The sequence below is a fragment of the Escherichia sp. S10b genome (assembly GCF_028421345.1).
Classification (GTDB): Bacteria; Pseudomonadota; Gammaproteobacteria; order Enterobacterales; family Enterobacteriaceae; genus ECMA0423.
In genome coordinates, this window is record NZ_JAHZSO010000100.1 from 1 (window position 1) to 57,671 (window position 57,671).

Sequence of the window (57,671 nt, forward strand, 5' to 3'; positions counted from 1 at the left end):
GCACATCAGCCCGTGAGGCGGCAACCCATGCGACTGATGCTGCAGGCTCAGCACGCGCAGCCAGCACGTCAGCCGGACAGGCCGCGTCGTCGGCTCAGTCAGCGACTTCCAGCGCAGGAACGGCATCAACAAAGGCCACTGAAGCATCAAAAAGTGCTGCCGCTGCAGAGTCCTCAAAAAGCGCGGCAGCTACCAGTGCCAGTGCCGCAAAAACGTCAGAAACGAATGCTGCAGCGTCACAACAATCAGCAGCCACTTCTGCATCCACCGCGACTACGAAAGCGTCAGAAGCTGCCACCTCAGCCCGGGATGCGGCGGCTTCAAAAGAGGCGGCAAAATCATCAGAAACGAACGCATCCTCGAGCGCCAGTAGCGCAGCTTCCTCGGCAACAGCGGCAGGAAATTCCGCGAAGGCGGCAAAAACGTCAGAGACGAACGCCAGGTCTTCTGAAACGGCAGCGGGACAGAGCGCCTCGGCTGCGGCAGGCTCAAAAACAGCGGCTGCGTCGTCTGCCAGTGCAGCGTCAACAAGTGCCGGGCAGGCCTCAGCCAGTGCTAGCGCCGCCGGAAAATCGGCAGAAAGCGCCGCATCGTCTGCTTCAACAGCCACAACGAAGGCTGGCGAAGCCACTGAACAGGCCAGCGCAGCAGCGAGGTCTGCTTCCGCAGCGAAGACATCCGAAACGAACGCGAAAGCGTCGGAAACCAGCGCAGAATCCTCAAAAACGGCTGCCGCATCGTCAGCCAGTTCGGCGTCGTCATCGGCATCATCTGCGTCTGCTTCAAAAGATGAGGCGACCAGACAGGCGTCAGCAGCGAAGGGTAGCGCCACGACGGCATCCACGAAGGCGACAGAGGCAGCTGGCAGTGCGACGGCAGCAGCTCAGAGCAAAAGTACGGCGGAATCCGCGGCAACGCGCGCTGAGACAGCGGCAAAACGGGCAGAGGATATTGCATCCGCCGTGGCGCTTGAGGATGCGAGCACGACGAAAAAGGGGATAGTACAGCTCAGCAGTGCGACCAACAGCACTTCCGAGTCACTGGCGGCAACGCCAAAAGCCGTTAAGGCCGCGTATGACCTGGCTAACGGGAAATACACCGCACAGGATGCAACGACAGCACAGAAAGGGATAATCCAGCTAAGCAGCGCGACCAACAGCACGTCTGAAACGCTGGCGGCAACGCCAAAGGCAGTAAAATCAGCCTATGACAATGCAGAGAAACGTCTGCAGAAAGACCAGAACGGCGCTGATATACCCGATAAGGGACGCTTCCTGAACAACATTAACGCGGTCAGTAAAACAGACTTTGCTGATAAGCGTGGTATGCGTTATGTGCGGGTTAACGCTCCTGCAGGTGCAACATCTGGAAAATATTACCCTGTTGTTGTTATGCGTTCTGCTGGCTCAGTAAGCGAACTGGCATCAAGGGTCATTATCACCACGGCAACGCGAACCGCAGGCGATCCGATGAATAACTGCGAGTTTAACGGATTTGTTATGCCTGGTGGCTGGACTGACAGGGGGCGTTATGCTTATGGAATGTTCTGGCAATATCAAAACAATGAACGAGCCATCCACTCAATAATGATGAGTAATAAGGGCGATGATTTGCGCTCTGTGTTCTATGTTGATGGCGCTGCTTTCCCTGTTTTTGCGTTTATCGAAGATGGCCTGTCAATATCCGCACCTGGTGCTGATCTCGTTGTTAATGATACGACCTATAAGTTTGGGGCAACAAATCCAGCGACTGAATGTATCGCGGCGGACGTTATCCTTGATTTTAAGAGTGGGCGTGGTTTTTATGAGTCTCATTCGTTAATCGTTAACGATAACTTGTCGTGCAAAAAACTTTTTGCCACAGACGAAATTGTAGCGCGTGGTGGTAATCAGATTCGAATGATAGGTGGGGAGTATGGGGCATTATGGCGTAATGATGGCGCTAAAACTTACCTGCTGCTTACCAATCAAGGTGATGTTTATGGTGGATGGAATACATTAAGACCGTTTGCTATTGATAACGCAACCGGCGAACTGGTTATTGGAACCAAGCTGTCTGCAAGTCTGAACGGTAACGCATTGACAGCAACAAAGCTGCAAACGCCAAGACTGGTTTCTGGGGTTGAGTTTGATGGTTCAAAAGATATTACTTTAACCGCCGCGCATGTGGCTGCTTTTGCCAGAAGGGCAACGGATACATATGCCGATGCGGATGGTGGCGTTCCCTGGAATGCCGAATCAGGCGCTTACAATGTCACCCGCTCTGGCGACAGCTATATTCTGGTTAACTTCTATACCGGAGTCGGAAGTTGCCGGACCCTGCAGATGAAGGCGCATTACAGAAATGGTGGTCTGTTCTACCGTTCTTCAAGAGACGGTTATGGTTTTGAGGAAGACTGGGCAGAAGTTTATACCTCGAAAAATCTTCCACCAGAAAGCTACCCAGTCGGCGCACCAATCCCGTGGCCATCAGATACCGTTCCGTCTGGTTATGCCCTGATGCAGGGGCAGACTTTTGACAAATCTGCCTACCCGAAACTTGCAGCCGCTTATCCGTCAGGCGTGATCCCTGATATGCGTGGCTGGACGATTAAGGGCAAGCCCGCCAGTGGTCGTGCCGTATTGTCTCAGGAACAGGACGGCATAAAATCGCATACCCACAGCGCCAGCGCATCCAGTACTGATTTGGGGACGAAAACCACATCGTCGTTTGATTACGGCACTAAATCCACGAATAACACTGGTGCGCATACCCATAGTTTAAGTGGCAGCACGAATGCAGCTGGTAATCACAGCCATAGAGATGGCCGTCGATTTAACCCCAGTGTTTTTAAAGATACTTATCAATATGGTTATACAAGCTCAGGTCAAAATACCTGGGGTGTACAAGGCTCAGTAGGTATGTCTACGGGGGCGTTAGCTAATACCAGTACAGATGGTAACCATAGCCACTCACTGTCCGGCACAGCAGCATCTGCAGGTGCACACGCACATACTGTCGGTATTGGTGCACACACGCACTCCGTTGCGATTGGTTCACATGGACACACCATCACCGTTAACGCTGCTGGTAACGCGGAAAACACCGTCAAAAACATCGCATTTAACTATATTGTGAGGCTTGCATAATGGCATTCAGAATGAGTGAACAACCACGGACCATAAAAATTTATAATCTGCTGGCCGGAACTAATGAATTTATTGGTGAAGGTGACGCATATATTCCGCCTCATACAGGTCTGCCAGCAAACAGTACCGATATTGCACCGCCAGATATTCCTGCTGGCTTTGTGGCTGTTTTCAACAGTGATGAGGCATCGTGGCATCTCGTTGAAGATCATCGGGGAAAAACCGTCTATGACGTGGCTTCCGGCGACGCGTTATTTATTTCTGAACTTGGCTCGTTACCGGAAAATGTCACCTGGTTATCGCCGGAAGGGGAATATCAGAAGTGGAACGGCACAGCCTGGGTGAAGGATACGGAAGCAGAAAAACTGTTCCGGATCCGGGAGGCGGAAGAAACAAAAAACAACCTGATGCAGGTAGCCAGTGAGCATATTGCGCCGCTTCAGGATGCTGCAGATCTGGAAATTGCAACGGAGGAAGAAATCTCGTTGCTGGAAGCCTGGAAGAAGTATCGGGTGTTGCTGAACCGTGTTAATACAACAACTGCACCGGATATTGAATGGCCAGTAGCACCTATAGGGTAAATTCGTAATGATTACCTAAATACGTTATTCTTTTGTTCAAAAAGTGATTTTTCTATAGGTAGGGAGTATGTTCTTGGATTAAGAATAAAAAATCGCCATGAAAGAGCTTCATGGCGAGTACATAAACGTACAAAATATGATGAAAGTAGAGTGGCGTAAGCCACTATATTAAGATATGACAATAGCGAAGAAAAGTAAATAACATTTTATGGGCGTTTAATTGTTAATTATAAAAACTAGAGTGCCCGATATTGTTTATCTTGCTTTAAAATAATGTACTCAAACCAAATTTTTGAGCTAAAAGCTCAAATAATATAAATGCAATGATAATGTTTAATAAGACAATTAGCTTGCTTTGTATTTTCATTTCGGAATACTGTTAAGTAACTTTGATGACACTAACAATAGATCGGAATTTTCTTAGAGTCAATGGTCACTGTTTTTGCTTGCAAAGCAAATCTTTTTGGTGGTTATAAGTTTTCTTAATATAGTCACCTATGCAACTTGTTCCGTGTGGAGATTAAAGGTTAAAATTTAATGCGAAGATGGAATTATAATATATTTTTTTATAATTAATTTAACCTTAACATCGTTGCTGGCGGCATGGAAGAAATATCGGGTCTTGCTGATGTCGTGTTGGCACTTCCTTAGTGCGGTTATCGAATGGCCAGCTGTACCTGTGGGGTAAAAACTTTATATGGGTGCTATTTTTATAATAGCTGGTAAAAACTGGCCGAACTGAAATTCACTGTTGATAAAAAAGATGTGTTTGAGTGTATGTCATTGTTTTCTTAATGGAATCCACTAGAATGCAGCGAATTTAAGAAGGTGGGTTTTTATTGGAATATAAACTACAATAATGCTCAACTCGTTCGTAGAATTGTTTTTTCTTATTTTTTGGAATGCTAACCATTATATGCATTATGGGGGCGATACTTCCTGATAATTTACATGATGCATACATTGAAGCAATAAATTCAATATCATTGTCATCAAAGTTAAAGCTTTCTCCGTCCATTTCAATTCCTTATGTGTTTGGCACAACTGATGCTGTATCCCATGAGAATTTATGCAAGTTGTTATGTTTGATTTGATATTGCAATGATAATTGTAGCTAATTGTTTTCAATTGAGTGAAAGTTTATTTCGAGTGATTAAGTCGAAAAAAAAGATTTCTCACGGTTAGTAAGCGTATTAGGTTAGTATTCAGATATGAATGGTATTAATGACTAAATTTTCAATCATATATGGATTTTTATGCTGATGAAGATGTTTTATTTGGCGATTCGTCAAGCATCTTCACTTAAGTAATCGTATATTTTAAGAGTGCAAAAGAGAAAGGGACAACGTTGCTCGCACTCTGGATTAAATATAGGGTGTTGTTAAACTGCGTTGATACATAATTGTACCGGATATTGAGTGGTCTGAAGTCCCAGTCATTAAGTAATCGTTTCGTGATATGCCGCAGAAACGTTGTATGCAATAACGTTCTGCGGTTGGCTGATGCACTTTCGAGAGTGTATTGAATAATTTCAAGCCGTTATTGTTTTTACGCGTAACACCATGAAAAGATTGCTTATCTGTTGGGGTGTTTTTTGGGGCATATATGGGACAGAAATAGGCCACAGATAGATAGTAAGATCGAACTCAGGATGTTTTTGAAAAAATGTAACTATCTGAAAAAACCTAGAAAGCGCCAAGGAAACCACAGAATGAGAAAAAACATCTGTGAATTATGGATTTCCAGTTATATTCGCTCGGCGCAGCGTTAGTGTTTCATGAAATATTTTTTCCTGAATCATCAACGGCAATGGCGTTAATTCTGGCAATGGGAACCTACGGTGCAGGTTATGTGGCGCGTATTGTCGGAGCATTTATTTTCGGCAAAATGGGCGACAGAATAGGGCGTAAAAAAGTGCTCTTTATTACCATCACCATGATGGGGATCTGTACCACCTTAATTGGTGTGTTACCGACCTATGCACAGATTGGTGTTTTTGCACCCATCTTGCTGGTGACGTTGCGTATTATTCAGGGGTTGGGTGCAGGTGCGGAAATTTCCGGTGCCGGTACGATGCTGGCGGAATATGCGCCAAAAGGTAAGCGCGGAATTATCTCCTCATTTGTGGCTATGGGAACTAACTGCGGAACCTTGAGCGCAACGGCAATCTGGGCCTTTATGTTCTTCATTCTCAGTAAAGAGGAACTGCTGGCGTGGGGATGGCGTATACCGTTCCTGGCGAGCGTTGTCGTGATGGTCTTTGCTATCTGGTTGCGTATGAATCTGAAAGAAAGCCCGGTCTTTGAGAAGGTTAACGACAGTAACCAACCGACAGCAAAACCTGCACCTGCTGGTAGCATGTTCCAGAGCAAATCCTTCTGGCTGGCAACAGGGCTGCGTTTTGGTCAGGCGGGTAACTCCGGGTTAATTCAGACTTTCCTTGCAGGCTATTTAGTGCAGACGTTATTGTTTAACAAAGCAATTCCAACAGATGCATTGATGATCAGTTCGATTCTCGGCTTTATGACCATTCCGTTCCTTGGTTGGTTATCCGATAAAATTGGTCGCCGGATCCCGTATATTATTATGAATACCTCCGCGATTGTGCTGGCATGGCCAATGCTTTCTATCATTGTAGATAAAAGCTATGCCCCGAGCACCATTATGGTTGCACTGATTGTGATTCATAACTGTGCGGTGCTGGGATTATTTGCTCTGGAAAACATTACCATGGCAGAAATGTTCGGCTGTAAAAACCGCTTTACCCGGATGGCTATTTCTAAAGAAATTGGTGGTCTTATCGCTTCCGGTTTTGGTCCTATCCTGGCGGGTATTTTCTGCACCATGACGGAATCCTGGTATCCGATCGCCATTATGATCATGGCATATTCAGTAATTGGTTTAATCTCTGCGCTGAAAATGCCAGAGGTGAAAGACCGTGATTTAAGTGCGCTGGAAGACGCTGCGGAAGATCAACCGCGTGTTGTAAGAGCTGCGCAACCTTCCAGAAGTCTGTAAACCCTCAATCCCTTCTCTTATCGGAGAGGGGATTTTTATTCATATAACAAAACATATAGCTTGCCATATTTAAATTTAAGGAATTGTTATGGGAAATAATTTGTTATCAGCAAAAGCGACACTCCCTGTTTATGATCGTAATAACCTGGCCCCAAGAATTATTCATTTAGGCTTTGGTGCATTTCACCGTGCGCATCAGGGCGTGTATGCCGATATTCTTGCTACAGAACATTTCAGTGACTGGGGATATTATGAGGTCAACTTAATCGGCGGCGAACAGCAAATTGCCGATTTACAACAGCAAGATAATCTTTATACCGTTGCGGAAATGTCGGCCGATGCGTGGACGGCTCGCGTCGTTGGCGTCGTTAAAAAAGCCTTGCACGTACAGATGGATGGCTTAGAAACCGTGTTGGCTGCGATGTGTGAACCGCAAATCGCGATTGTCTCTCTGACAATCACCGAAAAAGGGTATTTCCACTCTCCGGCGACCGGACAGTTAATGCTCGATCACCCGATGGTCGCTGCCGACGTGCAAAATCCCCACCAGCCGAAAACAGCAACAGGGGTGATTGTTGAGGCGCTGGCCCGCCGTAAAGCGGCAGGACTTCCCGCATTTACCGTCATGTCATGTGACAACATGCCAGAAAACGGTCATGTTATGCGTGACGTTGTCACTTCATACGCGAAAGCTGTTGATGTAAAACTGGCACAATGGATCGAAGATAACGTGACTTTCCCATCAACAATGGTGGACCGTATTGTGCCCGCAGTGACAGAGGATACGCTGGCGAAAATCGAACAACTTACCGGTGTGGGCGATCCTGCGGGCGTTGCCTGTGAACCTTTCCGCCAGTGGGTAATAGAAGATAACTTTGTTGCCGGACGTCCAGAATGGGAAAAAGCGGGAGCCGAACTGGTTAGTGATGTGCTGCCTTATGAAGAGATGAAGTTGCGCATGCTCAACGGCAGTCATTCATTCCTGGCGTATTTGGGTTATCTTGCCGGATATCAGCACATTAATGACTGCATGGAAGATGAACATTATCGTTATGCGGCGTATGGCTTGATGTTGCAGGAACAAGCGCCGACGCTGAAAGTGCAGGGCGTTGATTTGCAAGATTACGCTAACCGATTAATTGAACGCTATAGCAATCCAGCGTTACGTCATCGAACCTGGCAGATTGCGATGGATGGTAGCCAGAAATTGCCACAGCGGATGTTGGATTCTGTTCGCTGGCATCTGGCGCATGACAGCAAGTTCGATCTGCTGGCGCTGGGCGTCGCGGGTTGGATGCGTTATGTCGGTGGTGTTGATGAACAGGGAAATCCGATAGAAATCAGTGACCCACTGTTACCTGTTATTCAGAAGGCTGTACAAAGTAGTGCCGAAGGGAAAGCGCGCGTCCAGTCATTGCTGGCGATTAAGGCAATCTTTGGTGATGATTTGCCAGACAATAGCTTGTTTACTGCAAAAGTGACGGAAGCGTACTTGTCTTTATTAGCGCATGGCGCGAAAGCGACCGTGGCGAAATATTCCGTGAAGTAAAAAAGCAATGCCGCCATCGGCGGCATTCACACACTTAGTTCATGCCGAGACGAATCAGGTCCAGAGGTGCCAGTTTCTCTTCACAACCTTCAACAACTACGGTTTTTCCGCGGCGGATTTGCTCAGCGGTCAGACCTTCAGTATCAATCGACAGGATCTTGCCAGTGTGACCGGTGCCGCTAACCATAACACGGCTGCCAGTGGTGATTGCGTTACGGTTACGATCGTAGGTCGTCATAGGTGTTTTCTCCTTTCTGATTTACAGTCGAAGCCCACGTAACGGGCGCAATATAAATACTCCTGTCGAGTGAAATATTTTTTGTTTTTGATCAAGCTCACATCTTTTTTGATGCATGCATGAGCCGTAAGGCGGGGGGAAAAGCCTCTCATCCCGGATGGGATGAGAGTAAATGAATTACTCTTCGCTAAACCAGTCGCTGTTTTCCTGGCGGATCTGGCGCACGGATTCGCTGATTTCCTGCAAATGTTGCGTCATTGCACGTTCTACCGCATCGCCATCACGTTTTTGCAGGGCAGAGAAAATATCAAGATGCTGGCGTAACAGCATTTCTGGTGGAGAAACATGGTCGAAACTCATATAGCGCACGCGATCAACGGTCGCTTTCAGGTTCTCAATGGTATCCCACGCCAGTTGACAGTCGGCAATCTGCGTCAGGAGTTGATGGAAGTTGTCATCAAGTTCAAAAAAATCATCCAGTTGCTTGCGCTCAATGGCAATGCGTTGCTGGTGAAGATTTTGTTCCAGTTGGTAGCACTGGCTTTCGGTAATCATGCTCGCCGCCCGACGCGCCACCGCGCACTCAATGGCCTGACGGATAAAACTGCCGTTTCGCACCTGGGCCATGGAAATTTTGTTGACGTAGCTGCCACGCTGCGGACGAATTTGAATCAGGCCGTTTTCCGCCAGTTTAATAAAGGCTTCACGAACCGGCTGGCGTGACACATTGAAACGAACAGAAACTTCTTTTTCCGACAACGGTGTGCCTGGTGCAATCAGGCAATGGACAATGTCGCGACGAAGAATACGATAAATCTGCTGATTGACAGGCTGTGTGGGATTAAGTTGCGTTTCGACGGTCATTCGTTCTTGCTTGTGAGTGAGTTAACTGCATGAGTCTACCACTTTTTTGTGACAAGCAATAACCCGGCAGTTACGCCGGGTATAAAAATTACTGACGGTGGACATTCAGTCCGGCATAGCTTTGGGTAACCGGCATCATTTCCAGGGTATTGATATTGACGTGAGCAGGCAGCGTTGACACCCACCAGACGGCTTCGCTGACATCTTCTGGCGTCAATGCAACGGTATTTTGATAGGTTTTTTCCGCTTTACCGTCATCGCCTTTAAAGCGGACATTGGAAAACTCGGTGCCACCCACCAGACCCGGTTCGATGTCGGTGACGCGCACCGCCGTACCATGCAGATCCGTACGCAGATTCAGGCTAAACTGACGAACAAACGCTTTCGTCGCACCGTAAACGTTACCACCGGCATACGGCCAGCTACCTGCCGTTGAGCCAATGTTAATAATATGACCATGATTACGTTCAACCATACCCGGTAAGACGGCGCGCGTCATATATACCAGGCCTTTGTTGTTGGTATCAATCATCGTTTCCCAGTCTTCAACGCTGGCTTTATGCGCAGGCTCCATGCCCAACGCCAAGCCGGCATTATTTACCAGGATATCAATATTGCACCACTCGGCAGGAAGCGATGCCAGCATCTCTTCAATAGCGGCGCGGTTGCGAACGTCCAGTTGGGCGATATACAGATTATCTCCCAGTTCGTCTTTTAACTCCTGCAACCGCTCCTGGCGACGGCCAGTGGCGATAACTTTATGCCCTTGTTGAATAAAACGACGAGTAATGCATTCACCAAAACCTGCCGTTGCTCCAGTTACTAAAACGATCATCTCACTGTTCCTCAACGCTTTTGTGTGTCAATAACATAGCACGTGATGCTTAAGAGCGGGTAATACTGGTTTGCAAGATTGCACTCCGTTATCAGTAAGCCTACGCTATGGAACACCTCGCGTTCAGGAGAAGAAAATGACAACAATGAATCCTTTCCTTGTGCAAAGCACACTGCCGTATCTGGCTCCTCATTTTGATCAAATTGCCAATCATCACTATCGCCCGGCATTCGATGAGGGAATGCAGCAAAAGCGGGCAGAAATTGCTGCCATCGCGCTTAACCCGCAAACGCCTGATTTCAACAATACTATTCTGGCACTGGAACAAAGCGGAGAATTACTTACCCGCGTTACCAGCGTCTTTTTTGCGATGACTGCGGCGCATACCAATGATGAATTACAGCGTCTTGATGAACAGTTTTCCGCTGAACTGGCGGAACTGGCTAATGATATCTATCTGAACGGTGAATTATTCGCGCGGGTAGATGCTGTCTGGCAGCGCCGTGAATCCCTGGGGCTTGATAGTGAATCCATCCGCCTGGTGGAGGTTATTCATCAACGTTTTGTCCTTGCCGGAGCCAAACTTGCGCAAGCTGATAAAGCAAAATTAAAAGTACTGAATACAGAAGCTGCGACCCTGACCAGCCAGTTTAACCAGCGGTTACTTGCAGCAAATAAATCCGGCGGTCTGGTTGTGAACGATATCGCGCAGCTGGCAGGAATGAGTGAGCAAGAGATTGCGCTGGCGGCAGTGGCGGCTCGCGAGAAAGGTCTGGATAACAAATGGCTGATTCCGCTGCTGAATACCACCCAACAACCGGCGCTTGCCGAAATGCGCGATCGTGCGACGCGTGAAAAACTGTTTATTGCGGGCTGGACGCGAGCGGAAAAAAATGATGGCAATGATACCCGCGCTATCATTCAACGTCTGGTAGAGATTCGCGCACAGCAGGCGAAACTGCTTGGTTTTCCTCATTATGCCGCATGGAAAATCGCCGATCAGATGGCAAAAACACCTGAAGCAGCACTCAACTTTATGCGGGAAATTGTTCCAGCGGCGCGTCAACGTGCTAGCGATGAATTAGCCTCCATACAGGCGGTTATCGATAAGCAGCAAGGCGGGTTTAGCGCGCAGCCGTGGGACTGGGCATTTTATGCCGAACAGGTACGGCGGGAGAAATTTGATCTTGATGAGGCGCAGCTCAAGCCATATTTTGAATTAAACACGGTGTTGAATGAAGGTGTATTCTGGACCGCGAATCAGCTCTTCGGTATTAAGTTTGTCGAACGTTTTGATATTCCTGTCTACCATCCTGACGTTCGTGTGTGGGAAATTTTTGATCATAATGGCGTGGGACTGGCGTTATTTTACGGTGATTTCTTCGCCCGTGATTCAAAAAGCGGCGGTGCATGGATGGGCAATTTTGTTGAGCAATCAACGCTTAATGAAACGCATCCGGTAATTTATAACGTTTGCAATTATCAGAAACCCGCTGCCGGTGAGCCTGCGTTGTTACTCTGGGATGATGTAATAACCTTATTCCATGAATTTGGTCATACGCTGCACGGCCTTTTTGCCCGCCAGCGTTATGCCACGCTTTCCGGCACCAACACGCCGCGTGATTTTGTCGAATTTCCGTCGCAAATCAACGAACACTGGGCAACGCATCCGCAGGTATTCGCTCGCTACGCCCGGCATTATCAGAGCGGGGCAGCAATGCCTGACGAACTGCAACAGAAAATGCGTAATGCCAGCCTGTTCAACAAAGGGTATGAGATGAGCGAACTGCTTAGCGCCGCACTTCTCGATATGCGCTGGCATTGCCTGGAAGAAAACGAAGCAATGCAGGATGTCGATGATTTTGAATTGCGGGCGCTGGTGGCGGAAAATATGGATCTTCCTGCTATACCGCCACGCTATCGCAGCAGTTATTTCGCCCATATTTTTGGTGGCGGATATGCTGCAGGTTATTACGCTTATCTGTGGACGCAAATGTTGGCCGATGATGGTTACCAGTGGTTTGTTGAGCAGGGCGGATTAACGCGTGAAAATGGGCAGCGTTTTCGCGAGGCGATCCTTTCCAGAGGTAACAGCGAAGATCTGGAACGCCTGTATCGACAATGGCGCGGTAAGGCTCCTCAGATTATGCCGATGCTGCAACATCGTGGCTTGAACATATAAACACCACCAATGGCTGGCCTGGAGATATCGCCAGGCCAGCCTGGTTATAGCAGTAATTGCAGCAGCTGGACGAGGGCAAACCTCACCGCTAAAGCTAATACCGTTTCGCAGTCGCCAGCAAAATGCATAACCGCAGTGTAGGTCTGGCCTTTAATATGCCACGCGAACCAGACGGTACCCGCTGGCGTACCATCTTCACCGCCCTCCGGTCCGCCGTAGCCGGTAATGGCAATACTGACATCAGCATCCGCACGCTCTATGGCACCTGTTGCCATTTCTGCTGCCACTTTCCACCGCAGAATATCGTTCAAGAGATTGCTGGCTTACGCTGAGGATTTTCATCTTTGCCTGATCGGTGAAAGTAACAAAGCCTGCACCGTAAAATTTGGGTGTATCTTCAGCTGCACACAGGGCGCTAGCCAACTTACCGCCGGTGCATGATTCGGCGGTAGTTAAGCGTAATTGATCCGCGATAAGTCTTTGACTCAACGCGGATGTCAGGTTTTCAATAGTGTCGGTATCTGCGAGTTGTACAATTTTATCTTTATTAATGTTCACTGTTTTTTGTCCACGCTATTATATGTAAAGGTGATTTGCTTTTTCTGTATGCTCGTCAAATATAATAATTTTCAAACATATAAATCCGATTATTCTGAAAATATGTTTAAGACTCTTCAATCTTCTTAACTTTAGTGAGTTAAATTCTCTGAATATTTGACAGCTAGTGGGCTGATTTTAAATGCCTTATAACAATTGGCAGTATTCTTATTTGGCAATTATAAAAATAGCAACCAGACTTAATAAGTCAAACCAAACGCAATTAAGGAGTTAGTATGAAATTTCAGGCCATTGTATTAGCAAGTTTTCTTGTCATGCCTTATGCGTTGGCAGATGACCAGGGCGGTTTAAAACAGGATGCAGCGCCACCGCCGCCTCATGCAATAGAAGATGGCTATCGCGGAACCGATGATGCAAAAAAAATGACCGTTGATTTCGCAAAAAACATGCACGATGGCGCTTCGGTTTCACTACGCGGTAATTTGATTTCTCACAAAGGAGAGGACCGTTACGTTTTTCGCGATAAGAGCGGTGAAATTAATGTCGTTATTCCTGCGGCCGTCTTTGATGGACGAGAAGTTCAGCCGGACCAGATGATCAACATTAGCGGCAGTCTGGATAAGAAAAGCGCGCCGGCCGTCGTTCGGGTCACTCATTTGCAGAAATAAAAATAAATTAGCCTGATGGCCTGAACTACTGGGCCATTAGGGTATTGGGTTATGCTATTTGTCATCCTTTTATTTACGATAATGCAGAGGTGATTTACAGAATTAAACACTTTTTTATCCGCTGATTTTGTTTTAAATCACAATGTTATCTCAGAGATGACTCCTAACTTCGGATTTCTATGAAAATATTGACGTAATTTTGCTTTTCTCTCGTTAGAATAGCGCGCACAAGGAACTGTGAAAAAGGAGTGGCAATGATCAAGAAGACAACGGAAATTGATGCCATCTTGTTAAATCTCAATAAGGCTATCGATGCCCACTACCAGTGGCTGGTGAGTATGTTTCACAGCGTGGTCGCGAGAGATGCCAGTAAGCCAGAAATAACGGATAACCATTCTTATGGACTGTGCCAGTTTGGTCGGTGGATTGATCATCTGGGGCCACTCGATAACGATGAATTACCTTACGTTCGGCTAATGGATTCTGCCCATCAACATATGCATAACTGTGGTCGGGAATTAATGCTGGCTATTGTTGAAAATCACTGGCAGGACGCGCATTTCGACGCCTTTCAGGAGGGGTTGCTTTCTTTTACTGCGGCATTAACCGATTACAAAATTTATTTGCTGACGATCCGTAGCAATATGGATGTTTTGACGGGATTGCCGGGGCGTCGGGTTCTTGATGAATCCTTTGATCATCAGTTACGCAACACTGAGCCTCTGAATCTTTATTTAATGTTGTTGGATATTGACCGATTTAAATTGGTTAATGATACCTACGGGCATTTAATCGGCGATGTAGTATTACGCACCCTGGCAACTTACTTAGCCAGTTGGACGCGTGATTACGAAACGGTTTATCGCTACGGGGGCGAAGAATTTATCATTATTGTCAAAGCGGCTAATGATGAAGAAGCATGTCGTGCAGGTGTCAGAATTTGCCAGTTAGTCGATAACCATGCCATCACACATTCTGAAGGGCATATCAACATTACCGTGACAGCAGGTGTGAGTCGCGCATTTCCTGAAGAGCCTCTGGATGTGGTCATTGGAAGAGCAGACCGGGCAATGTATGAGGGTAAGCAAACCGGAAGAAATCGCTGCATGTTTATTGACGAACAAAATGTGATTAACCGAGTTTAAGCTCCGTTTAACATTCATTGAGAAAACTGATGCTACTGTGTCAACGATCCGTTATCAGTGCAGGAAAATGCCTGTTAGCGTAAAAGCAAAACACAAATCTATCCATGCAAGCATTCACCGCCGGTTTACTGGCGGTTTTTTTTCGCCGTCATAAAAATCAGGCCCCTTGTACACAACTGTAACAAGGGGCCGGTTAGGTGAGGGATTATCTCCGTTCATTAGTCATCCCATTTGTGGCTGAAATACGCGGCCAGAAAACCAGAAAATAAAATTATTCCCAGTACGGCCATAAAAACATTCATATTACCCAGCATTATTTGCCTCCGTTTATGGTGTGGTGTGTTTCCTCGCTTACCTTAATTTTCATCTCAATGAGAAAGATATTAGCAGAGGTAACCTAAACGAAGGCTGAATTAAATTTTTATTGTGTTCGACTTAAATCAACAAAGCGCGGGCTGCCCCCACGGTCTTGCACGAATCCCTTTTAACATCAGCACCCACGCAGCAATGATCACCAACGCTAAGATGACAAACAGCGAGGAAGGCGGCAGGCTGGTTAGCACTACGCCACTCACTAATGGGTTAATCGCGGCACCAAGCCAGCCTAAAGACTGGGCGGAAAAATAGCTGGCTTTCATTCCTGGCGGCGCAATATGGTCAATCAACATATACTCGCCCGGCGCATAAATGATTTCACCGACAGTAAATACCGCAGCTGACATACCCCACAATAGCAGGCTGTTGCCGGAAAAAATAAAACCGACCAGACCGATGACGAAACATAGGGTGCCTGCTGTCATCAGCGCGCGGATGTTAGCCGGGTTAAGTCGGCGGCCCACGGAATATTGCAACGTAACCACCATGGCAGCATTCACCGGAAGAACAACCGCGACCACCTTTTCGGCAAAATCCCCATCAGCAATCACCATCACATATTGTGAAATGCATGAAGCAAATGCGCCGCTTACAAAAGAAGCCAGAAAACCAGAGCAGGTAAACCACAACAGTGCTTTATCTTGTAATAAAACTTTCGGCGACCAGACACTGCCTGTTTCCGTGGCGATGATTTTCTCGCTGCGCTTTACCCAAATTTGAATGAAAAGCATGGGAAACGCGGAACAGATAGCTGCCAGCCAGAAGGGCAGATTGATGCTCTGCATCACCAACAGCGTGCCGAGCGGCGGACCGATGGTCCAGCCAATGTTTAGCATGGTGTAGTTGATTGAGAAGATTTTCGTTTTGCTGGTGGACGAAAGATTGTCGGCAAACCAGGCTTTCAGCACGGTAGCAAAAACAGAATAGGCGCAGTTAATGAGGGCAAAAAAGAGCACCACCAGCGTTACGTTATTCACTAAAGGAATGGCAATAAAACCGCTGGCGAAGGCGGTAATTGCCAGTAACATATAGCGTTTCTTGTCGAACTTATCCGCCAGGATACCAAAACCGAGGCTAAAAACGACGCCAATAGTGAGCGCAATTGTCATCGCATAACCGATTAGATCGACACTCAGGCTGTACTGGCGACTCAAGTAAATGGTCATAAATGGCAGCGTAGCGCCGCGTCCGATGGTTAATAACAACGACGAGGCAAGAAGGGCGCTGGTAGAGCGTCGTAGGGATAAGTTCATTTGTCTGTCCGGCAGTGCGTTTCGTTATGTTTTGTTTTAGAGATGTAAAGAAATAGCATGGCAAAAATCCGAAGTATAGCGACTTATTTGCGCATTAATGCCGTCGTAACCGGCGACTAACGAATCAACTGTTAAAGAAAAGTAAATTCAGCTAAGTTGATTGCTTACAAAAGATGAAATTCAGAGGCGGTAGAATGTCGCGAAAAGATGGGGTGTTGGCGCTACTGGTAGTGGTCGTATGGGGGCTAAATTTTGTGGTCATCAAAGTGGGGCTTCATAACATGCCACCGCTGATGCTGGCCGGTTTGCGCTTTATGCTGGTCGCTTTTCCGGCTATCTTTTTTGTCGCACGACCGAAAGTACCACTGAATTTGCTGCTGGGGTATGGATTAACCATCAGTTTTGCGCAGTTTGCTTTTCTTTTTTGTGCCATTAACTTCGGTATGCCTGCTGGACTGGCTTCGCTGGTGTTACAGGCACAGGCGTTTTTTACTATCGTGCTTGGCGCGTTTACTTTCGGGGAGCGACTGCATGGCAAACAATTGGCGGGGATCGCCTTAGCGATTTTTGGCGTACTGGTGTTAATCGAAGATAGTCTGAACGGTCAGCATGTGGCGATGCTCGGCTTTATGTTGACCCTGGCTGCAGCATTTAGTTGGGCGTGTGGCAACATCTTCAATAAAAAGATCATGTCGCACTCAACGCGTCCGGCGGTGATGTCGCTGGTAATCTGGAGCGCTTTAATCCCAATCATTCCCTTCTTTGTTGCCTCGCTGATTCTCGATGGTTCCGCATCCATGATTCACAGTCTGGTTACTATTGATATGACCACCATCTTGTCGCTGATGTATCTGGCGTTTGTGGCGACAATTGTTGGTTATGGGATCTGGGGGACGTTACTGGGACGCTATGAAACCTGGCGGGTTGCACCGTTATCGTTACTGGTGCCCGTAGTCGGACTGGCAAGTGCGGCACTATTGTTGGATGAACGCTTAACGGGTCTGCAATTTTTAGGTGCGGTGCTCATTATGACCGGGCTGTATATCAATGTATTTGGCTTGCGGTGGCGTAAAGCGGTAAAGGTTAGAGGCTAAACCATACGCACAGAATGTGATGTCAGCACTCTGTGCGTCTGCTTTTATCGCGGGAAAAAGTACTTTACCTGGAACTCGAAAATATTGCTGTAAAGTAACGAATAATCCAGCGGAATAGAGTTACTGTCCACAGCCTGGGTCTGAATTTTAAGTATGGGATCCCGTGGGCTGATCCGTAAAATACTGGCGATTTCTGGGGTAGGAAAAGTAGGGGAGAAAGTTTCAAAGGTGCCAATGATTTTGATCCCGCATTCATTCTCAATATATGAAAATTTGGATTTTTGCATATGTGACACGGTTAAATCAGGAAAACGTGCTACTGACATCCACGTTTCTTCTAATTGTGCTGCATTATCCTCAATGAATCGCAGTCTCTTTATGTAATAAACCTGCTCACCAGTCACTAAATTCAGCTCAGTCGCAATAGTGGGTGAAGCATCCTGCACTTCAAATTTCATAATCTGACTCCCTGCCTCTTTGCCGCTTTTATGCGCAATTTCACTGAAACTGTTCATGTGATCAATGTGTGCAACAAAATTCTTTTTTTGAATGTATGTTCCTGAACCATGCTTTCTGTGAATAATTCCTTCGCCTTCCAGCAAGGATAATGCCTTACGCAGGGTATTACGCGAAACATTATAACGAACAGCGAGTTCCGCTTCTGACGGCAACAAATCACCAACATGCCATGAATTGCCATTGATTTCGGATTTAAGTAAGCGGGCAATCTTTTGAAAAATCACTTTTGCACCTTTTAAGAGCCATTGAAAACAAGGAGTTGAGTCCTGATTGGTTTATCGTATGGCCGAGTCGTTTAATAATCACCCTGATGTTGAACAACTTTATCACTGTATTACTGTGATCAATGTACCAGGACGTATAGCTACTGCGGGATATGATATTTAAACAATGTAATCTGTTATATACCAGTAAGGGAAAATATGAAAAAAATATTGTTAGTTTGCGCTGCGGGCATGTCAACCAGTATGCTGGTTAAACGTATGATTGATCATGCTAACGCTATTTCACTTGAAGTTAATATTTCCGCATTGGCGATTGCAGAGGCTAAAGGGAAAATTAAAAATAACGAAGTTGACGTTGTTTTACTTGGCCCGCAAGTTCGCTTTCAGAAACCAGAGATTGAAGCCGTTGCACAGGGGAAAATGCCTGTAGCCGTTATCGAGATGAAAGACTACGGCACCATGAACGGACAGGCAGTTCTTGAATTTGCGATGAAACTACTGCAAGAGTAAGAATCTAATATTATTAAACTATTACCTGAACTAACTTTTCACACATCATAAAATGGATATGGCATACATGCTTTATTGGGATGTATAAATATCCAAAACAACAGGTATAAAAAAATGGGATTAATGGCCTCATTCGAACGTGGAATGGAACGTTTTCTTGTTCCAGTTGCTATCAAGTTAAACTCACAAAAACATGTTGCAGCGGTGAGAGATGGATTCGTTTTTACGTTTCCAATTATCATGGCAAGTTCATTAATTATATTAATTAACTTTGCCATATTATCGCCAGACGGTTTTATTGCCGGATTACTGCATCTGAATAGCATTTTCCCCAACCTTGAAAAAGCACAAGCTATTTTTACTCCGGTAATGAATGGTTCTGTAAATATCATGTCAATTATGATTACTTTCCTGGTCGCCAGGAATATGGCGATTAGCTATGAGCAAGATGATCTTTTATGCGGATTAACGGCAATAGGAGCATTTTTTATTGTTTATACGCCATATCAGATGATAGATGGGCAAGCATTCCTGACGACCAAATATCTCGGCGCGCAGGGGTTGTTTGTTGCTGTTATCGTTGCATTGATCACCAGTGAAATATTTTGTCGCTTAGCTCGAAACCCAAAAATCACCATAACGATGCCGGCAGCTGTACCGCCTGCGGTAGCGCGTTCATTTAAAGTTTTATTGCCAATATTTTTTTGTCATGGTGTTCTTTTCCGCACTTAATTATTGCCTGACACTGATATCCCCGGCAGGACTAAACGATCTTATTTACACATTAATCCAGACGCCGCTCAAACATATGGGAACGAATATCTTTGCGGTAATTATCCTGGGGGCTGTGGGTAATTTCCTGTGGGTGCTGGGGATCCACGGACCTAATACCACATCGGCAATTCGAGAAACCGTTTTTTCTGAGGCTAATCTGGAGAATCTCTCCTGGGCCGCTCAACATGGCACTACCTGGGGCGTGCCATATCCGATTACCTGGACTTCTATTAATGATGCATTCGCCAACTGCGGCGGTTCAGGTATGACGTTGGGGTTATTGTTGGCTATTTTTATCGCTTCTAAGCGTGCGGAATACCGTGATCTGGCAAAAATGTCATTTATCCCCGGTATTTTCAATATCAATGAACCGATAATGTTTGGCCTTCCTATTGTACTTAACCCCATCATGATGGTGCCGTTTATTATGGTTCCCATTGTTAACTGTGCCATTGGTTACTTCTTTGTTTCGATGGAAATTATTCCACCGGTTGCTTATGCCGTGCCCTGGACTACGCCCGGACCTTTAATTGCTTTCCTCGGAACCGGGGGGAACTGGCTGGCTTTACTGGTTAGTTTTTTATGTTTAGGTGTGGCGACAATGATCTATTTACCTTTTGTTATTGCCGCCAACAAAGTCAATAACATGACAACTAACGTATAATTCCATTTACCCAGGAAGGAGATTGTGATGTTTGCAGATGAAGAACTTGTTATGGAGTTACTGGTCAACGCGGGGCAGGCACGTTCTGACGCGATGGAAGCCATACGTTGTGCCGGGCAAAAAGACTGGCAGGGCGCAACTCAGCTAATGGCCAGTTCTGAATCTGCCTGTCTTCAGGCACATAAGATTCAGACCGCATTAATTAGTCAGGATGAAGGCTGTGGCAAAATAAAAGTTAATTTAATTCTGATTCATGCACAGGATCATTTGATGAATGCAATATTATGCCAGGATTTAGCCAGGGAAATTATTTCATTAAGAAAAGAACTCCATGCCTGATTTTTTCCTCCAGTGCGATAGCTGGAGGAAATTATTATACTCTTAAGGATAAGTCATGAATATAAAGACGCTTAACGTCAGCCTTTTGTCTTTTTCTATTATTACAGCATTGTTTCCATTGAACGCGATGGCAACAAAATTAACCATAGAGCAGCGCCTTGAATTGCTTGAAAATGAATTGTCGCAAAATAAACAAGAGCTGAAAGCAACACAGAATGAACTGGGAGTATATAAATCCCGACTTTCGACCTTACAAAAAAGCATCACGGAAAACAAATATAAATCAGCCTCGCTTGCTGAAATATCAGCGACATCTCCCGTCGCTGATAACATCAAAAATGAAAACGGTGAACAGAACTCGTTTACCGCAGCGCATACTATAAATGGATCGCAGCAAGTTGCCGTTATTGAAAGTAAAGGCGACAAAACCACTATCGAAAGCGTGACCCTGAAAGATATCAGTAAATATATAAAGGATGATATTGGGTTCAGCTATCAGGGGTACTTCCGCTCAGGCTGGGGTACTGGTAATCACGGCTCACCACAAACTTATGCAGCGGGTTCTCTGGGACGTTTTGGTAATGAGATGAGCGGTTGGTTTGACCTGACCTTAAATCAGCGTGTTTATAATCAGGACGGTAAAACGGCAAATGCGGTCGTTACCTATGATGGCAACGTGGGTGAGCAGTATAACGATGCCTGGTTTGGTGACAGTGCCAATGAAAATATCATGCAGTTCAGCGATATTTACCTGACAACGCGAGGTTTTTTACCCTTCGCACCAGAGGCAGACTTCTGGGTCGGCAAACATAAACTCCCGCAATATGAGATCCAGATGCTGGACTGGAAAACCTTAACCACGGATGTCGCCGCGGGTGTGGGGATTGAAAACTGGGCACTTGGTGTAGGGCTGTTTGATATGTCCTTAAGCCGTGATGATGTCGATGTTTACTCTCGTGATTTTTCGCGTACCAGCCAGATGAATACCAATTCTGTGGATGTTCGTTATCGCAATATCCCGTTATGGGATGATGCGACATTATCATTAATGGCTAAATATTCCGCACCTAATAAAACGGATCAACAACAAGATAACGAAAATGACAACAGTTATTTTGAAATGAAAGATAGCTGGATGCTGACTTCTGTTTTACGGCAAAACCTGCAACGCGATACGTTTAATGAATTTACGTTACAGGTTGCCAATAATTCCTATGCCAGCAGTTTTGCTAGTTTCTCAGATGCCAGTAATACGATGGCGCATGGTCGCTATTACTATGGTGATCATACCAATGGGATCGCCTGGCGTTTAATCTCTCAGGGCGAGATGTATCTTACTGACAATATTATTATGGCTAACGCGCTTGTCTATTCTCACGGCGAAGATGTTTATAGTTATGAAAGTGGTGCTCATAGTGATTTTGACAGTATTCGCACTGTAATAAGACCGGCCTGGATCTGGAATACATGGAATCAGACGGGGCTTGAATTAGGCTGGTTTAAGCAACAGAACAAAACTCAGCAGGGTGTAACACTAAATGAATCGGCTTATAAAACGACACTCTGGCATGCATTGAAAGTGGGTGAAAGCATTTTAGGTTCACGACCAGAAATTCGCTTCTATGGAACGTATATCAATATTCTGGATAACGAATTATCGAATTTTAAGTTTAATGAGAACAGCAAAGACGAGTTTATGGCCGGCATCCAGGCGGAAGTCTGGTGGTAATCTATTTTAGTTAAGGAGTTGTGTATGTCAGGATTTAAAAAAGGTTTTTTATGGGGCGGTGCGGTAGCCGCGCATCAGTTGGAAGGTGGCTGGAATGAAGGAGGAAAAGGCATCAGCATCGCTGATGTGATGACTGCTGGCGCTCACGGGGTGCCGCGTGAAGTGACAGAAGGCGTTATCGACGGGCTTAATTATCCCAATCATGAAGCAATTGATTTTTATCATCGCTATAAAACAGATATTCAGTTATTTGCCGAGATGGGATTCAAATGCTTTCGAACTTCCATTGCCTGGACACGAATCTTTCCGCAAGGTGACGAACAGGAGCCGAATGAAGAGGGTTTACAATTTTATGATGATCTGTTCGATGAATGCCTTAAGCAGGGAATGGAACCTGTGGTGACGCTTTCACATTTTGAGATGCCTTATCATCTGGTGACAAAATATGGTGGCTGGCGAAACCGTAAACTGATCGACTTTTTTATCCGCTTCGCATCAACGGTCTTCACGCGCTATAAAGAAAAAGTAAAGTACTGGATGACGTTTAACGAAATCAATAATCAGGTGAATTTCAGCGAAAGCCTGTGTCCATTTACTAATTCCGGTATCTTGTATTCGCCAGAGGAAGATATCAATGAGCGCGAACAAATAATGTACCAGGCGGTACATTACGAGTTAGTTGCCAGTGCCCTGGCGGTACAGACTGGAAAATCGATCAATCCTGAATTTAACATTGGCTGTATGATCGCCATGTGTCCCATCTATCCTCTGACGTGTGCACCCAACGATATGATGATGGCCACGAAAGCAATGCATCGTCGTTACTGGTTTACTGATGTTCATGCTCGTGGATATTATCCGCAACATATGCTGAATTACTTTGCCAGGAAAGGATTCAACCTCGATATCACACCAGAAGATAACGCGATTCTTGCCAGTGGTTGTGTCGACTTTATCGGCTTTAGCTACTACATGTCTTTTACGACACAATTTTCGCCCGATAACCCGCAACTGGATTATGTTGAACCACGAGATTTGGTCAGCAACCCTTATATCGATACATCCGAATGGGGATGGCAAATTGATCCGGCAGGGCTACGTTATTCACTCAACTGGTTCTGGGATCATTTCCAGTTGCCGCTGTTTATTGTCGAAAATGGATTTGGTGCGGTTGACCAGAGACAAGCTGACGGCACGGTGAACGATCACTATCGCATTGATTACTTTGCTTCCCATATTCGGGAAATGAAAAAAGCCGTAGTTGAAGATGGTGTTGACTTAATTGGCTACACCCCGTGGGGCTGCATTGACCTGGTTTCTGCCGGAACAGGGGAAATGAAAAAGCGCTACGGAATGATTTATGTCGATAAAGACAACGAAGGGAAGGGAACGCTGGAACGGATACGTAAAGCGTCGTTTTACTGGTATCGGGATCTCATCGCCAACAATGGCGAAAATATTTGAGACTTGAGGAAGATATTACGGAGATGTCAGGCTCTGTGATCAGAGCCTGACAATAACTACATAGCGTGTTGATTATAATAGGGCACGCCGAGCGCATCCGACTTATCACTGCCAGTACCCATGTGATTTAAATCAAACGGTGGTTGTTCCTGCGATGGGGGAACAACCACGACATTGGCACAAGAAGTAACAACTGGCTGCGTGGTTTGTTCCGCAACGCCCTGCGCGGAAAAGAGAATAAGCGCAGCTGCTATTGCGGATGAAAGTGGTTTCATGATTGCCTCAGTGACGTTGTCACGTTATCAACTAGCTGTTGTAATGATTTAATGGATGTAAAAAGCGCGATTCGCCCTGCATATTGGTCATCCGGTATTTATGCGGCGGAACATCAAAGTAATTTTTGAAGGTTCGGGTCAGAGTTTGTTGCGACTCGAAGCCATATCGTTCTGCCAGATAGAGTATCGGCTCGTTACTTTCCTTCAGCTTTTGCGCGATTTCCGTCATCTTACGGCTGCGGATGTATTGGCCTAATGAATGACCGGTTTCTTTTTTAAACATCCGTTGCAGGTGCCATTTAGAGTAACCTGAACGCTCTGACACTTTCTCCAGTGACAGTGGCGATTCCAGGTTGTCCTCGATCCAGTCCAAAATGCTATGAATGGTAATAGCGTCAGTATTGCGTCTGGACATCGTCATACCTCTTTTTTGTTTACGGCAGGACTTTCTTAAGCAAATGCTCAAGTGTTGCCACTTCGTCCGCCGTCAGGTTTTTTGTTAATTCTTGGTGCAGGTCCTGGCCAACTAATTGATGGCATTGTTCACATATTGCCGCGCCGCTGGTGGTAAGTTTTACCAGTACGCCGCGCTTATCATTCGGGTTCGGCAACCTTTCAACCCAGCCTTTACAGACCAGGCGATCCAGCATACGGGTGAGTGCTCCCAGGTCGACCGACAACACTTTTTTCAGTTCAACCGGAGTAATACACGCCGCGCAGCGGATAGAGCAGAGCACCTTAAACTGTGCCGCGGTAATATCCAGCGGAGACAGATACTCGTTAAGCAGACGATCTTTCTTCTGATTAACCATATGGATTAAGCGACCCAATGGAATAATTTCATTGAACAGATCGCTGGTACTTTTCACATTAGTTGCCCTGGCAAGTAATTAGTTGCAGGGGATAATATTGCCCAGGCAAGTATAAGTCAAATAAATGAATTGACCGATGCCACGTTTTGCTAAATCGGTTCAAGTTTTGGTCAATGCGATGCAAGGTTAGCTAAAGAGTGACACTTTATCCTTGTTTACCCCTTATACTTTTCGCTGATAACCCAGATACACAGGATAACAACCACCAATGTTAGATTTGTTTAAAGCAATTGGCCTGGGGCTGGTGGTGTTACTGCCGTTAGCTAACCCATTAACAACTGTCGCGTTATTTCTTGGCCTGGCAGGCAACATGAACAGTGCCGAACGTAATCGTCAGTCGTTGATGGCCTCGGTGTACGTATTTGCCATCATGATGGTGGCGTATTACGCCGGGCAACTGGTGATGGATACATTTGGCATTTCGATTCCCGGTCTGCGAATTGCAGGCGGCTTAATCGTCGCGTTTATCGGTTTTCGGATGCTCTTTCCGCAACAGAAAGCGATTGATTCACCGGAGGCGAAAAGCAAGTCGGAAGAGCTGGAAGATGAACCCAGTGCCAATATTGCCTTTGTGCCGCTAGCAATGCCAAGTACCGCTGGTCCGGGAACCATAGCGATGATTATTAGCTCGGCGTCCACAGTGCGTCAGAGTTCAACCTTCGCTGATTGGGTACTGATGGTTGCGCCGCCGCTGATCTTTTTCCTGGTGGCGGTTATTTTGTGGGGAAGCCTACGCAGCTCCGGCGCAATTATGCGGCTGGTGGGCAAGGGTGGCATTGAAGCGATCTCCCGTCTGATGGGATTCCTGCTGGTATGTATGGGTGTGCAGTTTATTATTAACGGCATCCTGGAAATCATTAAAACGTACCATTAAAAAAGGCCCGAATGGGCCTTTCAACTATTGCGTCTGTTCTTCGAGTGTCACTGGCCAGCGGCGAAATATAATGATTGACCAAATTAACGCGGCAAAAGCAGGCACCGCGCCCACATAACCAATCATCGACATTGACCAGTGCAAACTCACCTGATTACCTACCAACGCACCCGCCCCGATTCCAATATTAAATATGCCGGAGAATAGCGCCATCGCGACGTCGGTAGCATCTGGTGCCAGCGCCAGCACTTTAACCTGCATACCAAGCCCGATGATCATCATCGCGATCCCCCAGAAAATACTCAGCACCCCGAGGTGTATTTCACTGTTCGCCGCAGGTAACAGCAATGCCAGGCACACCAGCAACAGCGCAATCGCCGTACTCACCAACGCAGACGCATACTGATTACCCAGTTTACCGAAAATCACGCTGCCAATAATGCCCGCACCACCGAGTAATAACAGTAATGCCGTGGCAAAGTTGGCGCTGAATCCCGCAATGTTTTGTACAAAAGGCTCGATATAGCTGTATGCCGTGTAATGGGCGGTGACAACCACCACAGTTAACAAATAAATGCTCATCAATGCCGGGCGGCGGAACAATAGCGGGAGGCTTTTCAATGAACCGGAATGCTCACTGGGCAGTAAGGGAAGTAACTTAATCAGGCACAAAAGGGTGATAAGCGCCCCAATACCAATCGCGAAGAAGGTCATTCGCCAACCGAAATACTGGCCCACAATGCGCCCGAGAGGTAAACCTAAGACCATCGCCAGTGCTGTACCGGTGGCAATTAAACTCAATGCCTGTGCTCGCTTCCCGGCCGGAGCCATACGGATCGCCAGAGACGCCGTAATCGACCAGAAAATTGCATGCGCAAAAGCCACACCAATGCGACTGATCACCAGAACGGTAAAGCTCCACGATAAAAACGACAGTACATGGCTGGCAATAAACACCACAAACAGGCAGATCAGTAATTTGCGCCGTTCAACCTGGCTGGTCATTAACATAAAAGGCAATGACATTAGCGCCACTACCCATGCATAAATGGTCAACATAATGCCGACCTGAGCGGTTTGCATGTGAAAACTTTGCGCAATGTCAGAGAGCAGGCCAACAGGGACAAATTCGGTGGTGTTGAAGATGAAGGCGGCGACTGCCAGCGTAACGACCCGTAGCCACGCCACTTTGCGGGAAACAGTGTTTGTTGTCATAACAGATTATCGGGTGAGTTGCGAAAAAGTGATGAAATGATCTTAAAACGGTTAATGATGTGAATACAATGCATTTGTGATCTGGATCGCGTTTTCCGTTTCTCTGACGCTGATTCTGTTCCGCGTCAGAGAGTCGGTAACATCACGGTTTAATGACGTTCAGGGAGGTCTGGCGTTTTGGAGGTTGCGGGTATAGGTGGTCTGACAGGGGAGCGAGGCCTGTTTTTCACCAGGTCTTCGTGAGTAACTTTTGGCGGTGTTTCATTTTTTACAAACAGTTCGAGGGTCCTGCGCGCCATATGTTTGATAATTTTATCATCACTTAATGATGCTGGCATCAACACGCCATTCAAATCACTTTCATTGGGATTCATAAATTGGTGATAGTGCAATAACATATTGGCGAAAAAGAAAAACAAGTCCTGAAAATGAGGAGATTCTTGTTCTGCTAAAAGGGATAAAAAGCAGATGCAGACTTCGGGTAGTACATGTTTGTTAGAACCTAATGAATCCATCAGGCTTTGCAATAAATCCTCTTTTAATTCGCTGTCCGTTATGTCGAGAATGGCGGTGATCAAGTTAGGATCTTTATTGACGAACCATCTGTGAACCTCAGAGTTATTCCATAATCGGGGGAGTATGACAAAATTACCGCGAGAGATAAAATTCAGGACCAGCAAATCAAACTGGCGTAAGTAATCTGCAGCGGTATGGTGATCCGGAGGCAGGGGTTCAATATGTGGTGTATGCGCTCTTTTGATGGGAACGCCAGGGTTGATCATTGGAAATTGTTCAATAAAATCATTCAAAAACAGAAAGAGCACACGCTCGACGCCGGTCTGAAATACGCGCCCCATAGTGACAGGCTTTGGGTTGGGAGCGCAAAAAATATTAATTTCTCCATCATGGCGAAAATTATCTAAATAAATAGGGCTTAAATTTATTACTACCTGAAATTCAATATTTTCTTTGTGTCTTCCATTCTTGACGGGATAAGTGAGTTTAAACTGAACCTTTTCATTGTATAGTGTGTCGTTACCCCGAAAAGAAGTCCTCTGAATATATGATAAGTTATCAAGGTTGTTAAATATCTTTTTTGTGGCTGAGTTGATGTTTAAAAACGTGCGCCACTCTTCATCACATATTATGGTACTGAGTGCATCAATAAAATCCTTTAAAACTTCTTTTACCTGAGGTGCAATATTACGAGCGGGAAAATTATCAGGAAGAGATATGTAATTGCTGATGCTTACTGGCGTAACCATATTTGCCCCATATAGTCATAAGTCATCGGAACATCACTATATAGGGCATTTGAGCTGCAAGAACTATCAAAAATAGCTCATTGGTAACCCTGTTTTGCCGAGTCAGGAACATCCAGTAGTTGAATAAATGCCTCAAGCGGAAGCGTTTTCGCACCACGACGCCAGACCAGCCAGGTTGTTAACCAACGCCATTGCTCAGCTAACGGCCACGCTTCAACCTGGTGATGCCCCGGCATACTTTCCAGCATAGAGCGTGGAATAAGCGCAATGCCTGCTCCTGCGACCACACAGGCCAACATCCCGTGATACGACTCCATCTCGTGAATAGTTCCCGGAGCGGCACCGTCAGCATGAAACCAGCTCTCGAAGTGGCGACGATACGAACAATTGGCGCGGAAGGCATAAATGTTACTGCCGTTAACCTGACTGGCGCGGATTACTGGCGCATGACCTTGTGGCGTGACGATCATCAGCTCCTCGCGGTATACCGGTATCCCGTCAATGGCAGTATGGTTAATGGGCCCATCAATAAATGCCGCATTCAGTTTTCCCTCCAGCACTCCTTCCAGCATAGTGCCGGAAGGGCCGGTGGAAAGTGAAAACTGAATTTTGGGATAACGATGGTTGAATTCCGCCAGCGTGGCCGGAATGCGCACTGCTGCGGTGCTTTCCAGCGAACCAAGAGAAAATAAACCTTGCGGCTCATCGCCAGCGACAACGCTCCGCGCTTCATCCACTAACGCGAGAATTTGTTGGCTATAGCGTAAAAAGTTATGCCCGGCAGGAGAGAGACGTAAACGCTGATTCTCGCGAATAAACAGATCTACCCCCAGTTCTGTTTCCAGCTGGCGTAGACGGGTAGTGAGATTCGACGGCACGCGATGCACTATTGCTGCTGCCTGGGTTATGCTGCCAGCTTCGGCAACCGCGTTGAACATCTCCAGTTGTGTCAGATCCATAATATTCTCGATTCGTGAATAAGTGGCTTAATATTATTCATTTTAAAGCAAGAGTAAATCTGCGTATCTTCATACCATGACTCATAAAGGAGATACCCCGATGACCATTACTCCGGCAACTCATGCAATTTCAATAAATCCTGCCACGGGTGAACAACTTTCTGTGCTGCCGTGGGCTGGCGCTAACGATATCGAAAACGCACTTCAGCTGGCGGCAGCAGGCTTTCGCGACTGGCGCGAGACAAATATAGATTATCGTGCTGAAAAACTGCGTGGTATCGGTAAGGCTCTGCGCGCCCGTAGCGAAGAAATGGCGCAAATGATCACCCGTGAAATGGGCAAACCAATCAATCAGGCGCGCGCTGAAGTGGCGAAATCGGCGAATTTGTGTGACTGGTATGCAGAACATGGTCCGGCAATGCTGAAGGCGGAACCTACGCTGGTGGAAAATCAGCAGGCAGTTATTGAGTATCGACCGTTGGGGACGATTCTGGCGATTATGCCGTGGAACTTTCCGTTATGGCAGGTGATGCGTGGCGCGGTTCCCATCATTCTTGCAGGTAACGGCTACTTACTTAAACATGCGCCGAATGTGATGGGCTGTGCTCAGCTCATTGCCCAGGTGTTTAAAGATGCGGGAATCCCGCAAGGCGTATATGGCTGGCTGAATGCCGACAACGACGGTGTCAGTCAAATGATTAAAGATTCGCGCATTGCTGCTGTCACGGTGACCGGAAGTGTTCGTGCGGGAGCGGCTATTGGCGCACAGGCTGGAGCGGCACTGAAAAAATGCGTACTGGAACTGGGCGGTTCGGATCCATTTATTGTGCTTAACGATGCCGATCTGGAACTGGCGGTTAAAGCGGCGGTAGCCGGACGTTATCAGAATACCGGACAGGTTTGTGCAGCGGCAAAACGCTTTATTATCGAAGAGGGAATTGCTTCTGCATTTACCGAACGTTTTGTGGCAGCTGCGGCAGCCTTGAAAATGGGCGATCCCCGTGATGAAGAGAACGCTCTCGGACCAATGGCTCGTTTTGATTTACGTGATGAGCTGCATCATCAGGTGGAGAAAACCCTGGCGCAGGGTGCGCGTTTGTTACTGGGCGGGGAAAAGATGGCTGGGGCAGGTAACTACTATCCGCCAACGGTTCTGGCGAATGTTACCCCAGAAATGACCGCGTTTCGGGAAGAAATGTTTGGCCCTGTTGCGGCAATCACCGTTGCGAAAGATGCAGAACATGCGCTGGAACTGGCTAATGATAGTGAGTTCGGCCTTTCAGCGACCATTTTTACCACCGACGAAACACAGGCCAGACAGATGGCGGCACGTCTGGAATGCGGTGGGGTGTTTATCAATGGTTATTGTGCCAGCGACGCGCGAGTGGCCTTTGGTGGCGTGAAAAAGAGTGGCTTTGGTCGTGAGCTTTCCCATTTCGGCTTACACGAATTCTGTAATATCCAGACGGTGTGGAAAGACCGGATCTGACGCGACATATTCAGCTCTGATATACTCGCAGGTCTTTTCAGACCTGCGGTCCAGGAGTAGAAAGTGGCAGTCGCCATGGATAATGCAATTTTAGAAAACATCTTGCGGCAAGTGCGGCCGCTCATTGGTCAGGGTAAAGTCGCGGATTATATTCCGGCGCTGGCTACAGTAGACGGTTCCCGATTGGGGATTGCTATCTGTACCGTTGACGGACAGCTTTTTCAGGCCGGAGACGCGCAAGAACGTTTTTCCATTCAGTCTATTTCCAAAGTGCTGAGTCTCGTTGTCGCCATGCGTCATTACTCCGAAGAGGAAATCTGGCAACGCGTCGGCAAAGATCCGTCTGGATCACCGTTCAATTCTTTAGTGCAACTGGAAATGGAACAGGGTATTCCGCGTAATCCGTTCATTAATGCCGGTGCGCTGGTGGTCTGCGATATGTTGCAAGGGCGACTAAGCGCACCACGGCAACGTATGCTGGAAGTCGTGCGCGGCTTAAGCGGTGTGTCTGATATTTCATACGATACGGTGGTAGCGCGTTCCGAATTTGAACATTCCGCGCGAAATGCGGCTATCGCCTGGCTGATGAAGTCGTTTGGCAATTTCCATCATGACGTGACAACCGTTCTGCAAAACTACTTTCATTACTGCGCTCTGAAAATGAGCTGTGTAGAGCTGGCCCGGACGTTTGTCTTTCTGGCTAATCAGGGGAAAGCTATTCATATTGATGAACCTGTGGTGACGCCAATGCAGGCGCGGCAAATTAACGCGCTGATGGCGACCAGTGGTATGTACCAGAACGCGGGGGAGTTTGCCTGGCGGGTGGGACTACCGGCGAAATCTGGCGTTGGTGGCGGTATTGTGGCGATTGTTCCGCATGAAATGGCCATCGCTGTCTGGAGTCCGGAACTGGATGATGCAGGTAACTCGCTTGCGGGTATTGCCGTCCTTGAACAATTGACGAAACAGTTAGGGCGTTCGGTTTATTAATGCAGTCTCTCGATCCACTCTTCGCGCGTTTATCCCGTTCAAAATTTCGCTCTCGCTTTCGTCTGGGCATGAAAGAGCGTCAGTATTGCCTGGAGAAAGGCGCGCCAGTCATCGAACAACATGCGGCGGATTTTGTCGCTAAACGTCTTGCTCCGGCATTACCGGCTAATGACGGTAAGCAAACCCCCATGCGCGGGCATCCGGTGTTTATCGCTCAGCACGCCACCGCGACCTGCTGTCGCGGTTGTCTGGCTAAGTGGCATAACATTCCGCAGGGTGTTTCGTTAAGCGAAGAACAACAACGTTATATCGTGGCGGTAATCTATCACTGGCTGGTTGTACAGATGAATCAGCCATGAGAATTGCGGAAAACGATAAAATAGCATTCCCAGGGTACCTTTATTTGCCGCCGCTGTTAGCGAACATGCTATCCTTTATGAGAATTTACTTATTACGTTGAGATAATTGCCACCAGCAATTGTATGGACAGATAATTAATGCATGTACACCCCATTTCAACTTTCCGTTTGTTCCAGGAAGGTCATCTGCTACGTAATAGCATCGCTATTTTTGCGCTAACCACGCTGTTCTATTTTATTGGTGCAGAGTTACGGCTGGTTCACGAACTTTCTCTTTTCTGGCCGCTGAATGGCGTAATGGCGGGGGTGTTTGCCCGCTATGTCTGGCTTAATCGACTGCATTACTATGCGATCAGTTATGTGGCGATGCTGGTTTATGATGCCATAACCACCGAATGGGGACTGGTTTCACTGGTTATCAATTTCTCCAATATGATGTTTATTGTTACCGTCGCCTTACTGGTCGTGCGGGATAAGCGTCTGGGGAAAAATAAGTATGAGCCAGTAAGTGCCTTACGGCTATTTAATTACTGTCTGATTGCCGCATTATTATGCGCTATTGTCGGGGCGATTGGTTCGGTCAGTATTGATAGTCTGGATTTCTGGCCTTTGCTTGCGGACTGGTTCAGTGAGCAATTCTCAACGGGCGTTTTGATCGTGCCTTGTATGCTGACGTTGGCTATTCCTGGAGTGCTGCCGCGCTTTAAAGCAGAACAGATGATGCCCGCCATCGCGCTTATTGTGTCGGTTATTGCCTCGGTAGTCATTGGCGGAGCGGGGAGTCTGGCGTTCCCGCTGCCTGCATTAATCTGGTGTGCAGTGCGCTATACGCCGCAGGTAACATGTCTGTTGACCTTTGTCACCGGTGCGGTGGAAATCGTACTGGTGGCAAATTCGGTGATTGATATCTCGGTCGGTTCGCCGTTCTCCATTCCGGAAATGTTCTCCGCACGTCTCGGTATTGCCACGATGGCGATATGCCCAATTATGGTTTCTTTTAGCGTGGCAGCGATCAATTCGCTAATGAAGCAAGTTGCGCTGCGAGCCGACTTTGATTATCTGACTCAGGTTTACTCACGGTCCGGTCTTTATGAGGCGCTGAAAAGTCCATCGCTGAAACAGACACAACATCTGACGGTCATGCTGCTTGATATTGACTATTTCAAAAGCATTAACGATAACTATGGACATGAATGTGGCGATAAAGTGTTAAGCGTGTTTGCCCTGCATATTCAGAAGATTGTCGGTGATAAGGGGCTGGTGGCGCGCATGGGCGGCGAAGAATTTGCTGTTGCAGTGCCGTCGGTGAATCCTGTCGATGGTCTGCTAATGGCGGAAAAAATCCGTAAAGGCGTTGAACTGCAACCATTCACCTGGCAACAAAAAACGCTTTATCTCACGGTAAGTATTGGCGTCGGTAGTGGTCGCGCATCGTACCGAACGCTGACCGATGATTTTAATAAATTGATGGTCGAAGCCGATACGTGTCTGTATCGCTCGAAGAAAGATGGGCGCAACCGTACCAGCACTATGCGTTACGGTGAGGAAGTTGTCTGACATCTTTATTCATTCCGCGCGATTTGAATGCAATGTGTTCTACCACTTTATGATCCAGGAAAAGGCGTATTTCCTCGATTAAACCATGATCCGCGCCACACTTTTCTCATAAAACTGCTCATTAATCATCAGGAGTTGATCAAAACAGGGGTTCGGCGTATTAAAGTTTGCTAACCTGTCGTACCAATTCAAACAGGTTGTATGACTAATCAGAAGGGAACCCATTGTGAAAACACTAAATCGTCGCGATTTTCCCGGTGCACAGTATCCAGAACGTATCATTCAGTTTGGTGAAGGTAACTTCCTGCGCGCCTTTGTTGACTGGCAAATCGATCTCCTGAATGAGCACACCGATCTGAATTCTGGCGTGGTCGTTGTTCGTCCGATTGAAACTTCATTCCCGCCGTCACTGAGCACGCAGGATGGTCTGTACACCACCATTATCCGTGGCCTGAATGAGAAGGGGGAAGCGGTCAGCGACGCGCGTCTGATTCGCTCTGTTAATCGTGAAATCAGCGTCTACAGTGAATACGATGAATTCCTGAAACTGGCGCACAATCCGGAAATGCGCTTTGTTTTCTCTAACACCACCGAAGCGGGTATCAGCTACCATGCGGGCGATAAATTCGATGACGCGCCAGCGGTAAGCTATCCCGCAAAACTGACCCGTCTGCTGTTCGAACGTTTTAGCCATTTCAACGGTGCGCTGGATAAAGGTTGGATCATCATCCCGTGTGAGTTGATCGACTACAATGGCGACGCGTTGCGTGAACTGGTGCTGCGCTATGCTCAAGAGTGGGCACTGCCAGAAGCATTTATTCAATGGTTGGATCAGGCTAACAGCTTCTGTTCTACGCTGGTGGACCGTATCGTTACCGGTTATCCGCGCGATGAAGTGGCTAAACTGGAAGAAGAACTGGGTTATCACGATGGTTTCCTCGACACCGCTGAACACTTTTACCTGTTTGTGATTCAGGGGCCGAAATCCTTAGCGACTGAACTGCGTCTGGACAAATATCCGCTCAACGTGCTGATTGTTGACGATATTAAACCGTACAAAGAACGCAAAGTGGCAATCCTCAACGGTGCGCACACCGCGCTGGTGCCGGTGGCGTTCCAGGCAGGGCTGGATACCGTAGGTGAAGCGATGAACGATGCTGAAATTTGCGCATTCGTTGAAAAAGCTATCTACGAAGAAATTATTCCGGTACTGGATTTGCCTCGTGATGAACTGGAATCTTTCGCCAGTGCAGTCACCGGGCGTTTCCGTAACCCGTACATTAAGCATCAGCTGCTGTCTATCGCGCTCAACGGTATGACCAAGTTCCGCACTCGCATCCTGCCGCAGCTGCTGGCAGGGCAGAAGGCAAAAGGCACACTTCCGGCGCGCCTTACTTTCGCATTAGCGGCATTGATTGCCTTCTATCGTGGTGAGCGTAACGGAGAAACATATCCGGTACAGGACGATGCACACTGGCTGGAACGTTATCAGCAACTCTGGAGCCAGCATCGTGACCGTGTTATCGGTACCCAGGAACTGGTAGCGATTGTGTTGGCAGAAAAAGACCACTGGGAGCAGGACCTGACGCAAGTGCCTGGTCTGGTCGAGCAGGTTGCTAATGACCTGGATGCGATTCTTGAAAAAGGGATGCGCGAAGCTGTACGTCCGTTGTGCTAATAACACCGTTACTTCTGAACCCGGTTTCGACCGGGTTTCTTATTTCACTATATTAGTTACAACATCCTATGTGCCTTTATCATTAACAGATGCCACATGCAGCGCCTGTTAATGTTGTTAAGCTTGTAGGTAATTTGTAAGTAGTGTCTTGAGAATGTGATCGTAATCACGTTTAATAGGGCGACTTTTTCACGCCTGAAGATAACCATGATTGTTCGTCCACAACAACACTGGCTGCGCCGTATTTTTGTCTGGCACGGCTCAGTATTATCCAAGATATCATCGCGCTTACTACTCAATTTTCTCTTTTCTATCGCTGTTATTTTCATGCTGCCCTGGTACACGCATCTGGGCATCAAATTCACCCTCGCACCGTTCAGCATTCTCGGTGTCGCCATCGCCATTTTTCTTGGTTTTCGTAATAATGCCGGGTACGCCCGTTACGTTGAAGCGCGAAAACTTTGGGGGCAGTTGATGATTGCCTCACGGTCGTTACTGCGCGAGGTAAAAACGACATTGCCGGATTCGGCAAGTGTAAGGGAGTTTGCCCGGTTGCAAATCGCCTTCGCCCACTGTTTACGCATGACATTACGCAAACAGCCACAGGCGGAAGTGCTGGCTCATTATCTCAAGACTGAAGATCTTCAGCCTGTACTGGCTTCGAACTCTCCAGCTAACCGTATCTTGTTAATAATGGGGGAGTGGTTGGCGGTTCAGCGCCGCAATGGGCAGCTTTCAGATATCCTGTTTATTAGCCTCAACGATCGGCTTAATGATATTTCAGCGGTCCTGGCAGGATGCGAGCGCATTGCCTATACGCCAATTCCCTTTGCCTACACCCTGATTTTGCATCGTACCGTTTATCTGTTTTGTATCATGCTGCCGTTCGCGCTGGTCGTGGACCTGCATTACATGACGCCTTTTATCTCTGTGCTGATTTCCTACACTTTTATTTCGCTGGATTGTCTGGCGGAAGAACTGGAAGATCCGTTCGGTACTGAAAACAATGATTTACCGCTGGATGCCATCTGCAACGCTATTGAAATTGACCTGTTACAGATGAACGATGAAGCCGAAATTCCAGCAAAAATTCTTCCCGATCGTCATTACCAGCTGACGTGATATTTACTCCGTACGGCGGGCAACAATAAAAAGACGCGGAAATGCCAGCAGTATCTGTCCGTTCTCTTGCAGTGGATACTGCTCTTCCAGCATCTGATGGTAGCGCTTAAGAAAAAGCTGCTGTTCGCTCTCGGTCAGATCCTGTAACCACGGACGTAATCCAGTGGCGGTCACCCAATCGATAATCGCCTGGTGTGACGGCATCTGGTGATAGTAGGTGGTTCGCCAGATATCGACCTCACATCCGGCTTCGCTCAAAATATCGTAGTAAGCATGAACGCCAGCCAACGGCTCACGCCCGCGATCCGGGTAGTTTTGTTCCCAGGCAACTTCGCGCATGAGCACATGGGTCGGCTCCAGCCAGTTATCTGGCATCTGTACTGCCAGCACGCCCTGCGGATTAAGTAAAGAAACCAGATGAGGAAACAATTCGTAGTGGTCGGGCAGCCATTGCAGTGAGGCATTAGCAAAAATCAGATCGAGTGCCTGTACCGGTTGCCAGTTGCGGATGTCTGCTTCCACGAACTGGCAGTCTGGCAAAGCACTGCGCGCTTCAGCAATCATCGCCGGAGACGAGTCGATGCCTGTTATCCTGGCAGCAGGCCAACGTTGGTTTAGAAGGGCGGTGCTGTTACCTGGGCCACAGCCAAGATCGGCAACGTATTCGATATTCTCCAGCGGTACTCTGGCAAGCAGCTCCACCGCCGGACGCGATCGTTCAGCGGCAAAGTGCAGATATAAAGAGGGGTTCCAGTCAGACATTTATTTACTCCCGTCAGCGCGTTACCCCAATTGTAGATAAAACTGATGAATTCGCCTCACGGCATCAACCCATTGAACAGACGTTTTTTACGCGGCCCGGTCATTAAAGATTCCAGTTTCGCGACACAGGTTTTGTAGTGGGGCGTGGTTTTATGGAATGCCACTGCGTCTTCATCTTTATAGGCTTCGTAGATATAAAAGCGCGAATTCACTTCTGGGTCCTGTAAGACATCGAAGCGCAAATTGCCTTCTTCCTGTACAGAGCCCAGGTGGTTCTGGCGAAAAACTTCGATAAACTCGTCAATCTTGTCTTCATGAACGTTAATTTCAACCAGTGTGACGTGCATAATTCTTCTCCTTAAATCCGTAGTTACTGTTTTTCACTCAGATAGAGTTCATATGCCCGATCAGCCGTTTCGTTATGGTGAACCACCGCCTGTACGGCTTTCATCATCGCCACCGGATGGTCAGACTGGAAAATATTACGCCCCATATCCACACCAGAAGCGCCCTGATCGATAGCCTGCCAGCACATTTCCAGCGCCTCGCGCTCCGGTAATTTTTTACCGCCAGCAATAACAATGGGTACCGGACATCCGGCAACAATCCGTTCAAAACCTTTTTCGACATAATAGGTTTTGATAATTTGCGCCCCCATTTCAGCGGCGATTCGAGTCGCGAGCGAGAAATAACGCTGATCGCGCACCATATCTTTGCCCACGCCAGTCACGGCCATGGTCGGCATTCCCACTTTCATTCCGGCATCAACCAGCTGAATAATATTTTTGATCGACTGATGTTCATATTCGCTGCCGATATAAACCTGCGCCGCCACCGCGCAACTGTTCAGGCGCACGGCATCATCCATCGATAACGCCACGGCTTCATTACTTAATTCCGCCAGAATAGAGTTCGCACCTGACGCCCGCAGTACCACCGGCTTATTGGTCGCTGGGGGAACTACGCTGCGCAAAATGCCGCGCGTACACATTAATACATCGGCATGTTCAAACAGCGGGGCGATATTTATATCAATGCGTTCAAGTCCGGTAGTCGGCCCCTGAAAATAACCATGGTCAAAGGCCAGCATCACGGTTTTACCCGTTTTCGGATTAAATATCCGCGATAAGCGTGACTGCATTCCCCAATCCAGCGCACCGCAACCTTTCAGGATAAAAGGGATATTTTGTTGCGGTTGATCGGTACGAAAATCTTTACCATCTTTAATATCGTCTAAATCTGCCATAACTTACTCCGGTTAAGTAATGCACATCAGAAATCGTATTTGCCGATATTCTCTTTGTTGAATATCACGCGCTCCGGTAACAGTACGATGCCATTACCATCCGCTTCGTAGTCATAGCCCTGAACGCTGTTTGGCGAGACTTCCACCTGACCTACGCCCTGGATATCCAGCTTGTCGCCCGTTTTCATTGATCCTTTTTTCAATAATGCATCCGCGACATACACTGAAATTTTGCCTTGCTGAACCACATCCCACAGGCCAAATTCTTTCACCGTGCCGCGTTCCACATATGGACGCATCACGTTTGGCGTACTGAATCCGACAATCGCAACTTTGTCATTTTTCAGGTTTTCTGCGGCTTGTGCGGCAGCGGGCAGGGCGTTGGCGTCGGGGGCGATAATGGCGTCGAGATCGCTATACGCTTTTAATATTCCTTCTGCGGTTTGTAATGATTTAGTGGCATCGTTATAGCCAAACTGCGTAGTGACAATTTCCCAGCCAGGATGCTCTTTGGCGATTTTCGCTTTCGCTTCTTTCACCCACTGGTTTTGGTCCGTAACGGTGGGGCTTGAGTAGAAAAACGCGACTTTGGCTTTGTCTTTATTCACCTGACGCGCCGCCATATCCACCAACATACCTCCCAACTGGGCGGGCGTTCCCTGATTAATGTAGTAAGAGCGGCACTCCGGTTTAGTATCAGAGTCCCAGGTCAGCACTCTCACACCACGTTGCATGGCGCGTTTCAGTGCCGGACACAAGCCATCAGGCGAAACCGCAGAAACGATAATGGCGTTATAACCTTGATTGACGAAGTTATTAATCAACTGTACCTGACCAGAAACACTGGGTTCTGTCGGCCCGTCGTAGGTCACATCAACGCTCAGCTCTTTACCCGCTTGTTGTGCGCCGTTGCCACCGCTGGTAAAAAATCCCACGCCAACCAGTTTGGGAATAAATGCAATACTCTCTGCGGCCTGCACATTCATAGAGATTGCGGCAATGCCAAGAGCGCTAAGTAAGGCGATTTTCTTAAAGCGATGAAGTGTCATGAAGATATCCTTTATGGCAATGGGTTATTGGCCCGACGCGCCAGCCACTCTTTAATTTGCTGGCGATGCAGGCTAACGGAACGACCTACGACAACGACGATAAGTAGCGCACCGGAAAGGGCGCTGGACACCTGATTTGGCACTCCTGCCATTTGCAAACCTTGTTGCAAATATCCCACTAATAAAACCGCAATGGCGGTGCCGATAATGGAACCGGAACCACCATAAATATTGGCACCGCCAAGCACCACGGCGGTGATGGCGGGCATCAGAAACGACGCACCGAGATCGGAACGTGCTGAACCAAAATACGACACCAGCAGCACAGCGGCGACCGCAGACGCCAGCCCCGTCATGGCATAGAGCGCACATAAGGTGCGGTTAACTGGAATCGCGCTATAAAGCGCCACGCGCGGGCTTTGCCCAATCAAAAACACATTACGTCCGGCATGGGTTTTATGCAGCCAGAGCCAGAAAACGAGGAGACATATCAGGAAGATAATCAGCGGAACGGGGAGTCCCAGCACATCCAGGTTAGCGAAATCTGTAAACGCCATCGGGAATCCACCAATACCTTCGTACCCCGTCGCTCCGGCCATACCGGAAAGCAGCAGAGCGCTTCCGGCAAACAGATACAGCGTGCCAAGCGTAATCACCAGCGGGTTAACTTTGGTATAGATAATTAATCCGGCGTTGATCAGCCCGCACAATGCGCCGAGCAGTAAGGTCAGGAGTATCGCCAGCGGCATCGGCACACCACTTTGAAACAGTACGCCCAATGCAATGGCGCAGAGGCCGATGGTCGAACCAAACGAAATATCGATCCCGCCACTGACAATCACCATCGTCAGCGGTAGGGCGACAATGCCAATGCAGATAAAGTCACTGGTGCTGAACAGCAACATATTGAGATCTAACATCCGCGGGTTAATTGCACCAAATGCGACAATCTCAATAACGAGCAGTGCGGCAAGAGCCAGTTCCCAACCGTAGCGAATACGCATTATGCGGCCTCCCGATTTTTACCTGACGAAGCGGGTTTAACGGATGGCGGTGGCGTCATAAAGCGGGCATATTTTTGCCGCCGTAGATTACGTTCCAGCGCACAACGCAGGCGTCCATCAAACACCAGCACCGCCAGCAGCACGAGGCCCGCGATAAAATCGTTCCACCATGCCGGAATGCGCAACAGCACCAGTACGCTATCGATCTGCGTCAGGAACCATGCGCCGAGTACCGCACCAATGATCGCACCGGAACCGCCGAGCAAACTAATGCCGCCCAGCACGCAGGCTGCAATTGCTTTCATCTCCAGCCCGGTACCGGTCTGGTTGGGGATAAAACCAATCTGCGAAGCAAACACAATTCCCGCCAGTGCCGCCATGCAGCCGTTCAACGAAAATGCCACAATGCGAATGGCTTCCGTACGAACACCCAGTTGACGAGCGCCCTGTAAATTATCGCCCGTGGCATAAAAACTGCGTCCAAACGCCGTCTTTGCCAGCAGCCAGGCCATAAATGCCACCAGAATTATCGTCAACCAACCAATCGCGGAAACGCCAAACAGCAGCGGTGCGGAGAGCTGTTTCAGTTCGGCGGGTAACCCTTCAATCCATTTGCCGCCAGTCCACAGCAACATGATGCCTCTGTACAACCCTAACGTGCCAAGGGTGGCAACAATGGCAGGGATCTTTAGCCACGCGACCAGGACACCGTTGAAAAATCCCGCGAGCAAACCAAGCAGTAAAGTCGCGACACAGGCAACAGGTAGTGAATATCCTGCGTTCAGTAACATCCCCAACAGCACCGCGCACATTCCGGTAATCGAACCCACTGAAACATCAATATTGCGCGTAAGCATTACCAGCGTCGCGCCCATTGCCAGCAGGATCAGGATTTGCGCGCTGCTATAAACCATGGTCAGCGTTTGCACACTTAAATACTGGCGGTCGAGAAAACCGGGGAATACAAACAGCAGCACCACCGCCAGCAATGCCGTGATTTCACGGTTGTTCTGAATAAACTTCAGCATGATGCCTCCTGACGCTGACTATCGCCGAAGGCAACGCGCATAATAGTCTCGACATTAATATCGCGCCCGGTCAGTGCAGAGTGGGTAATTTCGCCCTGATGCATCACATACACACGATCTGCCATCAGTTCGATCTCTTCCATATCAGAGGAGATAAGCAGCACAGCCACATTCTGTGCGGCGATGCTGCGCAACAGCTGGTAGATATCATTACGGGCCGAGACATCCACGCCGCGCGTCGGCTCATCGACAATCAATGCTTGCGGCGAAGCTTCCAGGCATTTGGCAATGAGGATTTTTTGCTGGTTGCCACCGGATAATGTCCGTGCAGCTTGTTCCGGTTGGTTAAATTTAATATTCAGCGCCCGACGATAACGTTCCAGGGTGGCATTATCTTTCGCGGTTTTCGCCCAGAATCCACGAAGGTTATGAGTAAGGGCGCAGACGTTCCAGGCCAGCGAAGCATCGAGATTCAGTCCGGATGACTGGCGATCTTCCGGCAGATAAACCAGACCGCGCAGTAAACGTTCTCCAGTGGTTAATTTATTGATCTCTTTACCATTCAGCATAATGCGTCCGCCACGCAAAGTACGCAGACCATAGAGCGTCTCGGCCAGTTCTGTGCGTCCGGCTCCCACCAGCCCAGCCAGGCCCAGAATTTCTCCGGCATTGAGCGTCAGGCTGACATTCCTGAAACCTTCGCCAGTCAGATTTTCCAGTGTCAGCACCGGCGTTCCGGCGGCATGTTGTGGGCGGTTACCAGGTAACTCCAGCCATAATTTTTGTCTGGCAGAGAGCGATTTTTCCCGTACCACTGGCGTGATGGCCTGAATAATGTCGTCGGTAGACAGTTCGCTGGTTTTGCCGCTTAAGGCGATGGTTCCATCGCGCATCACGCTAATTCGATCGGCAATCTGGCGAATTTCCGGCAGCTTATGCGAGATAAAAACAATACCCACGCCAGTAGCAAGCAGCTCTTGCAAGCGACTAAACAAGCGTTCGGTTTCCGCAGGGGTAAGCGAGGCGGTAGGTTCATCGAGGATCAGAATCCGCGAGTCGCGCATCAGCCCGCGGAGGATTTCCACCATTTGGCGATCGGCGACATCCAGCGATCCTGCCAGACTATGCAGATCAAACTGGCAGCCCAGCGCCGCCAGCAAGTTCTTCATTTTCTGCATGGAGAGCTGTTTTTTTGCCAGCCCAAACAGGATGTTTTCTTTTATCGACAGGCTTGGGAAAAGCAGCGGTTCCTGGGGAACGAGATAAATACCCAGCTGATGAGCATGAACTGGCGTTAATCTGACGTAGTTGTTGCCCCCAATCTCCAGCGTACCGCTATCAGCAGGGGTAATACCGGCAATAATCTTCATTAACGTCGATTTACCGGCACCATTGCCGCCGAGCAGGGCGTGGACCTCCCCCTGATGCAACGTAAAATCGATGCCTTTCAGGACATTGACCCCTGAATACTGTTTATAAACCGAGCGGGCGCAAAGTAGCGGTAACGCGCGGGTATCACTCGTTTGCATATTTCCCCCGTTCAGTTTTGCAGGTGAGTTTTGAACAAATGTATTTCTGCTTTTAATTTGTTCATAACCTTAGGTGGGCATTGCACATATTTCCGACGAATAGATCACAATTTATGCTATTTTGATTTTCACGGTTGCGTTTGCTCATGCTCGTAGAGTCAAACTGTGGTTGCCATCACAGATATAAATGCGCAAGAACTGAACAATTGCATTAAAGATTTAAATATGTTCAAAGTGAAGAATGAATTATGACAATCAACGATTCGGTAATTTCAGAACAGGGAATGTGTGAAGAAGAACAGGTCGCGCGGATCGCGTGGTTTTACTACCACGACGGGCTGACCCAGAGTGAGATCAGCGATCGTCTCGGCCTGACACGTTTGAAAGTATCGCGATTGCTGGAGAAAGGGCATCAGTCCGGCATTATTCGCGTACAGATTAATTCTCGCTTTGAAGGCTGTCTGGAATATGAAACTCAATTACGTCGTCAGTTTTCGCTGCAACATGTCCGGGTGATCCCTGGGCTTGCGGATGCTGATGTCGGCGGGCGACTAGGGATAGGCGCGGCGCATATGTTGATGAGTTTACTTCAACCACAACAGATGCTGGCGATTGGTTTTGGCGAGGCAACCATGAATACGCTGCAACGCTTAAGTGGTTTTATTTCGTCACAGCAAATTCGCCTGGTCACGCTCTCCGGTGGCGTCGGTTCTTATATGACGGGTATCGGACAGCTTAACGCGGCGTGCAGTGTGAATATTATTCCGGCTCCGTTGCGGGCATCCTCCGCTGACATTGCCCGTACGCTAAAAAATGAAAATTGCGTCAAAGATGTTCTGTTAGCCGCGCAAGCAGCGGATGTGGCGATTGTCGGCATTGGGGCCGTGAGTCAACAAGACGACGCGACGATCATTCGCTCCGGTTATATCAGCCAGGGCGAACAGTTAATGATTGGCCGAAAAGGGGCGGTTGGCGACATTTTAGGCTACTTTTTTGATGCAAAAGGTGACGTTGTCACGGATATCAAAATACATAACGAACTGATTGGCTTACCTTTAAGCGCGCTGAAGACCATACCCGTCCGGGTTGGCGTGGCAGGGGGAGAAAATAAAGCCGAAGCAATTGCCGCTGCAATGAAAGGCGGTTATATCAACGCACTGGTTACCGATCAGGACACAGCAGCGGCGATTTTACGTAGTTAAATTTGCATGACCTTATTACCGGGAATGATGGAGAACGTATAGAGGAACAGACAGAACGCATAAGCCGAGGATAATCTAATGGCTCGACTCTTTACCCCTTCAGAATCAAAGTACTACCTGATGGCGCTGGATGCAGGCACCGGAAGTATTCGGGCTGTGATATTCGACCTGGAAGGCAATCAAATAGCAGTGGGACAGGCGGAGTGGCGGCATCTGGCAGTACCGGACGTTCCTGGTTCTATGGAATTTGATCTCAACAAAAACTGGCAACTGGCGTGTGAGTGTATGCGCCAGGCGCTGCACAACGCCGGCATAGCCCCGGAGTATATCGCTGCCGTTTCGGCATGTTCGATGCGTGAAGGCATTGTTTTATATAATAATGAAGGAGCCCCGATCTGGGCCTGCGCCAATGTGGATGCCAGAGCGGCACGCGAAGTTAGCGAACTTAAAGAACTGCACAACAATACCTTTGAAAACGAAGTTTATCGCGCGACCGGACAAACACTGGCTTTAAGTGCCATCCCCAGATTACTTTGGCTGGCGCACCATCGTTCCGATATTTACCGTCAGGCATCAACCATCACCATGATCAGCGACTGGCTGGCCTATATGCTCAGCGGCGAACTGGCGGTGGATCCCTCTAACGCTGGCACCACGGGACTTCTTGATCTAACCACCCGTGACTGGAAACCTGCATTGCTGGATATGGCTGGCCTACGTGCCGATATTCTTTCTCCTGTCAAAGAAACCGGCACATTGCTGGGCGTGGTAAGTTCACAAGCGGCGGAACTCTGCGGTCTGAAGGCGGGCACTCCGGTGGTCGTTGGAGGAGGCGACGTGCAGCTTGGTTGCCTTGGGTTAGGCGTTGTGCGTCCGGCACAAACCGCGGTTCTTGGCGGCACATTCTGGCAGCAAGTTGTAAATTTAGGCGCGCCGGTGACAGACCCAGAAATGAACGTGCGCGTTAATCCTCATGTTATTCCTGGCATGGTACAAGCTGAATCTATAAGCTTTTTTACCGGACTCACCATGCGCTGGTTCCGCGATGCTTTCTGTGCCGAAGAAAAACTGATTGCCGAACGTTTAGGCATCGACACCTATACGCTGCTGGAAGAGATGGCCAGTCGGGTGCCGCCTGGGTCGTGGGGCGTAATGCCGATCTTCTCCGACAGAATGCGCTTTAAAACCTGGTATCACGCTGCGCCTTCCTTTATTAACTTGTCCATTGACCCGGATAAATGTAACAAAGCGACATTGTTCCGTGCGCTGGAAGAAAATGCGGCGATTGTATCAGCGTGTAACTTGCAGCAAATTGCTGATTTCTCGAATATTCATCCTTCATCGTTAGTCTTTGCAGGCGGAGGTTCAAAAGGGAAATTATGGAGTCAAATTCTCGCTGATGTCTCGGGATTACCCGTCAATATTCCGGTAGTCAAAGAAGCCACCGCATTAGGATGTGCCATTGCAGCTGGCGTCGGTGCCGGAATTTTTTCATCAATGGCAGAAACCGGAGAACGCCTGGTTCGCTGGGAACGGACGCACACACCAGACCCGGAAAAGCATGAACTTTATCAGGATTCACGCGATAAGTGGCAGGCAGTTTATCAGGATCAGCTGGGGCTGGTTGATCATGGACTGACGACGTCGTTATGGAAAGCGCCTGGGTTATAGTTTCATTGACAGCCACATCATGATGACCGTGGCTGTTAGTTTTTGAGTATAGTTTTTCTTATTTCCCTTCTTTTAGAGCTGGCTTGTTAAATGCCAGCTTGCAGATTCATCGTTCCATCACCAGTACTATATTCAAGGGAAAATTGCTATTTTTCTTAAAGCATTAAGCATAACCCTTATTTTATAGCTAATATTCCTAAAGACATTAATGGATGCAAAAGGGGTTTAATAAACTTCGATTTTTAGCAATTAGTGCTATTCTTTGTTAAATATGATGATGATAATTTTCCTATTGAAAGAAACAGTTTTCTTATTAAGCAACAATAACTCATAGTTCATTTTTAAATAAAATAAGAACTATGCAATTTTTAATCTATCAATTCGAAAGCATTAGCAAATTAGCCAAATTGACACCTTCCCACCTCCAACTAACACTCAATACAGACCTCTGACAATTTAATAAGTTTCATTTTTAATGTCTGACGACTCATCTCTTTCGTGGCTGTATTTTTTGTATATGGAGCGTTTATATGAATAGAATCTATCGCGTGATATGGAATTGCAATCTACAGGTATTTCAGGCCTGCTCGGAATTAACTCGCAGGGCAGGTAAAACATCGACGGTTAATTTGCGTAAATCCTCTGGACTGACAACGAAATTCAGTAGATTGACGCTGGGTGTTTTGCTGGCACTAAGCGGTTCAGCGTCTGGTGCAAGTCTGGAAGTTGATAATGATCAGATTACCAATATTGATACTGATGTTGCTTATGATGCCTACCTGGTTGGCTGGTATGGCACTGGAGTGCTTAATATTTTGGCTGGCGGTAATGCCTCCTTAACCACTATTACTACCAGCGTCATTGGCGCTAATGAGGACTCAGAGGGCACCGTTAATGTTTTGGGTGGCACCTGGCGATTGTATGATAGCGGAAATAATGCAAGGCCTTTAAATGTGGGTCAATCCGGAACGGGGACGCTGAATATTAAACAGAAAGGTCACGTTGATGGAGGCTATTTAAGACTAGGTTCCTCGACAGGAGGCGTCGGGACGGTCAATGTTGAGGGAGAGGACTCTGTTCTGACGACCGAATTATTCGAAATAGGGAGTTACGGTACGGGCTCATTAAATATTACGGATAAGGGTTACGTCACGAGTTCAATAGTCGCCATTTTAGGCTATCAGGCGGGCAGTAATGGCCAGGTTGTCGTTGAAAAGGGCGGTGAGTGGCTAATAAAAAATAACGATTCCTCAATTGAATTTCAAATTGGTAATCAAGGAACGGGGGAAGCGACTATTCGCGAGGGTGGACTGATTACGGCTGAAAACACGATTATCGGTGGCAATGCTACCGGTATCGGAACCCTGAATGTGCAGGATCAAGACTCTGTCATCACGGTACGCAGACTCTATAATGGATATTTCGGTAATGGCACACTCAATATTTCCAATAATGGACTAATTAATAACAAAGAATATTCATTAGTGGGCGTTCAGGACGGTTCCCACGGTGTCGTCAACGTGACCGATAAAGGGCATTGGAATTTCCTCGGAACGGGCGAAGCTTTCCGCTATATCTATATCGGTGATGCTGGCGACGGTGAACTTAATGTCTCGCGTGAAGGTAAAGTAGATTCGGGAATTATCACTGCGGGGATGAAAGAAACAGGCACAGGCAACATTACTGTTAAGGATAAGAACTCCGTTATCACTAATCTCGGAACTAATCTTGGTTATGACGGCCACGGCGAAATGAATATCAGTAATGAAGGGCTTGTTGTCAGCAACGGAGGAAGCTCACTCGGTTATGGAGAAACCGGCGTCGGGAATGTCAGCATCACCACGGGGGGGATGTGGGAGGTCAATAAGAATGTCTATACCACCATTGGTGTTGCGGGCGTCGGAAACCTCAATATTAGCGATGGCGGTAAGTTCGTATCGCAAAATATTACTTTTTTGGGCGATAAAGCAAGCGGTATCGGCACACTGAACCTGATGGATGCGACATCATCGTTCGATACTGTGGGTATCAATGTCGGTAATTTTGGTAGCGGTATCGTAAATGTCAGTAATGGTGCCACCCTTAATTCAACGGGCTATGGATTTATCGGAGGAAATGCCTCCGGTAAGGGGATAGTTAATATTTCAACGGACAGTCTCTGGAATTTAAAGACATCATCTACTAACGCACAATTGCTACAGGTCGGTGTATTAGGCAAGGGTGAACTGAATATTACCACCGGAGGTATAGTTAAAGCGCGTGATACACAGATAGCTCTCAATGACAAAAGTAAGGGCGTCGTGAGGGTGGATGGGCAGAACTCTCTTCTTGAAACATTCAATATGTACGTAGGGACATCTGGTACGGGTACGTTAACCCTGACGAATAGCGGCACGCTGAATGTCGAAGGTGGAGAAGTTTATTTAGGTGTTTTTGAACCTGCTGTAGGAACGCTAAACATTGGTGCAGCTCACGGTGAGGCGGCGGCAGATGCCGGGTATATAACCAACGCGACGAAAGTAGAGTTTGGTTCTGGCGAAGGTGTTTTTGTCTTTAATCATACTAATAACAGTGATGCCGGCTACCAGGTCGATATGCTGATTACAGGTGACGATAAAGACGGAAAAGTGATCCATGATGCAGGCCATACGGTGTTCAATGCAGGGAATACTTATAGCGGTAAAACGCTGGTCAATGACGGCCTCCTGACCATTGCGTCTCATACGGCAGATGGGGTAACGGGCATGGGTTCGAGTGAAGTCACCATTGCAAGCCCCGGTACGCTCGACATTCTCGCATCAACGAACAGTGCAGGAGATTACACGCTGACCAATGCGCTCAAAGGCGATGGCTTGATGCGAGTGCAGCTGTCATCCTACGACAAGATGTTTGGCTTTACCCATGCAACAGGGACTGAATTCGCCGGTGTTGCCCAACTGAAAGACAGTACCTTCACTCTGGAACGCGACAACACCGCTGCGCTTACTCACGCGATGTTGCAGTCTGACAGTGAAAATACCACATCGGTAAAAGTGGGAGAGCAATCCATTGGTGGACTGGCCATGAATGGCGGTACGCTCATTTTCGATACGGATATTCCTGCTGCGACGCTTGCAGAGGGATATATCAGCGTCGATACGCTGGTTGTCGGCGCGGGTGACTACACCTGGAAAGGCCGTAACTATCAGGTAAACGGGACGGGCGACGTGCTTATCGACGTGCCTAAACCGTGGAATGATCCCATGGCGAATAACCCTCTGACGACGCTCAATTTGCTGGAACACGATGATAGCCATGTCGGCGTTCAACTGGTGAAGGCGCAAACGGTTATTGGGTCGGGTGGCTCATTAACGTTACGTGATTTACAGGGCGACGAGGTGGAAGCGGACAAAACGTTACACATTGCGCAAAACGGAACGGTGGTCGCCGAGGGTGATCATGGATTCCGCCTCACGACCGCACCAGGTGATGGTTTGTACGTTAACTATGGGCTGAAAGCGCTGAACATCCATGGTGGGCAAAAGCTGACGTTAGCCGAACATGGCGGAGCCTATGGCGCAACGGCCGATATGTCGGCAAAAATCGGTGGTGAAGGGGATCTGGCAATCAATACGGTGCGACAGGTTTCGCTTTCCAACGGTCAGAACGACTATCAGGGGGCAACCTACGTTCAGATGGGGACATTACGTACCGATGCGGATGGTGCACTTGGCAACACCCGGGAACTGAACATCAGCAACGCGGCCATCGTCGATCTTAATGGATCGACGCAGACGGTAGAGACATTCACCGGGCAAATGGGTTCGACTGTTTTGTTCAAAGAGGGGGCGCTGACGGTAAATAAAGGTGGGATCAGTCAGGGTGAACTGACAGGTGGCGGAAACCTGAATGTTACAGGGGGAACGCTGGCTATCGAGGGGCTTAATGCACGCTACAATGCGTTAACCAGCATTAGCCCAAATGCGGAAGTCAGCCTCGATAATACTCAGGGGTTAGGCAGAGGAAATATTGCCAATGACGGTCTGTTAACGCTAAAAAACGTGACTGGCGAACTGCGTAATAGCATAAGCGGGAAGGGTATCGTGAGCGCAACCGCCAGGACAGATGTAGAGCTGGATGGCGATAATAGCCGCTTTGTGGGGCAATTCAACATTGATACAGGCAGCGCGCTCAGCGTCAACGAGCAGAAAAACCTGGGTGATGCTTCCGTTATCAATAATGGCCTGCTCACCATCTCCACTGAGCGTAGCTGGGCGATGACGCACAGTATCAGCGGTAGCGGTGATGTGACAAAACTGGGGACCGGGATCCTGACTCTTAACAACGATTCCGCGGCGTATCAGGGTACGACGGATATCGTGGGGGGGGAAATTGCTTTCGGTTCCGACTCTGCCATTAATATGGCAAGTCAACACATTAATATCCATAACAGCGGTGTGATGTCGGGAAATGTCACCACTGCAGGTGATGTGAACGTTATGCCTGGGGGGACACTGCGTGTCGCTAAAACCACAATCGGCGGCAACCTGGAGAATGGCGGCACGGTTCAAATGAATAGCGAAGGGGGGAAACCGGGGAATGTACTGACCGTTAACGGCAACTATACCGGAAACAATGGCCTGATGACGTTCAACGCGACGCTGGGCGGCGATAATTCGCCCACCGATAAAATGAACGTGAAAGGCGATACCCAAGGGAACACTCGCGTTCGGGTTGATAACATTGGCGGCGTCGGTGCACAAACGGTCAACGGTATTGAACTCATTGAGGTTGGCGGTAATTCTGCAGGTAACTTCGCGCTGACCACCGGAACTGTCGAAGCTGGGGCTTACGTCTACACGCTGGCTAAAGGGAAGGGGAATGACGAGAAAAACTGGTATCTGACCAGTAAATGGGACGGCGTAACGCCAGCGGATACACCCGATCCCATCAATAATCCCCCTGTTGTGGATCCGGAAGGCCCATCAGTTTATCGCCCGGAGGCCGGAAGCTATATCAGCAACATTGCCGCAGCCAACTCGCTGTTTAGCCATCGTTTACACGACCGTCTGGGTGAGCCGCAGTATACAGATTCACTGCATTCTCAGGGGTCGGCAAGCAGTATGTGGATGCGTCATGTCGGAGGGCACGAACGTTCAAGGGCCGGTGACGGTCAGCTAAATACTCAGGCTAACCGCTATGTATTGCAGCTAGGCGGCGATTTGGCGCAGTGGAGTAGCAACGCGCAGGATCGCTGGCATCTTGGCGTGATGGCAGGTTACGCTAATCAGCACAGTAATACTCAGAGTAATCGTGTGGGTTATAAATCGGATGGGCGCATCAGCGGTTACAGCGCTGGGCTGTACGCGACCTGGTATCAGAACGATGCGAATAAGACCGGCGCTTATGTTGACAGCTGGGCGCTGTATAACTGGTTTGATAACAGCGTCAGTTCCGATAACCGTTCTGCTGACGACTATGATTCTCGCGGTGTGACGGCCTCTGTTGAGGGTGGGTATACCTTTGAAGCGGGAACATTTAGCGGCAGCGAAGGGACGCTGAATACCTGGTACGTCCAGCCACAGGCGCAAATCACCTGGATGGGTGTGAAAGATTCCGACCATACCCGGAAAGACGGAACGCGCATTGAAACGGAAGGCGACGGAAATGTGCAAACGCGACTTGGGGTGAAAACCTACCTGAACAGCCATCACCAGCGTGACGATGGTAAACAGCGTGAGTTCCAGCCTTACATTGAAGCGAATTGGATCAACAACAGCAAAGTCTACGCCGTGAAGATGAATGGTCAAACCGTAGGCCGTGAAGGTGCGCGTAATCTCGGTGAAGTACGTACCGGGGTTGAGGCGAAAGTAAATAACAACCTTAGCCTGTGGGGGAATGTCGGTGTGCAACTAGGTGATAAAGGCTATAGCGATACTCAGGGCATGCTGGGAGTGAAATATAGCTGGTAAACCGTATAAGCCGCATGTCGAGATGGCATGCGGCTTAATATTGCCGACTTCAAAGGCTTTAAAGCCTCCCTTTTATCCGCGATCGCGGATATCGCAGCATTTATCCCGTACAGCGGATAAGATGTGTTTCCAGATTGACTTTATCCTCACTAAAGGATAAAACTGATAATATCCCCTTAAGCGGATAAATTTGCTGTGGACGTATGACATGATGAGCTTTCAGAAGATCTATAGCCCAACGCAATTAGCGAATGCAATGAAACTGGTTCGCCAGCAAAATGGCTGGACGCAGAGCGAGCTGGCGAAAAAAATTGGCATTAAGCAGGCGACAATTTCCAATTTCGAAAACAACCCTGACAATACCACGCTCACGACATTTTTTAAGATTTTACAGTCGCTTGAACTCTCAATGACACTATGCGACACGAAAAATGCCTCGCCAGAATCAACAGAACAGCAAGATCTGGAGTGGTAATGCCTAAACTTGTCACTTGGATGAACAACCAGCGGGTAGGCGAGTTAACGAAGTTAGCCAACGGCGCGCACACCTTTAAGTATGCACCGGAGTGGTTAGCCAGCCGTTATGCCAGACCGTTGTCACTTTCGCTGCCATTGCAGAGGGGGAATATCACCTCAGATGCCGTATTTAACTTCTTCGATAACCTGTGACCCGATAGCCCGATTGTACGTGACCGGATCGTTAAACGTTATCATGCTAAATCCAGACAACCGTTTGATTTATTGTCAGAAATAGGGCGAGACAGCGTTGGTGCCGTAACGTTATTATCCGAAAATGAAACCATAACGCGCCCGATAATGGCATGGGAAAAGCTTACTGAAGCCAGGCTTGAAGAAGTATTAACGGCTTATAAAGCAGATATCCCTCTGGGCATGATTAGAGAAGAAAATGACTTTCGCATCTCGGTTGCTGGCGCGCAGGAGAAGACAGCGCTGCTTAGAATAGGCAATGACTGGTGCATTCCGAAAGGAATAACGCCGACGACGCACATCATTAAATTACCGATTGGCGAAATCAGGCAGCCCAATGCGACGCTCGATCTCAGCCAAAGCGTTGATAATGAGTATTACTGTCTGCTGCTGGCGAAAGAACTTGGGTTGAATGTTCCGGACGCAGAAATCATTAAAGCGGGAAGGGTGCGTGCGTTAGCGGTCGAACGTTTTGACAGGCGTTGGAATACTGAGCGAACGGTTTTACTTCGCTTGCCACAGGAGGATATGTGTCAGACATTCGGTTTACCTTCATCTGTGAAATATGAATCAGATGGAGGCCCAGGCATCGCGCGGATCATGGCGTTTTTGATGGGGTCCAGCGAGGCGCTTCGCGATCGTTATGATTTTATTAAATTCCAGGTCTTCCAGTGGTTGATTGGCGCAACGGATGGCCATGCAAAAAACTTCTCCGTATTTATTCAGGCTGGCGGCAGTTATCGACTCACGCCATTTTACGACATCATTTCAGCATTTCCGGTCCTTGGCGGTACGGGAATCCACATCAGCGATCTCAAACTGGCAATGGGGCTTAACGCATCCAAAGGCAAAAAAACGGCAATCGATAAAATTTATCCGCGACATTTTTTGGCGACAGCAAAGGTGCTGAGATTCCCGGAAGTGCAGATGCATGAAATCCTAAGTGACTTTGCCAGAATGATTCCGGCAGCACTGGATAACGTGAAGACTTCATTACCGACAGATTTTCCGGAGAACTTGGTGACGGCAGTTGAAACCAATGTGTTGAGGTTGCATGGACGGTTAAGCCGAGAATACGGTAGTAAGTGAGATATGGGGTGGTCGTTGTTAATGAGCACGACAATCATGACCGCCAACGACTGGATTCTTCCTTGGTTTATACTGGTGCGCATAATGTATATTATGTTAAATCATGTCTGAGTGATGCGAAGTGCTTTTCTGGTAGTCGTTATTCGTTCAGGGTTCAAGAACTTAAGCCTCTCCTCTTTCATAATTGGCCTGTGCATGGAGAAATAGCCTGGTTATTCCCTGCCCCATGCTAAGAGCGCAGTGTCTGTCGCATAGACACTGCATACGAAAACACCAGAGGGTGCTGTTACTTATTTAAGGACGGATCAAGCGGGAATGAGTCCACTCCGGTATCAGAAATGGCTACGTCTCAATGAAGTCAGGCGACCGATGCTGAATGAACATTACGATGTCACCACAGCAGCCTATGCTGTCGGTTACGAAAGCTATCCCATTTCAGTCGGGAATATTCGCGGATGTTTGGAGAGTCACCCAAGAGAGATATTACCAGGTTAAGAAAGTCTGTCGGTCAGCTTTAATAAACCCTGCACTTATCTGTTTAGAGCAATTCGGTGTTAGTTTCAGCAAGCAAACATTAACCATAGCTAATGATTTATAGCCATATTAACCATTGGTAGCCCTTGACCTTTCCTGACACTTCCCTTGTTCGCAATAATATTCTGTTTAGTCACGGTTTATAAATAACATGCATAATGAAATCGTCATGTTATTTAGCGACATAAAATGTTTTTGCAAATACTCTCTTCAACAAGTGCACAATAAACTTGTTGTGATTAGGTGTCCTTGTGATTTAAAGATATTATCGTTCTTCGTGAAATGTAATAACCCTGGAAACTATATTCTCAGGGCAACAACCAATCAAGAATGATTCTTGTTTTTAAGCAATAACAGAATGACTTAATTGTTAACCCTCTTTATTCAGCTACTTAAATATAAATTTTGGAGAATTATGAAACTCAAACATGTTGGTATGATTGTCGTTTCTGTGTTGGCGATGTCGTCTGCTGCGGTAAGCGCAGCCGAGGGTGATGAATCAGTAACGACCACTGTTAATGGCGGTGTTATTCATTTTAAAGGTGAAGTGGTAAATGCCGCTTGTGCAATTGATTCAGAATCAATGAACCAAACGGTTGAGCTGGGTCAGGTTCGTTCTTCTCGCCTGGCTAAAGCGGGTGACCTCAGCTCCGCCGTTGGCTTCAATATCAAGCTGAATGATTGTGATACCAATGTTTCCAGTAATGCAGCTGTTGCATTCCTGGGTACTACTGTCACCAGTAATGACGATACGTTAGCGCTGCAGAGTTCAGCGGCAGGCTCTGCCCAAAATGTCGGTATTCAAATTTTGGACCGTACGGGTGAGGTATTAATACTTGATGGGGCCACTTTTAGTGCTAAAACCGACTTGATTGATGGCACGAATATACTGCCATTCCAGGCTCGTTATATTGCTCTCGGGCAGTCCGTAGCTGGTACTGCAAACGCTGATGCGACCTTCAAAGTTCAATATCTATAATTCAATCTTAAGGTGGCTATACGTCATCTGAAATTGAAACAGGGTGTGTGTGGCATGGCTACGCACACCCGAGCAATTTACCAATATTCATCTCATTTTTAATGAGAAATGGTTTGTATTTGGAGCGCTATGAAAAATCACATAATATCTAAACTATCAATAAACAACAGTAGTTAAACTTACTGTTATTTAAAATATTTACTTTGTAGCAAGGTTTTCCTATTAAAAGAGAACCAACATTTATTACAAACGCATTAAGTCTGGAAACCCGGCGACTCGCCAATGTATTAGCAACATTAATCGATTGTCTGATGTAACGGTTTTCCCGCTTATCCTCTTAACACATGGAGAATGCATCAGATGCAAACTACGCGTACCCCCTACTCTATTTCCTTTATGGCGACAGTGTTACTTTTATTGCTCTTTGCTTGCCATAGCACCGTTGCCAACGCAGCTGTCGCACTGGGTGCGACGCGGGTAATTTATCCGGCAAACCAGAAACAGGTTTTATTGCCTGTCACGAATAATGATCCTGCCAGTGTCTATCTCATTCAGTCATGGATAGAAAATGCAGGTGACCAAAAAGACACCCAGTTTGTCATTACCCCACCGCTTTTTTCCATGCAAGGTAAAAAAGAGAATACGCTGCGGATAATCAACGCTACTAATCATCAGTTACCAGGCGACCGTGAAAGCCTGTTCTGGGTGAATGTTAAAGCTATTCCTGCTATGGAAAAAGACCAGAAGAATGAGAATACATTACAGCTGGCAATTATTAGCCGCATAAAAATGTTTTATCGCCCCACGAACCTGGCAATGGCACCTGAAGAAGCGCCAGCAATGCTTCGGTTTCGTCGCAGCGGTAGCAAACTCACTCTTATTAATCCAACGCCCTACTTCATTACCGTAACAAATATGAAAGCAGGAAATAGCAATCTCCCAAACACCATGGTGCCGCCAAAAGGTGAAGTATCGGTGGATATCCCGCATGCTGCAACCGGGGATATCAGTTTTCAGACGATCAATGATTACGGTGCATTAACTCCGCGTATTAAGGCAACCATGCAGTAAGCCAGTGACTTAATTAATAATAAACTCAATCGGAATTAATAATGACAGCCTTTCGTGCCGCATTTAAGGCATATCGTATGCATCAGGTGTTAATACTACCACGCTTTGCACGGCTTACCATTGCCCTTGGCTTAGCAACTGCGGTTTTTCCCGTTGATGCAGAGTATTATTTTAATCCACGGTTTTTAAGCAATGATCTTGCTGAATCTGTCGATTTATCCGCCTTTACTAAGGGACGCGAGGCACCACCTGGTACATATCGGGTCGACATTTATTTGAACGACGAATTTATGACTAGTCGGGATATTACTTTTATTGCAGATGATAATAACGCAGATCTCATCCCATGTCTGAGTACAGACCTTCTTGTCAGTCTTGGCATAAAAAAATCTGCGTTATTAGACAATAAGGAACATTCTGCAGAAAAACATGTGCCGGACAACAGCGCATGCACACCACTTCAGGATCGTTTGGCCGACGCATCAACTGAGTTTGATGTTGGTCAGCAACATTTGTCACTCTCCGTTCCGCAAATTTATATTGGCAGAATGGCTCGCGGCTATGTTTCTCCTGAACTGTGGGAAGAAGGAATAAATGCTGGGCTTCTAAATTATAGTTTTAATGGTAATTCCATTAATAATCGTAGTAACCATAATGCAGGAAAATCCAACTATGCATATTTGAATTTACAGAGTGGCATCAACATTGGTAGTTGGCGACTGCGCGATAACTCAACGTGGAGTTATAACAGTGGGAGTAGCAATTCATCTAACAGCAATAAATGGCAGCATATCAATACGTCGGCTGAACGTGACATTATTCCCTTACGCTCACGGTTAACGGTAGGTGATAGTTATACCGATGGCGATATTTTTGATAGTGTAAACTTTCGTGGCCTCAAAATAAATTCAACAGAAGCGATGTTGCCCGATAGCCAACATGGTTTCGCTCCGGTGATTCATGGTATTGCCCGTGGCACCGCACAAGTGAGTGTAAAACAGAACGGATACGATGTTTATCAGACTACTGTTCCACCCGGCCCTTTTACTATTGATGATATCAACTCTGCCGCCAATGGTGGTGATCTGCAAGTAACCATAAAAGAGGCAGACGGCAGTATTCAGACATTATATGTTCCTTATTCGTCTGTTCCGGTTCTCCAACGTGCTGGATATACGCGTTATGCGCTTGCCATGGGGGAATATCGTAGTGGAAATAACCTGCAAAGCTCCCCCAAGTTCATACAAGGTAGCTTGATGCATGGACTGGAAGGAAACTGGACACCTTATGGCGGAATGCAAATTGCAGAAGATTATCAGGCCTTCAACCTTGGTATTGGTAAAGATTTAGGACTTTTTGGTGCCTTTTCTTTCGATATCACGCAGGCCAATACGACACTTGCAGATGGCACCCGTCACAGCGGGCAATCGGTTAAATCCGTCTACAGCAAATCCTTCTACCAGACAGGAACCAATATCCAGG

Annotated in this window: 46 protein-coding genes and 5 pseudogenes (1 of these 51 running past the window's edge); 29 read left to right on the forward strand and 22 right to left on the reverse strand. The window is 47.5% G+C overall.

Annotation, left to right across the window (positions count from 1 at the left end):
• On the forward strand, positions 1–3,128 hold a 3,128-nt coding region (locus FTE26_RS07855; RefSeq protein ID WP_272457537.1), incomplete at its 5' end, for a phage tail protein.
• Positions 3,128–3,709, forward strand: coding sequence for a tail fiber assembly protein (locus FTE26_RS07860; protein WP_001593356.1), 582 nt, complete (start codon positions 3,128–3,130; stop codon positions 3,707–3,709). The genes FTE26_RS07855 and FTE26_RS07860, both read left to right, overlap by 1 nt.
• An 820-nt stretch (positions 3,710–4,529) precedes the next feature.
• Here FTE26_RS07860 and FTE26_RS07865 read toward each other — a convergent pair.
• On the reverse strand, positions 4,530–4,727 hold the full coding sequence (locus FTE26_RS07865) for a hypothetical protein (protein WP_000348576.1): 198 nt from the start codon (positions 4,725–4,727) through the stop codon (positions 4,530–4,532).
• Between the two features lie 716 nt (positions 4,728–5,443).
• Between FTE26_RS07865 and ydfJ the strand changes: the two are divergent.
• Positions 5,444–6,727 (forward strand): annotated as a pseudogene (gene ydfJ / locus FTE26_RS07870) (MHS family MFS transporter YdfJ); the annotation flags it as partial.
• Positions 6,728–6,815: 88 nt separating this feature from the next.
• Positions 6,816–8,276 carry a mannitol dehydrogenase family protein gene (locus tag FTE26_RS07875; protein WP_000527756.1) on the forward strand — a complete coding sequence of 487 codons (1,461 nt, stop codon included), beginning with the start codon at positions 6,816–6,818 and terminating at the stop codon, positions 8,274–8,276.
• A 34-nt stretch (positions 8,277–8,310) separates the two neighbouring features.
• Here the strand turns inward: FTE26_RS07875 and ydfZ are convergent, their stop codons facing one another.
• From ydfZ to ydfG, 3 genes are all read right to left on the reverse strand, one after another.
• Positions 8,311–8,514, reverse strand: coding sequence for a putative selenium delivery protein YdfZ (gene ydfZ, locus FTE26_RS07880; protein WP_000214712.1), 204 nt, complete (start codon positions 8,512–8,514; stop codon positions 8,311–8,313).
• 177 nt (positions 8,515–8,691) lie between these two features.
• Complete coding sequence (rspR, locus tag FTE26_RS07885) at positions 8,692–9,378, reverse strand: DNA-binding transcriptional regulator rspR (protein ID WP_000215549.1); 687 nt, start codon at positions 9,376–9,378, stop codon at positions 8,692–8,694.
• A gap of 88 nt (positions 9,379–9,466) precedes the next feature.
• A complete protein-coding gene (gene ydfG, locus FTE26_RS07890; RefSeq protein WP_000636571.1) occupies positions 9,467–10,213 on the reverse strand; it encodes a bifunctional NADP-dependent 3-hydroxy acid dehydrogenase/3-hydroxypropionate dehydrogenase YdfG in 747 nt (248 codons plus the stop codon).
• Between the two features lie 136 nt (positions 10,214–10,349).
• On the opposite strand from ydfG, the gene dcp reads away from it, so the two are divergent.
• Positions 10,350–12,395 carry a peptidyl-dipeptidase Dcp gene (dcp, locus tag FTE26_RS07895; protein ID WP_001296767.1) on the forward strand — a complete coding sequence of 682 codons (2,046 nt, stop codon included), beginning with the start codon at positions 10,350–10,352 and terminating at the stop codon, positions 12,393–12,395.
• A 44-nt stretch (positions 12,396–12,439) separates the two neighbouring features.
• Here the strand turns inward: dcp and FTE26_RS07900 are convergent.
• Positions 12,440–12,953: pseudogene (locus tag FTE26_RS07900) on the reverse strand (2-oxo-tetronate isomerase).
• A gap of 275 nt (positions 12,954–13,228) precedes the next feature.
• Between FTE26_RS07900 and ydeI the strand changes: the two are divergent.
• Complete coding sequence (ydeI, locus tag FTE26_RS07905) at positions 13,229–13,621, forward strand: YdeI family stress tolerance OB fold protein (protein ID WP_000671731.1); 393 nt, start codon at positions 13,229–13,231, stop codon at positions 13,619–13,621.
• Between the two features lie 254 nt (positions 13,622–13,875).
• Entirely contained in the window at positions 13,876–14,766 is an 891-nt protein-coding gene (dgcZ, locus tag FTE26_RS07910; RefSeq protein WP_000592826.1) for a diguanylate cyclase DgcZ, read from the forward strand.
• Positions 14,767–14,880: 114 nt separating this feature from the next.
• Here the strand turns inward: dgcZ and mgtT are convergent, their stop codons facing one another.
• The 3 genes from mgtT to ydeE all read right to left on the reverse strand — a co-directional run bounded on the left by mgtT (position 14,881) and on the right by ydeE (position 16,394).
• Positions 14,881–14,985 (reverse strand): protein MgtT, encoded by a 105-nt coding sequence (mgtT, locus tag FTE26_RS07915; RefSeq protein WP_211180496.1) that lies wholly within the window; start codon positions 14,983–14,985, stop codon positions 14,881–14,883.
• On the reverse strand, positions 14,985–15,080 hold the full coding sequence (gene mgtS / locus FTE26_RS07920) for a protein MgtS (protein ID WP_000901367.1): 96 nt from the start codon (positions 15,078–15,080) through the stop codon (positions 14,985–14,987). Before mgtS ends, mgtT begins: the two co-directional genes overlap by 1 nt.
• A 126-nt stretch (positions 15,081–15,206) precedes the next feature.
• On the reverse strand, positions 15,207–16,394 hold the full coding sequence (gene ydeE / locus FTE26_RS07925) for an efflux MFS transporter YdeE (RefSeq protein WP_001054189.1): 1,188 nt from the start codon (positions 16,392–16,394) through the stop codon (positions 15,207–15,209).
• A gap of 194 nt (positions 16,395–16,588) precedes the next feature.
• Here ydeE and eamA point away from each other — a divergent pair, with 194 nt between their 5' ends.
• On the forward strand, positions 16,589–17,488 hold the full coding sequence (eamA, locus tag FTE26_RS07930) for an O-acetylserine/cysteine exporter (RefSeq protein WP_000087216.1): 900 nt from the start codon (positions 16,589–16,591) through the stop codon (positions 17,486–17,488).
• 44 nt (positions 17,489–17,532) lie between these two features.
• Here the strand turns inward: eamA and FTE26_RS07935 are convergent, their stop codons facing one another.
• Positions 17,533–18,231, reverse strand: coding sequence for a GntR family transcriptional regulator (locus FTE26_RS07935; protein ID WP_000577184.1), 699 nt, complete (start codon positions 18,229–18,231; stop codon positions 17,533–17,535).
• A gap of 198 nt (positions 18,232–18,429) precedes the next feature.
• On the opposite strand from FTE26_RS07935, the gene FTE26_RS07940 reads away from it, so the two are divergent.
• From FTE26_RS07940 to FTE26_RS07960, 5 genes and pseudogenes are all read left to right on the forward strand, one after another.
• Positions 18,430–18,741, forward strand: a complete 312-nt coding sequence (locus FTE26_RS07940) for a PTS sugar transporter subunit IIB (RefSeq protein ID WP_000722571.1) — start codon at positions 18,430–18,432, stop codon at positions 18,739–18,741.
• 114 nt (positions 18,742–18,855) lie between these two features.
• A pseudogene (locus tag FTE26_RS07945) lies at positions 18,856–20,179 on the forward strand (PTS sugar transporter subunit IIC).
• A gap of 27 nt (positions 20,180–20,206) precedes the next feature.
• Complete coding sequence (locus tag FTE26_RS07950; protein ID WP_001296721.1) at positions 20,207–20,518, forward strand: PTS lactose/cellobiose transporter subunit IIA; 312 nt, start codon at positions 20,207–20,209, stop codon at positions 20,516–20,518.
• Positions 20,519–20,573: 55 nt separating this feature from the next.
• Positions 20,574–22,247, forward strand: a complete 1,674-nt coding sequence (locus FTE26_RS07955) for a carbohydrate porin (protein ID WP_001022772.1) — start codon at positions 20,574–20,576, stop codon at positions 22,245–22,247.
• Between the two features lie 24 nt (positions 22,248–22,271).
• Positions 22,272–23,711 (forward strand): 6-phospho-beta-glucosidase, encoded by a 1,440-nt coding sequence (locus tag FTE26_RS07960; RefSeq protein ID WP_000012618.1) that lies wholly within the window; start codon positions 22,272–22,274, stop codon positions 23,709–23,711.
• Between the two features lie 56 nt (positions 23,712–23,767).
• Here the strand turns inward: FTE26_RS07960 and marB are convergent, their stop codons facing one another.
• Genes marB through marR form a run of 3 tightly spaced genes read right to left on the reverse strand, consistent with a single transcriptional unit; the run spans position 23,768 to position 24,855 of the window.
• Complete coding sequence (gene marB / locus FTE26_RS07965; protein ID WP_000803659.1) at positions 23,768–23,986, reverse strand: multiple antibiotic resistance protein MarB; 219 nt, start codon at positions 23,984–23,986, stop codon at positions 23,768–23,770.
• Positions 23,987–24,017: 31 nt separating this feature from the next.
• Positions 24,018–24,401 carry an MDR efflux pump AcrAB transcriptional activator MarA gene (gene marA / locus FTE26_RS07970; RefSeq protein ID WP_000091199.1) on the reverse strand — a complete coding sequence of 128 codons (384 nt, stop codon included), beginning with the start codon at positions 24,399–24,401 and terminating at the stop codon, positions 24,018–24,020.
• Positions 24,402–24,420: 19 nt separating this feature from the next.
• The gene (marR, locus tag FTE26_RS07975) at positions 24,421–24,855 is read right to left on the reverse strand and encodes a multiple antibiotic resistance transcriptional regulator MarR (RefSeq protein WP_000843419.1); all 435 of its coding nucleotides are present in this window, start codon (positions 24,853–24,855) and stop codon (positions 24,421–24,423) included.
• 211 nt (positions 24,856–25,066) lie between these two features.
• Here marR and marC point away from each other — a divergent pair, with 211 nt between their 5' ends.
• Positions 25,067–25,732, forward strand: coding sequence for an NAAT family transporter MarC (gene marC / locus FTE26_RS07980; RefSeq protein ID WP_000885033.1), 666 nt, complete (start codon positions 25,067–25,069; stop codon positions 25,730–25,732).
• Positions 25,733–25,756: 24 nt separating this feature from the next.
• Here marC and ydeA read toward each other — a convergent pair whose 3' ends face one another.
• The 3 genes from ydeA to ptrR all read right to left on the reverse strand — a co-directional run bounded on the left by ydeA (position 25,757) and on the right by ptrR (position 29,171).
• A complete protein-coding gene (gene ydeA / locus FTE26_RS07985; RefSeq protein ID WP_000210799.1) occupies positions 25,757–26,947 on the reverse strand; it encodes an L-arabinose MFS transporter in 1,191 nt (396 codons plus the stop codon).
• A gap of 149 nt (positions 26,948–27,096) precedes the next feature.
• A complete protein-coding gene (gene yneK / locus FTE26_RS07990) occupies positions 27,097–28,212 on the reverse strand; it encodes a putative protein YneK (protein WP_000258608.1) in 1,116 nt (371 codons plus the stop codon).
• Between the two features lie 77 nt (positions 28,213–28,289).
• Entirely contained in the window at positions 28,290–29,171 is an 882-nt protein-coding gene (gene ptrR / locus FTE26_RS07995; protein ID WP_000366462.1) for a putrescine utilization regulator PtrR, read from the reverse strand.
• A 100-nt stretch (positions 29,172–29,271) separates the two neighbouring features.
• On the opposite strand from ptrR, the gene sad reads away from it, so the two are divergent.
• The 6 genes from sad to FTE26_RS08025 all read left to right on the forward strand — a co-directional run bounded on the left by sad (position 29,272) and on the right by FTE26_RS08025 (position 36,366).
• Positions 29,272–30,660 carry a succinate-semialdehyde dehydrogenase gene (sad, locus tag FTE26_RS08000; RefSeq protein ID WP_001296740.1) on the forward strand — a complete coding sequence of 463 codons (1,389 nt, stop codon included), beginning with the start codon at positions 29,272–29,274 and terminating at the stop codon, positions 30,658–30,660.
• Positions 30,661–30,723: 63 nt separating this feature from the next.
• Positions 30,724–31,650: a glutaminase B gene (gene glsB, locus FTE26_RS08005; protein ID WP_000257409.1), complete on the forward strand. Its 927-nt coding sequence runs from the start codon at positions 30,724–30,726 to the stop codon at positions 31,648–31,650.
• Positions 31,650–32,009 carry a DUF4186 domain-containing protein gene (locus FTE26_RS08010; RefSeq protein ID WP_001191027.1) on the forward strand — a complete coding sequence of 120 codons (360 nt, stop codon included), beginning with the start codon at positions 31,650–31,652 and terminating at the stop codon, positions 32,007–32,009. The genes glsB and FTE26_RS08010 overlap by 1 nt, the downstream gene beginning before the upstream one ends.
• Positions 32,010–32,147: 138 nt before the next feature.
• Positions 32,148–33,566 (forward strand): sensor domain-containing diguanylate cyclase, encoded by a 1,419-nt coding sequence (locus FTE26_RS08015; RefSeq protein WP_000558049.1) that lies wholly within the window; start codon positions 32,148–32,150, stop codon positions 33,564–33,566.
• A 226-nt stretch (positions 33,567–33,792) separates the two neighbouring features.
• Positions 33,793–35,244: a tagaturonate reductase gene (gene uxaB / locus FTE26_RS08020; protein WP_000854624.1), complete on the forward strand. Its 1,452-nt coding sequence runs from the start codon at positions 33,793–33,795 to the stop codon at positions 35,242–35,244.
• A 207-nt stretch (positions 35,245–35,451) separates the two neighbouring features.
• Entirely contained in the window at positions 35,452–36,366 is a 915-nt protein-coding gene (locus FTE26_RS08025) for a bestrophin family protein (protein WP_000637082.1), read from the forward strand.
• A gap of 3 nt (positions 36,367–36,369) precedes the next feature.
• Here FTE26_RS08025 and tam read toward each other — a convergent pair whose 3' ends face one another.
• From tam to lsrA, 7 genes are read right to left on the reverse strand one after another with little or no spacing between them, the layout of a single operon-like run.
• Entirely contained in the window at positions 36,370–37,128 is a 759-nt protein-coding gene (tam, locus tag FTE26_RS08030; RefSeq protein ID WP_001286559.1) for a trans-aconitate 2-methyltransferase, read from the reverse strand.
• A 56-nt stretch (positions 37,129–37,184) separates the two neighbouring features.
• Entirely contained in the window at positions 37,185–37,475 is a 291-nt protein-coding gene (lsrG, locus tag FTE26_RS08035) for a (4S)-4-hydroxy-5-phosphonooxypentane-2,3-dione isomerase (protein ID WP_000558520.1), read from the reverse strand.
• A 23-nt stretch (positions 37,476–37,498) separates the two neighbouring features.
• Positions 37,499–38,374: a 3-hydroxy-5-phosphonooxypentane-2,4-dione thiolase gene (gene lsrF, locus FTE26_RS08040; protein ID WP_000774169.1), complete on the reverse strand. Its 876-nt coding sequence runs from the start codon at positions 38,372–38,374 to the stop codon at positions 37,499–37,501.
• 26 nt (positions 38,375–38,400) lie between these two features.
• Positions 38,401–39,423 carry an autoinducer 2 ABC transporter substrate-binding protein LsrB gene (lsrB, locus tag FTE26_RS08045; protein ID WP_000172482.1) on the reverse strand — a complete coding sequence of 341 codons (1,023 nt, stop codon included), beginning with the start codon at positions 39,421–39,423 and terminating at the stop codon, positions 38,401–38,403.
• 11 nt (positions 39,424–39,434) lie between these two features.
• Entirely contained in the window at positions 39,435–40,427 is a 993-nt protein-coding gene (lsrD, locus tag FTE26_RS08050) for an autoinducer 2 ABC transporter permease LsrD (protein WP_001222721.1), read from the reverse strand.
• Complete coding sequence (lsrC, locus tag FTE26_RS08055; RefSeq protein ID WP_000911152.1) at positions 40,427–41,455, reverse strand: autoinducer 2 ABC transporter permease LsrC; 1,029 nt, start codon at positions 41,453–41,455, stop codon at positions 40,427–40,429. Before lsrC ends, lsrD begins: the two co-directional genes overlap by 1 nt.
• Positions 41,449–42,984, reverse strand: a complete 1,536-nt coding sequence (gene lsrA / locus FTE26_RS08060) for an autoinducer 2 ABC transporter ATP-binding protein LsrA (protein WP_085674675.1) — start codon at positions 42,982–42,984, stop codon at positions 41,449–41,451. The genes lsrC and lsrA overlap by 7 nt, the downstream gene beginning before the upstream one ends.
• 248 nt (positions 42,985–43,232) lie before the next feature.
• Between lsrA and lsrR the strand changes: the two genes are divergently transcribed.
• The 9 genes and pseudogenes from lsrR to FTE26_RS08105 form a co-directional block, all read left to right on the forward strand.
• Positions 43,233–44,186, forward strand: a complete 954-nt coding sequence (gene lsrR, locus FTE26_RS08065; RefSeq protein ID WP_000154352.1) for a transcriptional regulator LsrR — start codon at positions 43,233–43,235, stop codon at positions 44,184–44,186.
• 78 nt (positions 44,187–44,264) lie between these two features.
• The gene (lsrK, locus tag FTE26_RS08070; protein WP_001296768.1) at positions 44,265–45,857 is read left to right on the forward strand and encodes an autoinducer-2 kinase; all 1,593 of its coding nucleotides are present in this window, start codon (positions 44,265–44,267) and stop codon (positions 45,855–45,857) included.
• 530 nt (positions 45,858–46,387) lie between these two features.
• On the forward strand, positions 46,388–51,808 hold the full coding sequence (locus FTE26_RS08075; RefSeq protein WP_063611698.1) for an ECSE_1600 family autotransporter: 5,421 nt from the start codon (positions 46,388–46,390) through the stop codon (positions 51,806–51,808).
• 208 nt (positions 51,809–52,016) lie between these two features.
• The gene (hipB, locus tag FTE26_RS08080; RefSeq protein ID WP_001296726.1) at positions 52,017–52,283 is read left to right on the forward strand and encodes a type II toxin-antitoxin system antitoxin HipB; all 267 of its coding nucleotides are present in this window, start codon (positions 52,017–52,019) and stop codon (positions 52,281–52,283) included.
• Positions 52,283–53,605: pseudogene (gene hipA, locus FTE26_RS08085) on the forward strand (type II toxin-antitoxin system serine/threonine protein kinase toxin HipA). The gene hipB and the pseudogene hipA overlap by 1 nt, the downstream one beginning before the upstream one ends.
• Positions 53,606–53,914: 309 nt before the next feature.
• A pseudogene (locus FTE26_RS08090) lies at positions 53,915–54,123 on the forward strand (helix-turn-helix domain-containing protein); the annotation flags it as partial.
• A gap of 431 nt (positions 54,124–54,554) precedes the next feature.
• Positions 54,555–55,118: a type 1 fimbrial major subunit FimA gene (fimA, locus tag FTE26_RS08095; RefSeq protein WP_001296758.1), complete on the forward strand. Its 564-nt coding sequence runs from the start codon at positions 54,555–54,557 to the stop codon at positions 55,116–55,118.
• A 360-nt stretch (positions 55,119–55,478) separates the two neighbouring features.
• On the forward strand, positions 55,479–56,189 hold the full coding sequence (locus FTE26_RS08100; RefSeq protein ID WP_001195165.1) for a fimbria/pilus periplasmic chaperone: 711 nt from the start codon (positions 55,479–55,481) through the stop codon (positions 56,187–56,189).
• A gap of 41 nt (positions 56,190–56,230) precedes the next feature.
• Positions 56,231–57,671, forward strand: partial view of a fimbria/pilus outer membrane usher protein gene (locus tag FTE26_RS08105; RefSeq protein ID WP_085674673.1) — the 5' portion only. 1,211 nt of this gene lie beyond the right edge of the window; only the first 1,441 of its 2,652 coding nucleotides appear in the window; it begins with the start codon at positions 56,231–56,233; its stop codon lies beyond the right edge, outside the window.

What these genes read in the sequence shown, in the direction of transcription:
- FTE26_RS07860 (WP_001593356.1), top strand. Translation starts at nt 3,128, where the DNA reads ATGGCATTCAGAATGAGTGAACAACCACGGACCATAAAAATTTATAAT.
- FTE26_RS07865 (WP_000348576.1), bottom strand. Translation starts at nt 4,727, where the DNA reads ATGGACGGAGAAAGCTTTAACTTTGATGACAATGATATTGAATTTATT.
- FTE26_RS07875 (WP_000527756.1), top strand. Translation starts at nt 6,816, where the DNA reads ATGGGAAATAATTTGTTATCAGCAAAAGCGACACTCCCTGTTTATGAT.
- ydfZ (WP_000214712.1), bottom strand. Translation starts at nt 8,514, where the DNA reads ATGACGACCTACGATCGTAACCGTAACGCAATCACCACTGGCAGCCGT.
- rspR (WP_000215549.1), bottom strand. Translation starts at nt 9,378, where the DNA reads ATGACCGTCGAAACGCAACTTAATCCCACACAGCCTGTCAATCAGCAG.
- ydfG (WP_000636571.1), bottom strand. Translation starts at nt 10,213, where the DNA reads ATGATCGTTTTAGTAACTGGAGCAACGGCAGGTTTTGGTGAATGCATT.
- dcp (WP_001296767.1), top strand. Translation starts at nt 10,350, where the DNA reads ATGACAACAATGAATCCTTTCCTTGTGCAAAGCACACTGCCGTATCTG.
- ydeI (WP_000671731.1), top strand. Translation starts at nt 13,229, where the DNA reads ATGAAATTTCAGGCCATTGTATTAGCAAGTTTTCTTGTCATGCCTTAT.
- dgcZ (WP_000592826.1), top strand. Translation starts at nt 13,876, where the DNA reads ATGATCAAGAAGACAACGGAAATTGATGCCATCTTGTTAAATCTCAAT.
- mgtT (WP_211180496.1), bottom strand. Translation starts at nt 14,985, where the DNA reads ATGAACGGAGATAATCCCTCACCTAACCGGCCCCTTGTTACAGTTGTG.
- mgtS (WP_000901367.1), bottom strand. Translation starts at nt 15,080, where the DNA reads ATGCTGGGTAATATGAATGTTTTTATGGCCGTACTGGGAATAATTTTA.
- ydeE (WP_001054189.1), bottom strand. Translation starts at nt 16,394, where the DNA reads ATGAACTTATCCCTACGACGCTCTACCAGCGCCCTTCTTGCCTCGTCG.
- eamA (WP_000087216.1), top strand. Translation starts at nt 16,589, where the DNA reads ATGTCGCGAAAAGATGGGGTGTTGGCGCTACTGGTAGTGGTCGTATGG.
- FTE26_RS07940 (WP_000722571.1), top strand. Translation starts at nt 18,430, where the DNA reads ATGAAAAAAATATTGTTAGTTTGCGCTGCGGGCATGTCAACCAGTATG.
- FTE26_RS07950 (WP_001296721.1), top strand. Translation starts at nt 20,207, where the DNA reads ATGTTTGCAGATGAAGAACTTGTTATGGAGTTACTGGTCAACGCGGGG.
- FTE26_RS07955 (WP_001022772.1), top strand. Translation starts at nt 20,574, where the DNA reads ATGAATATAAAGACGCTTAACGTCAGCCTTTTGTCTTTTTCTATTATT.
- FTE26_RS07960 (WP_000012618.1), top strand. Translation starts at nt 22,272, where the DNA reads ATGTCAGGATTTAAAAAAGGTTTTTTATGGGGCGGTGCGGTAGCCGCG.
- marB (WP_000803659.1), bottom strand. Translation starts at nt 23,986, where the DNA reads ATGAAACCACTTTCATCCGCAATAGCAGCTGCGCTTATTCTCTTTTCC.
- marA (WP_000091199.1), bottom strand. Translation starts at nt 24,401, where the DNA reads ATGTCCAGACGCAATACTGACGCTATTACCATTCATAGCATTTTGGAC.
- marC (WP_000885033.1), top strand. Translation starts at nt 25,067, where the DNA reads ATGTTAGATTTGTTTAAAGCAATTGGCCTGGGGCTGGTGGTGTTACTG.
- ydeA (WP_000210799.1), bottom strand. Translation starts at nt 26,947, where the DNA reads ATGACAACAAACACTGTTTCCCGCAAAGTGGCGTGGCTACGGGTCGTT.
- yneK (WP_000258608.1), bottom strand. Translation starts at nt 28,212, where the DNA reads ATGGTTACGCCAGTAAGCATCAGCAATTACATATCTCTTCCTGATAAT.
- ptrR (WP_000366462.1), bottom strand. Translation starts at nt 29,171, where the DNA reads ATGGATCTGACACAACTGGAGATGTTCAACGCGGTTGCCGAAGCTGGC.
- sad (WP_001296740.1), top strand. Translation starts at nt 29,272, where the DNA reads ATGACCATTACTCCGGCAACTCATGCAATTTCAATAAATCCTGCCACG.
- FTE26_RS08010 (WP_001191027.1), top strand. Translation starts at nt 31,650, where the DNA reads ATGCAGTCTCTCGATCCACTCTTCGCGCGTTTATCCCGTTCAAAATTT.
- FTE26_RS08015 (WP_000558049.1), top strand. Translation starts at nt 32,148, where the DNA reads ATGCATGTACACCCCATTTCAACTTTCCGTTTGTTCCAGGAAGGTCAT.
- FTE26_RS08025 (WP_000637082.1), top strand. Translation starts at nt 35,452, where the DNA reads ATGATTGTTCGTCCACAACAACACTGGCTGCGCCGTATTTTTGTCTGG.
- tam (WP_001286559.1), bottom strand. Translation starts at nt 37,128, where the DNA reads ATGTCTGACTGGAACCCCTCTTTATATCTGCACTTTGCCGCTGAACGA.
- lsrG (WP_000558520.1), bottom strand. Translation starts at nt 37,475, where the DNA reads ATGCACGTCACACTGGTTGAAATTAACGTTCATGAAGACAAGATTGAC.
- lsrF (WP_000774169.1), bottom strand. Translation starts at nt 38,374, where the DNA reads ATGGCAGATTTAGACGATATTAAAGATGGTAAAGATTTTCGTACCGAT.
- lsrB (WP_000172482.1), bottom strand. Translation starts at nt 39,423, where the DNA reads ATGACACTTCATCGCTTTAAGAAAATCGCCTTACTTAGCGCTCTTGGC.
- lsrD (WP_001222721.1), bottom strand. Translation starts at nt 40,427, where the DNA reads ATGCGTATTCGCTACGGTTGGGAACTGGCTCTTGCCGCACTGCTCGTT.
- lsrC (WP_000911152.1), bottom strand. Translation starts at nt 41,455, where the DNA reads ATGCTGAAGTTTATTCAGAACAACCGTGAAATCACGGCATTGCTGGCG.
- lsrA (WP_085674675.1), bottom strand. Translation starts at nt 42,984, where the DNA reads ATGCAAACGAGTGATACCCGCGCGTTACCGCTACTTTGCGCCCGCTCG.
- lsrR (WP_000154352.1), top strand. Translation starts at nt 43,233, where the DNA reads ATGACAATCAACGATTCGGTAATTTCAGAACAGGGAATGTGTGAAGAA.
- lsrK (WP_001296768.1), top strand. Translation starts at nt 44,265, where the DNA reads ATGGCTCGACTCTTTACCCCTTCAGAATCAAAGTACTACCTGATGGCG.
- FTE26_RS08075 (WP_063611698.1), top strand. Translation starts at nt 46,388, where the DNA reads ATGAATAGAATCTATCGCGTGATATGGAATTGCAATCTACAGGTATTT.
- hipB (WP_001296726.1), top strand. Translation starts at nt 52,017, where the DNA reads ATGATGAGCTTTCAGAAGATCTATAGCCCAACGCAATTAGCGAATGCA.
- fimA (WP_001296758.1), top strand. Translation starts at nt 54,555, where the DNA reads ATGAAACTCAAACATGTTGGTATGATTGTCGTTTCTGTGTTGGCGATG.
- FTE26_RS08100 (WP_001195165.1), top strand. Translation starts at nt 55,479, where the DNA reads ATGCAAACTACGCGTACCCCCTACTCTATTTCCTTTATGGCGACAGTG.